This is a genomic window from Paenibacillus ilasis (assembly GCF_043195395.1).
In the GTDB taxonomy this organism is placed as follows: domain Bacteria; phylum Bacillota; class Bacilli; order Paenibacillales; family Paenibacillaceae; genus Paenibacillus_AQ; species Paenibacillus_AQ lautus.
Genome location: NZ_JBHDJG010000001.1, coordinates 2,061,328 through 2,118,998, shown reverse-complemented (window position 1 = coordinate 2,118,998; position 57,671 = coordinate 2,061,328). Strand labels below are relative to the sequence as shown.

Genomic DNA, 57,671 nt, shown 5'->3' with positions numbered 1-57,671 from the left:
TGGAATTGGACCGTCAGCTTTTTCATGGAGAAATGATAGTACGCGCTTCCGGCTAGGATCACCGGAATTACGGCCGACAGACATCCGAGCCAAATCAGACGCTTCAGATAGCGGTTCGCGGAGAACCAGCGGAGGAACGATGCCTGAATATGCTGCCAAAGAGACTTCACGATTTTCACCTCCGGTTCCCGCGGCAGGAACTGCCCTGCGGATCACTGTGCCATCCGCAACTCTCTACGGATGATCCTACACCCTGTTATACTTCGTCCTCCCGACTCCTCTATCCTTCCCCAACAGCGGTAACGGTGGGATTTAGCGGGATCCGGATGCACTCCCAAACCTCCAGCCGCGGCAAGGTGAAGTTCAATACGTCGTTCGCTGCGGATCCTACTATATAGCCTCCGCCGATCAGCGTTTCCAGTTTAAAGCCGCTCCCCGTAGGCCATCTAGTTCCCGGTCTCAGCCGGACCTCGATGTCGTGCAGAGGCAGCGCCGCTGCAAGCGGCCGGCGGCCGGCTCCGTTCACGAAGTGGAGCAGCAGATCACTGCTGCTTCGGAAGAGGGTGGCCTGCAGTCCGGGATACGGCGTTACCGACAGCTGCGGCTTCCCGTCGAGCAAATGGTCGATCGCGTTAGCCAGCAGCATCTCGTGCTCGGGCAGCTTGAATTCACGAAGCAGCGTACCCAGCGAGAACGTGAAATACATGGCGCGGCCGGCACCCCACGATTGCTCCAGCGCAAGGGGCAGTTCGGTACGGGATACTGGCAGCGATGCCCGTTCCGGCGGCGCTCCCACGCTTTCCGGCGGAGAAAACGACGGCACCAGCGTCGCCAGCACCCGTACCGCGTCATTCCGCGGATGAGCATAGGTCACATAACCACGGTGAGCGATCAGCGCCGTCGTATCCATTCCCTGTTGAAGCGGATTGATCTCGCACGGCAGCTCCTGAAACCGCAAATAGGAGGCAATCAGGTATTCGCTTTTGAAGGCTTCATCCGAAATGCCGAGCAGGTCATGTAACGGCTTTACGACGGCATCGGCTGCAGCGGAAGGAAGCGCCCCTTCCGTTAGCAGTTGTCCCCCACTATGTACGTACGAACGCAAGTCGTGGATCAAGGACGGGGTAAATTCCGTTCCTTCAGGAATCAGTACAACGCGGTAGCGGCCCAACTCCCATTCCTTCCTGCTCTGGGGAAGCAGCACGTCAAACGGGATTTGCCGGTTGATCATCGTTTCGGCCCAGCTCTGCGCCTCGCCGCGCTCGTTCCAGAGCAGGGCGGTTTCCGCAGCCGATACGGCCCCGTCCATATAGGCATCCAGCTTGGCGGCATGATGATTCAGCTCGGCTACGGTCTTCAAAATCCGCTTGTCTTCGATCGTATCGGGTATGCCCGTGACGGAATGCCAGATCTGACCGCCGTTGGCCGGAATTTGAGCCAGCCAGAAGCGGTATTCCGCTACCGGAAGCCCGGTATGGCGCCAGTCCATGCCCGGGCAGGAATGCACGATGCCAAACGGAGCCGGCCTGCCTGGAACCGACCGCCCCACCTTGATGCTGAGAGCCGGCTTCCAGAATTCGGGGATCCGGGCATGGCCGAGCGATAGCACGTCCTGCGGCTCCGTACACAGCATATCAGTGATCTGAACGCGCTTCGTCAGATTGTCGCGGTGGAGGTTGTAGTATAGAATCATGGGCACCTCCGGCCTCTCCCGCTTGATCAGGTCATACATCGCTTCCATATTGTCATCGAAGCATCCTGCAGCAAAATCCGGCTCCATCTCCTGCGGGGAGTCCGGGAGGTCCTTGCCGTACCGTTCCGCGTATTTGCGACGGCACCGCTCACAGCGGCAGAACACATAACCGGGGTTATTGAAAAAAATACCGTCGATCGGATACCGCGACAGTGCTTCCCGGAGCACCGGAACCGCGACATCCGCATTGCGGTAGCCGCCATTGATGCAGGTCGACATCAAGAGCGGCCACGGTCCGGGCCGTTCGGCCCCGATGATTTCCGGACGGCCGCTCTCTTTGCGAACAAACCATTCCGGCCGCCGTAGGTACACGCTGTCATCCGCTTTGCTGAAATCGAACCGGGCAATAAAACGAAGCTCTTCAAGGTGACAGGCCGTGATCAGCTCTCCGAGGAGATCGCGCCCCTCCGGGAGATATCCGTTCACGGTATGGTACGGAATCTGCGTATCATACCAGGCATATATACCTCCCGTATTGAAAACCATCGCGTTGGCCCCCATCTCCTTCAGCTGCGCGGCTAGCCGGGGCGGGTCGATGCAGGCGGTATCCCGGACCTGCATGTTGGGCTGGATGACGCGCAGCGGCTTGTGCCACCAGAAGCGTTCGTCTTTAACCTTCGTCATTGCCTTACCTCCGTCTCTTTTCAAACTGGCAACAGACGGGCGATTCGCAAGACGGAGACAGCCGGTGGAACAGAGACTTCAATGATGCTGTCTCCTCCCGTTCTCCGGCATATTCGCTCCAGACTGCGAGACCGCCCGAGCAGACTGTCCTTACTCCCCGTTGAACTGCTTGTATGCCTCCGCCATTTGTTGGTACGCTTCCTGAATGTCCGGCTGGCTGTTCAGCCTATCGACGTAAGCGCGGAACTCCTCCATTGGAATATGCCCGACAATCGCCTTTGTCACCATGGAAGCATATTCGTCGCTGTATTTAGGCCATGTGCTGCGCCAGCCCTCGGACGTGATGACGCGATAGTGGTCGATTTTTCCGATCTCGTCGTAATTTTCCACCTCTTTGATTTTGGCATCGTTAAAGGCTTTATCGCCGGAAGCGCTAATCACCTTGCCCCACTTGGCATAAGCCAGTACGCCCGCACCCTTGCTCGTCGTATTGACTTCCTTGACCCCCTGCTCCGTCAGCACCTTCTGCCCGTCTTTCTCGGTATAATGGACACCCTCGATGCCGTAGTAAGCAAAATCAGTCATTTCCTGGGAAGCCGTCTGGTCAAAATATTTCAGCAGCTGCTTCACCTTCTCTTCAGGCACCTTCTTGGAAATATAGAAGCCGCCTGCAACGCCGGTTTCCAAACCGACCGCATAATTCCCGCTCGGTCCCTTCAAGGTCACGTTCAGGATTTTCGCGTCGGGTTGACCGGATTTTTTCATGGCCTGCTCCCATTCATGATCCCACCAGATCGGACGGCCATAGGAAGCGGCTCGGTTCGTCTTGAAGAGCTCCTCCGCCTGGCTTTCCTTCATGACCGCGTATTCCTTGGACATTAGGCCATCTGCGTACAGACCGCGCAGCCATTCCACCATCTCGACGTACTGAGGCGTAAGGGACGGGCTCATCAGCCCGCCGTCATCGGTATAGGTCGGATTGTATACGCCGAAACCGGCCTGGAATGATGCGGGTGGGTTATTGATATATAGGAGACCTACCGTATCCTTCTTCCCGTTGCCGTCCATATCGGCATCGACGATCTTCTTCAACGCTTCTTTATACTCATCGAAATCGGTAGGGATCGGAATGTCCAGCTGCTTCAGCCAGTCCTCTCTTATTTTCAACCCGCCGTCGATCCTGGATCGGGACCGCGGCACCGCATAGATGCTCCCCTCCACCGACAAATATTTCAGTGCATCCGGGGCGAGATTGCTTTTCAGGTTCGGATACTCGCTGAGATCCCCTAGGAACGGGGTCAAATCCCAAAACGCGCCGTTCTGAATCGCCGTAATCAGCGTGGGGCGGATCGGGTTTTGATATGCCACGACCTCGGGCAAATCACCGGAAGCCAGAAGCAAATCCAGTTTCGTGTCCAAATCGCCCGACGGCACCCATTCCACGTCCAGCTTGACGTTGGTACGGCGTTCCCATTCTTTCCAATAATCATTATTCATGTCGGGGATTTCGTTATAGAGACCGGCAAACATTTTGATTGTCATCGGCTTGCCGTCCGTGTCTTCCGCTTCCGGTCCCCCGGCGGTCTGCGGCTTCTCGCCAGCCTGTTCACCGCATCCGGCCAGCATGACGACGGTCATGAGGGCTGCGAGCCAGAATGTCCAGCATTTGTGCGAGCTTCCCTTACTTGATGTATTTTTCATGTAAACCCCTCCTTATGGATGCTCATCATCCATCTATTGTTCTTGAAGCAGAGTCCTATCTCCTTCCCGCCTATTGCGGCAGGATAACGCTTTCAATCCTACCGGCTGCATATCCGATGCAGAGGGCATCGATGCGCCGTTTCCTTCATCAGCCTTTAATCGATCCCAGCATGACTCCTTTGGCAAAATGCTTTTGTAGAAAAGGATAAACAACCAAGATCGGTACCATCGCGAGTACAATTGAGGCCATCCGGATGGTCTCCTGCGGCACCACATTTTCGTCGCTTGCCCCGGCCTGGGCCACCGCCACCGAATTGGAATCGATGACCAGCGTTTTAATCAACAGCTGAAGCGTCCACTTGCTGGAATCCGATAAGTAAATCAAGGCGTTAAAATAGGCGTTCCAATGCCCGACCGCAAAAAACAGGGTGAAGGTGGCGATCGCCGGCATCGACAGCGGGATTATCATCCGCAAAAACACGCCCATATCCGAGCAGCCGTCCATTTTCGCGGAATCCTCCAATTCGGATGGAAGCGAATCCAGAAAGCTTTTGATGACGATCAAGCTCCAGGCGTTGGTCAAGCTCGGCCAGATCATGGACCAGTAGGAATTCAACAGGCCTAGTTCCTTGACCAGCAAGTAGTTGGGCACGATGCCCGGGCTGAACACCAGCGTGAAGATGACGAGCCCCATTACCCAGCGGTTGCCGGGCATGGACCGTTTCGTCAGCGCATAGGCCATCGTAAAGGAAACGACAATGTTGAGCGCGGTACCGACGACCGTAATGAAAACGGTGCTCTTAAACGCATTCATAAAGCTGTTGGTAGATAGAATGTACTTGTAAGACTCCAAGGACCACTGCTCGGGAAACAAATAAAATTTAAGCGGAACATAGACCTCGGGATCCGTAAAGGAAACGCTGAACACGTAAAGAAACGGAAACAAGCATGCGACCGAGAACATGGTGATTAGACTGTAGTTGACCCAATCGAACAAGCTTAGCCCTTTTTTTCGGATAACGAAGCTCACGCGGAATTCCTCCTTTCGTTTAGCATAATGAGTATGCGGCAGACGCCGTTGGAGGCTTAATAAATGCCTTCATGGCCGAGCCGCTTCATGATTTTGTCGGCGGCCACAATCAGGACGAGCCCCACCAGCCCCTTGAACATGCCGACCGTCACCCCAATGCTGATCTTCCCTTGAAGAATGCCGTGCGTGTAGGAGTACGTATCGAACACCTCCGCCACCGAGCGTACCAGCGGATTCATCATCAGTAAAATCTGCTCGAAGCCAGTGTCCGCCATGCTGCCCAGCCGAAGAATAAGCAAAATGATGATCGTTGGCCGGATGGCCGGAAGTGTGATATGCCAGATCTGGCGGAACCTGCCTGCCCCGTCCACGACGGCGGCTTCGTAGCGCTGGGGATCCACTCCCGCCATGGCCGCCAGGAAGATAATCGTTCCCCATCCGGCCTCCTTCCACATGCTTTGCGCCGTCAGCAGTCCCCAGAAGTAATTGGGATTGGACAGAAAGGAAACGGTATCCCTGCCGCTTTCGGCGATGAGTTTATTGACGATCCCCACGTCCGTCGACAACAGAAAGAACGTCATGCTGGCCACGACGACCCACGACAGGAAATGCGGCAGGTAAACGATGGACTGGTTCAGGCGCTTGAAGCTCTCATGCCGGATTTCGTTCAGCATCAGGGCCAGCAGGATCGGGAGCGGAAAATGAAAGATCAGAGCGATCATATTGATCGCAAACGTGTTCCGCAACATAATGTAGAAGTTGGAGCTAGAGAACAGATCCGCAAAGTGCTTAAATCCAGCCCATTCGCTTCCGGCAAAACCAAGAAACGGATTATAATCTTTAAAGGCCAGGAGCAGCCCCCACATCGGAGCGATTTTGAACAGCAAGAAGAAGAGCAGCCCGGGCAGCAGCAGCAAATAAATGACCCGGTGCTTGACGATGCGGGACGCGAGACTGCCCGGGCGAAGCGTTAGGCCCGGCTTGATGACCCCGTCGGCCCCTTGGGCAGGTATAGCAGATTTAAGCTTTGCCATCGCTGGAGATCAGCTCCTTTCGATCGCCGACAGGCACGGCCTGCAGCCAAACCGCTTCATAACGGCCGATTTGCGGCAGCGTCACCATCACGCGATCTTGCGAGGTTTCCACCAACGCATCGGAATCGGTACGGAGCAGCCTGCCCCTCGCTTCCGCGTTTCTCGGCAGCCGCCACTTTTGCGGCCAAGAACCCGAAGCATTTGCTGCAACGGTCTCGTCCACGCGATCAACGGTCAGTTCCACCTGAACATCATATAACGGAAGCGGATTCATAAAAGTCGTCCCGTTATATCCGGAGAGATTCAGCAGCTGAACCAGGCATCCGCCCTCCTTTAAACGGTGAACGAACAACTCTAGACATGGGGGCGCGTTCGTAGCAGCAACCCGATTCGGCACGATGTCATGTAGCACGTCCGCCATTACCTGCCTGTAGTCCTCGAACCCGTGGCGATAGTAGAGCTCGCCGGGATTCCAAGGCATATACACGCCGGTTCGGATAGTTCCCTGCTTGCCGACCCGCCTGTTCAGCGCCAAACCGTAATCTGTTCCGATGCGGTGGCCGTAGGCACGCTCCGGCGGCCCGAACGTGGACGGCTCGATGAATGGCAATCGGCACTCGGTCGTATCCGGGTCAAAGGCAACGCGGGCAAAGCTTCCGCCGGCGACGATCCAGTCCCGGCCATGGGCAACGCCGGGGAAATGCGACTTGTCCGAAACGTCCAGATAAGCGCCCGGCTTCGATTGTTTCACGCCGGTGAACGAGGCCGCAAACCATTCCTTAAGCAGCTCCGGCTGTCGCTCCAGCGCGTTTCCCGTTGCGACCAGCACCGCACCGGCATCCGCCGCCCGATGCAGCGTTCGAGCCGCCTTCACCGACAATCCCTGAACGCCGGGAAGAATAACCGCTCGCACAAGCAATAGTTTGGACTCCATAGCCACCAGCTGTTCTTCCATCACCACGTCGAAGAGGACGTGCTCTTCCTTTAACATTTTGAACATACCGTGATACTCCGCTGCCGCTTCGGGGGCCGCTGGCTTGACGAGCACCACATCAGCCATGGAACCGAGCTGTCCGAACAGCTCCTCGTGCTCCGCATGGTATCGGAAAATCTCCTTCACCGTTTCGAAGCTTGCCCGGTCCGGATATCCTTCAAATGCCCCGATGATGCAGAAATCCAGCCCCGATCCGCTTCCGATGCTTTGATATAAACGGATCGCATTTTCATTCTCGGATACTCCTGTGAATCGGTAGGTCAGGTCTATGGCGTTAATGCTGCAGTTGCTGATCAGCTTGTCATTCCAACTGTCTTGTATGGACGCGACATTCTCCGAGGCTGAATACAGCCAAGGCGGGCTGCACCTTGTCAGCGACGTATTCGATTCCTTGCGGACGATATCGACCCGGTGTGGGTGATACGTGCTAATGGCCACATCGGACCGCAGCGACTTCACGAATCCGTGAATGCGCTCCAGCACTTCCCTTGACGTCCGTTCCTGGAAGGACCGGTACAGCTCGTGCATGGGATGTTCGGGCCCGGTATACGCCAGCAAATCTTCACCGGTCACTTCGCGAAACCGAAAGCGGCAGTTTGGGCAATAGCATGGTCCATAGAAATTTCCGCTGTAATCCCAATGCTGGTAGCCGAACATATTGAAGAAAATCCCATCCACCGGATAACGTTCCAGCACTTCTTGAATGCTCTCCAGCGACTTCACCTGCTGATAGGCTCCATTCAGGCACGTATGAACGATGCCGTGATAATTGACCTCCCGTCCCTCACGGTCTCGGTAAAACCATTCGGGATACCGCATCCACAACGATTCATGCGCTTTACTGAAATCGAACCGCGCAATAAATCGCATTCCATTAGCATGGGCTTTTTCTACCGCTTCCCCCAGAAGGTCCTTGGTTAAGTAAGGCGTTACATATTGATGCATAAGCGATGATGGATAGAACGCAAATATGCCCCCGGCATTCATCATGAGCACATTCGCTTGGAACGACTTGAGTTCGCGAATCAAAAGATCCACATCCATATCGGCGTCCGTCTCGCGAAGATTATTTTGAATCAATCGGAGACGGTTCGTTGACCACCATTTCATCCGCATTCCCTCCTTTGCTTGTGGTGTATGTCTACCATAATGAAGCTGAGGGCAGCAGAACAGGGACAATTCTTGCATGAACACGTTAGGAAAAATATGGCCGGTCCGCGCATGGGGCGTAATCCAACGCGAGGTCCCCTATACCTGACAGAGCCGCAAGGTAAGAACAGGAGCTTATTGGTTATTTCTTGTTTTGCAGGAAAACCGCAAAAAATGTCCCGTTCCAACATTCTCTTGTATGGCGGATTATGTTTGCATGATCGATCGAGTTTACGGTTAGACATCCATACGATGGGTATGTATTTTCTTTGTACTCATAACAAAAAAACTCACCCTTGGGTGAGTTTTTTCAATCATGCGCGGGTAACCGAATACGTCTCGACTGCGATCATGCCAGATTGATGCTTCGGATCGCTTCCACGTTTACTTTGGGTTTACGGTCTTCCGTCAGCAAGCCGTTTACTTCCTGCTGCACGTCCGTAATTTGCGTATAACAGAATCCGCACACATAAGGCAAATTCTTGATCGCTTGTGTTATACCTTCGTACCGATTCAGGAATTCATCCTCGCTGCGAACCTGATTCCCGTAGCCCCAGCCCTCTTTGCTTGTAAAAGCGATGCCGCCGTACTCGCTGATGATGACGGGCTGGCCTCGATAGCCATACCCCTGCGCGAATGGATAACGATGTGTATTATGCGCGATTTTGTTGCCTAATAGCGCATCCTTGTCCCGATACCGCTCTTCCAGCATAGCACCGATTTCTTCATAATCATGGAGCGTAATGATATCCGAAACCGTATGTTCCCAGCCGTCGTTCACGATCACTGGCCGCATCTGGTCGAATGCCTTGGTCAAATGATAGATCGATTCCGTAAATTGCTGCTGCTTGCGGTCGGTGGCTATGTCGGTTATCCCCCAGGACTCGTTAAACGGTACCCAGGTGATGATGGAAGGATGATTGTAATGCTGCCGGACAACGGCCATCCACTCCTGCGTGAACCGCTCGACCGCATCATCCCCGAATTCGTAAGTCGACGGCATTTCCGACCATACCAACAATCCTTTGCGGTCACACCAATATAAATAACGGGGATCCTCCAGCTTCTGATGCTTGCGTACGCCGTTAAAACCGAGCGCAAGCGTCTTGTCGATGTCTTCCAGCAGCGCTTCCTCCGACGGAGGCGTCAGATGCGTATCGCTCCAGTATCCTTGATCCAGCAGCAGCCGCTGATAAATCGGCGTATGGTTCAATATGATTTGATCCCCTGCGATCCGAATGCTCCGCATGCCGAAATAAGAATAGGCGGTGTCGATCGGCTTGCCGTTTTGCTTCAGGATCATCTCGACGTCGTATAAATTCGGATGGTTCGGATGCCACGGCTTGACTTTCCATTCGCCCACGGCTTCGTTTACGACGCTCACATCGACCGTTACGGTTCCTCGCTCCACGCTCGTTTCCGTCGAGCGGATCAGCTTCCCGTCAAACCGGATGATCGTCTGAAGGGTTAATCCATCGTAATTATGCCCGGAATTGCCGAGTTCGTAATGGAAGTTTGCTGCGCCGCGTTCCAGTTCCGGCGTTATCTTCACCCGGCTGATGTGAATCGGATTCACGTATTCCATCCATACGGTTTGCCATATTCCGGTCGTCTGCACGTACCAGCACCCGAAGTTGTCCTTCATCCATCGCTGCTTGCCGCGCGGCTGCGTGCAGCTGTTGCCGTCCACGGCTTGAACGGTAATCCTGTTCTCGCGTCCGAACTCGACCGCTTCCGTAATGTCGAAGGAAAAGGCCGCGTATCCGCCTTCATGCATGCCAATTTTGCTGCCGTTGACCCACAGGGTCGCCGCGTAATCGACCGCTTGAAAATGCAGAAGGATCCGTTTGCCTTCCGCCTCCGCAGGTACGGCTACACTTCGTTCATACCATACGCAAGGATGAAATGTTTCATCCGCGATGCCGCTTGCTTTCGTTTCATATGCAAAGGGCACTGTGATTTTACGGTCAGCCTGAAAGCGTTCGTACCACTTGGCGCTTTCTCCTTCCAGAGCATCGTCGAAGCGAAAATCCCATTCCCCGTTCAGATTTACCCATTCCTCGCGCACCAATTGCGGTCTGGGATAGTCCTTTATATATTTGTGCGAGCTAGACATTATGTTCCACTCTCCATCTTCTGTTAGTTTATCGTTTCTATTTTGTTCCTATGGATTCCACCGTTAAGTCGCCGAGCTCGATCTGCTCCGCATGAACCGATCGTATGCCTACTCTCCCTTGCATGAATGCCCGGGGATCATCATACGTCAGGACAGGCTCCACTTGTTCCTCTACGAAGACGCGGATCGTGCCGCGAACTACCTCGATGCGCAAGCCGACGGGCTTGTTCCGTTCCAGCTCAACTTTGATGCTTTGAAGCAGCTCGGAATCGTAATTATGTTTGTACAGTTCCAATTTCGTGGCGGTGACTGCGAGGAAATATCCCATCAGCGAATCGCTCACTTGATCCCGGAAATCCGACTCGTTTGTCACCCGGAAGAGTACGCCCGCTTGACCGGACGGATCATCGCCCAGCTTCACGGTCGTTCGGATGCGATAATCGGTCCAAAGGGGGCTTCCTCCATACATCTTGGCATCGGCATCGGCTGCGCCGACATACCCGCTGTCGGTTTCAATCCATTGGCCGTGAACGTCCTCGGAGCTTGTTTGTTCCAGAAGATGCTCCAACTTGAACGTTTGCTCGTCGACCAGCTCGAAGTCCATTGTTTTCCATTCCATCGTTTGGTCGCTGTCCAATTGAATGGCAACGCTATGTAATCCCTTTTCGAGCTTTAGGGATCCAACCCGAATTTTAACCCAGGGTTCGCTACCGGAGTATTGGCTGCCGTCGACTTTATAGTTTCCGGATTTCTTATCGTCCACGAGCAGCTTAAAGGATGTCGGCCCCGCTCCTGCCTTAACCGTCAAGTCCAGCGCATAGGTGCCGGATTCCGAAACGTTCACCGCATAACGCAGCCAGTCGCCTTTTTCCGTAAGCGCGGCCGAATAGCTCCCATCCTCCGCCTGCCGGATCGCCGTTCCGTCCGAATGACGCCATGCGGCGGTGTCCGACGGTTGACGTACCGCATACCCCCTGCCTTCGCCGCTAAGATAATGCACGGCTTCCATGCTGCCGGGAAGCGGCTTGGCCGTATCGAAGTCACTGCTGCCGGAAGCGTGGTTCGAGAATGCCGTATACGAAAAGCTCGGCTCGCCGGTTTCGTATCGGTATCCGATTTTGCCTGGTCCGAACGGCTCCGCCGATTGATCAAGCTTCAGAGTGCCGTCCAGGTAAACCCGCAGCCGATCTTCTCCGCGCTCGACGCGAATCGTGTGCAGCTTGGACCAATCCGTATCTTCGGGAAGCTCCACGGTGGCGAGCACTTTACGGATGCCGTCCTCCATCCTGCCCAAGGATAGACGGTTTAGTTCCGTTTCGATTTCAGCGAAACCGAAACGGTTGGCCTCCTCATATGCAAACAACGCGGCGACCCGTGTCTTCGACGGCACCAAGTTATATTCCGCCGTATAGATACGATCCGTGCTCGCCCTGCTGATGATTCGATTGCCTCTCTCCGATTTTGCTGACTCCCACAGATTCTCATCGATGGCATCTGCGTCCAGCCGATCGGCAAAGACCGGCCCTCTCGGGATAGGCTGATCGTAATTCGTAGGACCCAGAATCTCCATCTTGTCTCCGTTGAATACCAGCCGGTCGATGTTCATGCGACGGACGGGCGGGCCTTCCTGGGATCTTCCCGTCAAGTTATGATAGACAAGATAATAGGAATCCAGATCGGGCCCCATTACCGTCGAGCTGTGGCCGAGTCCGTAGAAGTCCGGCTTGGTGCTGATGACGAGCGGATTATTGGCAGGAATGCTGTACGGACCAAGCGGCGAATCATGCGACACGGCATAATTGATGCGGTAGCCTTTGCTGAATACATGATTTCCGGTATATGTCATGTAATAGGTACCGTTTCGCTTGATGATCATGGACCCTTCCGTCCAATGCCCCAGATAAGGACCGGGAATCGTCTGACCGACACCGAATTCGGCAGGGCCATCCATCGGAACGCCGACAATGCCCGACGAACCAGCATGGGTAAACAGCCAGGAACCGTCATCGTCGATAAACACCGAGCCGTCGATGCTCATTCCGACGTTCTCGGAGATTCTTTCGAACGGGCCTGTCGGCGATTCGCTGCGGTACACGTAATGTCCCCTTCCCGCCGGAGAAGTGTATAGGTAGAACCAGCCGTTCGAGTAAATCACTTCGGGGGCATAGGCCCCGGTTGATACGGGATCCTCCGTCACCAGACCCGCATACCTCCAATCGACCAAATTGTCCGATACCCACCCCTTGATGCCCGTCCGGTGATCCTTCGTGCTGACATACAGATAATAACGGCCGTCATGCCGCAGTACATACGGGTCTCCGTTGCCGTAATCCTCCCATTCTTCCTCTAAGGAGGGAAAAGGATTGGCGTACATTTTTTCGTTGTAAATGTCCAAATCGACCGCCTCCGGTTTCGTTCTTGAATCGCATCCCGACAATGCCAATCCGGCCGCTAATCCTAACGTGCCAAGACAATAAACGATCTTCGACAGGCGCGCCATTCTTATCGGCACGTACCTCACCCCTTGATTCCGCTGATTGCCATCGACTCGATAAAGTATCTTTGGCAGAAAAAGAACACGATGATCACCGGCACCATGGCAATGATGGCGGCGGCCATGATCATCGGATAATCCGACTGGCCTATGTACATGGCCTGCATGGAAGCGATCAGCACTTGAATCGTTTGCTTCTCGGGCGTATGCAAGTAAATCAGCGGACCAAGAAAATCGTTCCAGATGCCCATAAACCCGAGGGCGGCTTGGGCGGCAAGCGCCGGCTTCATGATCGGCAGCGCGATCTTGAAGAAAATGCCCGGAAAGCTGCAGCCGTCGATCTTCGCCGCTTCGATCAATTCGGTCGGCATCGCGCTCTGCAAATATTGGCGTATGAAAAAGATGACAACGATGTTGCCGAACAGACCGGGTACGATGAGCGGCAGCAGCGTGTCCACCCAATCCAGCCTGGAAAATCCGATATACTGCGGTATCATCACGACCGAATACGGAATCATCATCGTTCCGAGCAAGCCCATGAAGAGCATGCCTTTGTAAGGGAATTCGAATTTGCCGAATGCATAGGCCGACATTGCGGATACCAGCATTCCTATCGTCAGGACGATCACCACGATGATCAAGCTGTTCATGAATCCATACAGTAACGGCGATTCCAGCCAAACCTTCGCATAGTTGCCGAACGTGATCGGTTCGGGAATCCACTGCGGAGGAATTTCAAACACGTTTCGTCGATCCTTCAACGAAGTCGAGATGGTCCAGATGAACGGAGCGATCATAAAGATCGATCCGAAAAGCAGCAGCAGCAGCGACCAGAGGTCCGTCATTTTTTCCCGTTTCACAGATTTCCCCCCTAGTCTTGGTAAACCCAGCGATTGGAAAGTTTGAATTGTATAAGCGTGACAACAAAGATGAGAATGCCCAGCACCCAGGCAACCGCGCTTGCATAACCCATGTTAAAGTACTGGAACGCATGCTGGAAAATATAATAGACCACCGTGGCGCCGCTGTATTCCGGCCCGCCGTCTACCGCCAGCACGTAAATTTGGCTGAAGGACTGGAACGCCCCGATGATACCCATGACCACGACGAAAAAATGAATCGGCGTGAGTAGCGGGATGGTAATCCGTGTCAGCTTGTGCCATGCGCCGGCACCGTCGATTTCCGCGGCTTCATAATACGTCGAGGAGATGGATTGCAGTCCTGCAAGGTACAGCACCATGTTCCCGCCGATGCCGCTCCACAGCCCGATCAGGATGAGCGAAGGCTTTACCCACTCCGGCTTCCCCAGCCAGTTAGGTCCGGCAATGCCGAACGTTTCCCACAGAAAATTGTTGAGCAAGCCGTAATCCTGATTTAAGATCCACTGCCACAACAGCGATACGGCGATGATCGGCGAAATGACCGGAAGATAATAGATCGTGCGCATGAACGAGATGCCTGCGAATTTACGGTTCATCAGGATGGCCAGCAGCATCGAGAGCACCATGCCGATCGGAATGCCGATCATTAAATAAATCGTATTGTACATTGATTTGTACACTTTCTCGTCGCCCAAAAGATCCTTATAGTTGGCCAGTCCCGCCCACTGCGGATCGGATAGCATATCCCATTTGTGAAAGCTGATATAGATCGAGAACAAGATCGGCACAAGGCCGAACAAAAGAAACCCGAGAACCGGCGGAGCGACGAACAGATACAACCACGCCAGTTCTCTTCTGCGATACCCGCCAAGCTTGGTACCCATATTCCATTCCACCTTCGCCTGTATTTCGTTATGACAGGATGCCCGTAAGGCGAGAGGCGCCGATATGAATGGCTGACGCCCCCTGCCCCTGCGGCATTATTTATTGCCTTTGTCGTACAACTCCTGCATCTTCGGCTGGATCTGGGCCGTAAAGTCTTTCGCCGACATCTCACCGTTCCATACTTTGCTCGCGTTCTGGTTGAACGTATCCAGCCATTGCGTATCCTTTGAGAAAGCTACAACGTCCGGACGTCCGTAATCTTGGATAATATCGAGGAATACTTGGCGTGTTTGCGGTCCTTTGTCCATTTCCTTAAATTCGCCTTCCGCCATGTCGATCAGGTTAGGAACCGCTTGGCCGAGCTGATAATTTTCGCGCTGCCCTTGCTCATCCAGGGACAGGAAAGCCGCTAAGTCGAACGCTTCCTGCGGGTGTTTGGATTTCGCCGAAACTGCAAATCCCATCGAGCCGAGCCAGGTCGCCGTTTGTCCCGTATTCGGGCTTGCCGGCCACGCAGCAATATCCCAACCGAAGGGCAGCTCCCAGAATGCAGGTTGATCCCATGGGCCCATCGCAAACATAGCCAGCTGGCCGTTAATAAACCGGGTATATGCGTTCATCGCTTGCTCGGCTTCCTGGTTCGGGCTGACCTTAAACTTCAGATTCAGGTCTGCAACAAATTGCATCGCCTCATAAAATTCGGGCTCGTTCACCTTTACCGTGCCAGTGGCGTAATCGATATATTCACCGCCGTTGCCCCATACCGCTGATTCAAGACTGTAAGCGCCTACACCATATTGATCGGGCTTTCCGTCGCCGTTATCGTCGACCGTCAGCTTTTGGGCTGCTTCCAGCATGTCGTCCCAGGTCCATTCCCCTGCCGTTGCGGAAGGATACGGGACGCCCGCTTCATCAAACAAATCCTTGTTATAGACAAATGACCACGGTCCTACGTCTTTCGGCAGTCCGTACAAGTCTCCGGCTCCAACCTTGCTGCCGTCGAAGCGATAACGGTCCATCGCCTGCTTCCATACGTTATCGGGATTGAACAAGGAGGTCTGATCCAGATAGGACTGAATGTTGAGAAGCGTTCCGGCTTCCGCGAAGCGGTAAAACTCCGGACCTCCGACGTAGAATACGTCCGGAACCTTGCCGGAGCTGATCAGCGTCGTCATCTTCTGCGAGTATTCGCCCGGCGGTACCGAAGTGTATTTAACGGTGACGTTCGGGTACTTCTCCTCGAAGGAAGCGATCAGCTTTTCGAAAATCTTTTTTTCGTTCGGATTGCCGTGGCCCATAAACTCAATCGTTACAGGTTCTTTTGGGTCCTGCCCGGCGGAAGCTTCATTACCTGGCGTAGAAGTGTCCGGGTTGCTTGGAGCAGCCCCGTCATTTGGTCCGTTGCCGCCGCTGCATGCGGTTAACGCGAACATCAGCAACAGCATGATCATGCCTGCGAATTTGCTCTTCGATTTCATGCGATTCCCCTCTTCTATAAAAGATGTGGTGTAAGCGCTTTACGAAATCATGATAACTTATAATAATATAATTTTATATACTATATTTATTATAAAATAGGTGTACTCCTCGCTTCTCCACCATCGCTTTATTCTTTTACCAGCATGACCGGCACCACGATTCTTCTCGCCTCAAAAGCTCCTTCGATCTGCTCGATTAACAGCTCTACGGTTAACCGGCACATATCCTCCTCGTTTTGGCGGATATACGGGACATTCGGCAGATCCGGCGGATCGAACGTGATCAACTCCAGTTCGTCCGGCACCTGTCTACCGGATGCTATTGCCGCTTTATAGGCATTTCTGCACAGTTCCGTATTGGCCGTTATGATGCCGGTAATATGGGGACTGCCATCTAAAAACGACCTGATATGCTCGACAGATTGACCTGATGCGATCTCTTCCAACGGGAGGAGACACCATAAGCTTTTGTCGATCGACAGACCATGCTCGAGATAAGCCTGCTCAAACCCCTGGGCCCTCTCGTCCGTCACCGTATTCGTAATTTCGGGAGAGATGAACGCGATGGACGAATGGCCTTTGTTAAGTAAATACTCCACGGCTTCCCTTGTGCCGTTTACGTTATCCGAGCTTACGCTGTAAGTCTTGATCTCCTTCAAGAACCGATCGATCAGAACGAATGGGAAACGATCCAGCGAGAGCCGCAGAATCGAATCGTTGTACGTCTCGTTTTCAACCGGAAAAATGATCATGCCGTCCACCCCCTGCTTCAGGAAGGACGAGATAACCTTAGATTCCTCGAGCTGGGATTCGCGCGTAATTCTCAGCATCACTTCATAGCCTGCGGCGGACGCGTACTTCTCGATATTGTCCAAAAAGCGCTGGTCCACTTTCGTTTTCATTGTCGGCAGCACTAACCCGATACGCCCGCTCTTGCCCGGACCTGCTGTCCATTCTCCCAACTGATCAAGCGCCGTGGCGTTCTCTGGCCTGCTCATCACGAAGGTGCCCTTGCCTTGGATCCGGACAAGTAAGCCTTCCTCCATCAGTCCGACCAGCGCGTTCTTGCTTGTAATTTGACTTACGCGGTAACGTTCGGCCAATTCCTTCTCCGAAGGGACCCGGTCGCCTTCTCGCAGCTTGCCGATGGCGATCAGCCGCTTGATATCTTCCTGAATTTTTTTGTATAGCGGCAGAGATTTCAATGCCCATCACAACCTTTATAATTTAAATAGTATATTTAGTATATTATTATAATATAACTTGACGTTTGTAAATGACGAAAACATCTTACAAGAGGATTCCAAGTGGAGACAGACTGCTCTTAACGGAGGTTTTTCTGATGATATCAGGAATGCCTATGCCTTGAAGTTTATAGTTTCTCTTCAAAAAAAACGGTCTGAACTAAGTTCAGACCGTTTTTTGGCGGGATATTTGATTGTATTCTTAGACCCGAACTTCGCAAAGTCCGGCTCATTGTGACCAAATCCAGCGGACCGGTACGACTTCAAGCCTTGGCTCGTGCGTCCCTGACAACTGTTCCGTCAGCAAATCGACGGCACGCCGACTTACTTCATCCAATTGCTGACGGATGAAAGGAATACCTTCGAGATCCGGATCATCAAATGCTGCCAGCTGCGGTTCGTTCCCTGTACCCGTCCAAATTTCCCGAATGGCATAGTGGGCATAGCGGGCCAATTCCGCGTTAACGGCAAAAACGGCCGTGATATCGCTCCGATCGCGCAGAAAACGGGCAACCTCCCGTTGTCCGTGCCCTTCTGCTATGGTCTCTAAATCCAGCATGCACCACAGCGTCTTATCTATAGGCAAACCCTGTTCCATGCAGGCGGCCTCGAAGCCTTTGGCTCTGTCGTCTGTAACCGAATTTGTAATTTCCGGTGTCAGGAATGCAATGCGCCTGTGCCCCGCCGCAAGCAAACTGGATATGGCTTCACGAACGCCTCCGTAATTGTCGGAGCTGACGCTGTATGCCTTGATCTCCTTCAAGAAACGGTCGACAAGCACTAATGGAACCCGGTCGAGCGACAAGCGTAGAATGGCGTTATTGTAGCTTTCCTGTTCAACCGGGAAAATGATGAACCCGTCGACTCCTCGTTCTTGGAACTGCACGATCGCTCGGGATTCTTCCTCCTGCGACTCGCGCGTAATGCGGATCAATAGGTCATACTGCCTTTCCGCACAATAGCGTTCCAGACCGTCCAATAGCTGCTGGTCGATCTTGGTTTTCATTGTCGGCAAAATAATCGCGATCGTCTTATTCGTACCCGACTGAAGGTGCGACTCTTCTAGAATGCCCAGCTCCCGAACGAAGGTGCCCTTTCCCCGATAACGCACTAACAAGCCTTCCTCTACCAAACCGTTGAGTGCGTTCTTGGATGTAATCTGGCTTACACCGTACCGCTGAGCCAAATCCTTCTCCGATGGTACTAAGGCGCCTGCTTGCAGCTTGCCGCTCTGAATGCACTGGCGTATGTCGTTTTGAATACGTTTATATAACGGATGCTCCATGTCTGACCTCTCTTTTTACGTCAGTCCCAACTGAAAAATAATATATATTTAGTATATCTTAAAATATATTAATTGCGATACAATCCATTTTAGAAAGCGCTTTCTAATTCAGTTTGGGAGGTTAATTGCATATGAAACGAAACAAAGGCTTCTGGAAGAAACCGCTTGCTTTCGTCGTTATGCTTGCGCTTGCTTTAACGGCAATTCCATTGTCGCCGGTTCATGCCGCTTCATCAGGCATGGCGTGGGCTTCGCAGCAGATTGCCATCTATACGCCGCCATCAGGAGGCGTATGGTATCCAAGGCTGCTCAAGCTTACGCCAAGCGAGTGGCTCGTATCCTTCGACACCAACGCTGGCGGGGGTAACACGCGCATTGTGGTCTCCAGAACGCAGGACGGCGGGTATACTTGGAGCGCTCCGGTCACGGCCGTCTCTAGTAGCTCGGGCAATGTCGGGAACGGTCAAATGTTAAGGCTGCCGAGCGGGGAAATTTGGTTAGCCTATCGGCAGGTCGTTCAGAACGGCTCGACCTATGATATCCAGCTTAACGTCAGGCGGAGTGTCGATGGCGGGCATACATGGAGCAATTTGCCGGGCGGGTTGATCGGGAGTTCAACCGCCTCCAGCTTTAAAGGTTTGTGGGAGCCGCATCTGGACATGATTAACGGCACGATTGCCGTACTTTATGCGGATGACAGTCCGGCTGCGGTCGGAACGACCGGGCGGCAAAATTTGTATATGAAAACCTGGAACGGAAGCGGCTGGGGCAACCGGATCACGGTCAGCGACGGAGTCGCCGCCGGCTCCCGCGACGGCATGCCGGTCATCACGCGAATGAATGACGGGCGATATATAACCGTATTCGAAGCCTCGGACGTTGCCGGCCACCCTTTTGTCATCAAATATAAAATTTCGCCGGACGGCTTCAATTGGTCGGTTCCCCGCCAAACGATGTACGTGCCCAACGGCAATGGCAAAAAGGCGGGCGCACCTTTCGTCGTGAAGCTCGACGACGGCCGTCTCATGGCCGCATTCCAGACCGATGAAAGCAGCGCCAATACGGGAGATCCTTACACCTCGATGTTTACGATGATCAGCTCCGATAACGGCGCGTCATGGCAGTACAAAACCAACGTTTTTCCGGTATCCGATACGAAATCCTCCAACTGGAATGCCCTGATGAGCATTGATTCGACCCGCGTCGCAGCCGTCACCAGCGCGACTTATCCGTCAAACGGCATCTATCTGCGCTTCGGGCATGCCGTGACGCCGCCACAAACGAATGTCGTCAACAATCCCGGCTTTGAAACGGCCAACGTGGCGGGCTGGACAACGTACGGCGATGATTACCCGAATCGGATTCTTATTCATGGAGCTAATGACGGCGTTGGGCTTCCAGCTGCCGAAGGCTCTTACTTTGTCGGTCTCGCAGGCACAAGCGGACCTTCGACCGCATATGTCGGCCAGACGATTACCGGCCTTGATAACGGCACGTATACGATGCGCGCCCGCATGCGCAGCAGCGGAGGCCAGAACAGCTGCGTCATGGAAGTGAAGGACTATGGCGGCAGCATGCTTCAAACCGGCTGCCCGGTAACGACAGCGTGGACGCCCGTCACGATATCCAATATTCAAGTGACGAGCGGCAAGGCGACGATCGGATTTTACGTATCCAATTCGTCCTCTTCCCAATGGACGGATATCGATCAGGTTGAGTTCTTCCGAAACTGATAGGAGTATAACCTCCGGCTAAACCAATCGTCTTAATGGACCCTCTCCACTATAGAAGCAGGCAAAAGCTGCATTAATATTGGTGAAATTGCTTTATTCCAGGGCTGTCCCATCAGTCATCGTAGATGGCAGTGGACGGCCCCTTCTCATTTTTAATCAGCAAAAAGAAAACTTCATGCCCTTTGACTTTGTTCGTTGTATGAATGATCATCACATGATCGCTCTCCTTACATCTCTGCAAACATCGCTTCCGACACAAGAAACGCTGTTCCGTCGTATTCATACCGCAGCCGGACCGCGACCGGGAATTCGCCAGGAGATACCTGGATCGGCACCGATGCATATAAGATGCCTCCCTCAACGTAATACCTAACCATGTTGCCAAGTGCGGGCTGATCCAGCCAAAATCCGGCGTCTTCCTCGTTATATTCAAATGTGCGTGTTACACCGACCAGCGTAAATTGAAAGATCCGCTCTCCCGCTTCTGCCGTCGCCTTGTAGCTTAGTCTGGACTTTACCGCAAGCACCGGATCGGCTGACATCACTTCTCTAAGATGAACGGTAAGAAGCTTTAACACTGATTCTCGCACGCTGGTTCCGTAGCCGGTTGTCAAAATGATCGCAAGAACATCCTCCTTGTTGTTCCTTGCAGGCAGCAATGCAACGTCCGGAAAATAGGATTCGTTGCTCACATTCTTCCAATCATGAAAAGTGTGTTCCATATCGCCATACTGAACGTGGATGGAGCGGATCATCCCTTCTTTTTGGATCAGAGTTCCGGTCATCTTCAGACCAATCTGTGCATCCTCCTTCAAAATCACGGGTTTTCCTTGTTCGTCTCCAGTCTTGAATTCCTCCAAAGGCGCTCCCGTTTCGTCTATGTTGATTTGCTCAATAAGCGAGATTTTGTGTGAATCGTTACGGATGGTAACGTCAATCGTTTCCTCATACGTCATCGGAATCGAATCCCGCAGCAGGAGACGGAGTCGATATACGGTTTGTGCTTCTTCTGCGTTTATCTCCTTTACGTGCACTTCATACACCCAAGGGCTGGACACATCATAGCGGTCCAGCGGCCATTTCACCTCGGAATGCTCCCATATGTCCGGCGATGGGCCGCCCCAGATGCCAAGCTCTCGCTGCAAAAGCGCTGCGGCCAGTGTCACAATCGTGCGGTCGTTATCCTGTTTGACCTCACTTTTTGCAAGGTTCCACCAATCGAAGTCGCCTCCTGCCCCAAGTAGGAAACTGGATTCAAACGTTCCTCCCCCTTGTGTGCCTGGACTTGGGGCTGCCGGATCGGGGATAGATGGGGCCAAGTTTCCGAACCAGATACCAATCCCTAACAGAAGCAGTAATACAGGAACGATGGCTACAGCAGCTCGCCTCCAGCCACGGCGGGTGCGTTTCATATCAACAAGCATAAGCCTTTTCTCCACATCCTCCATCATATCGGCTTTAAAACGCGGCTCCTTAAAGGGCGGTTCAGCCAGTCTCTTATTCCACTCCGGCTTCCATTCATTCATCGTCGTTCACTCCTTCCCACCTGGCGGCAACCTTCTTTTTAGCTCTGTAAATTCTAGACTTTACCGTCCCTGGCGAAAGACCTGTAATACCGGATATTTCCTCTATGGATAGCTGATGATGTACGCTCAGCACGAGGGGGTCTCGAAATTTGCCGGGTAGTTCTAGAACCTGCTGCCACAGTTCATCCGCCTCCTCCCGTTTCAAATATTCCGACTCGGCAGATGGCGAAGACATCGTCCCGTTCAGTCCATCCCCCGGGGATCTCTCTCCGAACAACACCACTCTGCGCAAATACGCTCGTTTCAGATAGGAAAGCGCTGTGTTTCGGGTGATTTTGAGCAGCCAGGTTTTGACGGAAGCCTCCCCTCGAAAGAAGGCAACATTTTGATAAGCTTTGATAAATACATCCTGCGCGACATCGTCAGCTGTATACGTATTTCTGGTGATCACGTAAGCATAATTCCAAACGTCCTCACCGTAGGATTCCATCAGCATCCGTATGTCCGAAATATTCAGTTCCGCAGAATGCTGCATCTGCATCTCCCTCAAGCTGTTCTCCCCCCTTATCAAAACAGACTCCACAAGGTCGATGAAAGTTCCCGAAATCAAATGAATATTATCCGGCAGTTTAATAAGTATTTTTCGTCACTTTAACCGATTCCCTTCGTGAACTAAAAAAGGACACCTGTTTTGGTGTCCCTCAGTTTATTTTGTGCAAGCTGGTCAGACTTGCTTATCAGCGGCGATTAATAAGAAAATGGGGCGCCTTAATGCATCATGCCATTCTGGATCCTGAAGCTGCTCGCGTTCTGGCTTAAGTTCAGACATTTCCCTAAACTGGAATCCTGTTTTCACTAACACATTTATCTGTGTGGCTATATTCCGATGGTACTTGGTGACATCATGATCAAGAAATCTAGATTGGCGTGCTCCTTCCTCATGATAGTGATCCAAAGGCCAGTGCAGCTTCTTCCCGTCCGGGCTATAATACCAATCTTGTTCGGCCACAGCAGTAAACACGGGATGTTCAACTGAAAAGACAAACGAACCTCCAACCGTTAGACTCTGATATACCTTTTTACAGATATCCTCGAAATCACGAATGTAATGAAGGGCAAGCGAACTAATCACGACATCAAACTCGTTAGCAGGGTAGTCAAAATCCTCTATTGTGGACTGCACATAGGCTATATTCGTATCATCGGTCATCAACCTTGCCCTCTCCAGCATTTTCTTTGAGATATCCACTCCGACCACAGATCGCGCATGCTGTTCTCTCACGTACCTGCAGTGCCACCCGAATCCACAGCCGAGATCAAGCACCTTTTTATCCCTGAGATCCGGAAACATGGATCGAAAAGCACCCCATTCTCCTGCACCTTCTAATCCTTTGATGGAACGGGGGAGTTGATTATAATTCTCAAAAAATCCCTGATCGTCATACTTGTTTTGCTTCACTGCAATCTCCCCTTCACGTCTTTATAATTCCACCCCATTATATTGATCCTATTTACATTTCTCAACGCCAGACTTGTTTCTGCTTTAAACATGATCCTGGATCGATTATTCTAACTCAAACCGTTTACTCCATATCTTCATCCAGATTCAACGTGAACACAAGTGCCCACTCTGTTTTTGTTAACGATTCCGTTGAAAAATCCGCTGTATGTATTTTATTGGTACTTGTAGCATGCATGCCAAATACATGTACGGGCTGATCTATCGTAAACGAACGTGGTCGCGTATCCTGAATCAATCGATGCTACAAGTGAATATCGCAGCCATCAAAAGGCAAACCTCTCTCAATCAGCTTAACAGCATGGTTTATTGCATTCTGTTGGTCCTCTGTAAGGGAGCTCTCATGACCATCCCATTCACCTAACCACCAGAAGAAAGAACAAATATTTCTATACTCCATAAACATGGGGATTGTTTGTTTCCAGAACTCGGAGATATGGTGTTCCTTCTCGTAACCCATGAGGAATTCACGCAAGAACTGCTGGGCAAACCTGTTTTTGGTGACACGATCCTCTGCATGCACTCCCCACCAAACGGCATGAGTGGCTGCTATTGCAATGTCTAACGAAAACCAGCCATAGATACTATCGTCAAAATCAAAGACCGTTATTTCACTGTTGTCGATAAAAAAATTATACGGATGGAAGTCATTATGGATCAGTCCAAACGAATCGCTGCCCCTAGGCAGTGAATCAATTATGCTCTCCATGGAAATCAATTTTTCAAGAAGTACATAGAAACGGCCTCGCTGCAAATGAGGATTATTGATATTTCTTCTGCTCCAGCTGTCTCTCTTTACAAGAATTTCTGATGTTTCATATATTGTCGATAGCCTATGCATCCTTCCCATGGTTTCTCCCCAATTCCTGAATACCTTTGGTCCCCATAGCTGCTCATTGTGTTTATCAAAAAAGCGACCTGCAGCCTCGTGAAAAGCAGTTGCAATATAACACTTATCTTCATCGCAGAACACGGCCATTAGTTCCTGATTACATGTATGAATGGGTAATGAAGCACGTACTCCGTTCTTCACCAAGAAACAAACCCAATGCACCTCCGCCCTTATCTTCGCTACGTATTCGTGTGATTTCAGAGATAACCGTAAGATATAGGACTGACCGCCCTTAGTAAACCGATACACTTCATTGGTTGAGTTACTCACGAAGATTAACGTTCCTACATTAAATTCGAAAGACTCTGCGGCTTTAAGCAATATGTTCGAGCTTGCCATAAGAATGCCTCCATCTTTATAAGAGTCATTTTACTACCGCCCAGATTGGGGCTCCTTGGGATAACGTAATGAATTCATGAATAGTTACTCAAACACAAATAATTTTAAAAGCCGCTCCTTCGCGAACGCACGCAAACCACTGCATAAGTTCGTAAGGTTTGGCGCATTGTAGTAATGCAGAGAATATAAAGGTTTTATCACAGCATGGAGGGATCGTTTTGGCGAAGAGCAAACAGCATCAGGAAGCGCATGGGATTGGACAAGTAGAACAACAGCTGAATAATCAAATGGAGGCTGCCGAAGAAATTCAAGGACCTTCGAAGCTGGACCGAGACATTAAAAAAGCCACTCACCGTCGGGTTGATCCATTGAAAGACCTTTCGAAATAAGGAGAATTGTCATGAACAAACAAAGAGCGATTGAAATTTCGGAATCAGCCATTATGAAAAATGTAACGTATCAGGATACCCCTATTTATATCCAGCATGTTAATGAGGATGAAACCGTTCGGGTCTATCCGATCGGAAACTCGGAGGAAGAAATGACCGTCCCTTTATCCAGTCTCACCGAGCATCCTTAGGATAGAAGATATTCACCCTAATATAAACAAACCTGAAATAACAAAATCCCATCTCAATTCCGTTGATGGGATTTTGTTTTTCTTAAACGAAATATGATTCAAGTAGTACAAGCTATACCCTTATTTCAACGATGCCGGTACCTTTACACCGAGGAGCTTCCCCTCTGCTTGGATGATGATCATACCGTTCGTCTTTAGGGTCGACTCGTGTAAATCCGCTCCAGTTGTTACTTTAAAGACTGGCCGGGACGTCATCAAGTTGATGCCGAGCAGTGTACCGTTACGCTGTGCCCGGTATAATCCTTTCCCATGCACATCAATCTGTGCAGCAGGTGCATCGCCGTTCCATCCGATCCGTTGACCATTTGCAAGTTTGGTGCCGGCTAGCTCCCCCGTCATTCTGTTATTGAAAATCAACCGTTCCTGAACCAGTCCGATCAACTCCCAGTCGCCCCCATAAGGGCGAGGAAAAGTTCGCAGAGGAACCTCACCCTTCTTATAGGTGTCAAAATTGTATTCAGCCACGCTATTCCCCTGATCCATGTATAACTTCCCTTGGTTTATAAATAAGCTGCCTCCGCTGTACTCATATGGCGGCTCCCCCGACATTTTCCAGCTATACTCTCGGCTGCTCTTCTTTACGCCTGTCTTAAGGTTATATACATTTACGATCCATTTGCGGTCCGGCAGCGACTGATAATCAGCCAGCAATGGAGAATAATAGTCAACCGAATACACGAGACCATCTTTAATTTGAAGCGCTGCTCCCTGACCAAAATGCTCCCATAACTTCTTGCCCGTCTTCTTCTCAAAGGCAGTCAGTTGAATAGACGTGAGCGCTCCTTGTACATAGAACGTCCGAAGGATGACTCCTTCCGCCTCCTGAAGGTAATCTGAGCCGTTTCCTTCTCCCGACGGCTCATTCATTTTCCAACGAAGCTTTCCTGTTGCCTTATCAAATGCGAAAGTTGCGCTCCCTTTGATTGCATAGAGCGTATCATACGTCGGCACCAGCGCTTCCGTTCGTAGGTGCGCATCCATAAAGATGGATGTGTTCGACTGCCATTTCAATTTTCCTGTCTTCGCATTCAGCGCGTATGGCTTCTGACCTGCCGATAGGCCGTAAATAACGCCTTTATCATAAACAATATAAGGTTTCAGGTCTTTACCGTAGCTCCACAGCCGCTTGCCTGTCCTCGCATCCATTGCGATGAGTTTGTTTCCCGCGAATGCAAATACCTTGCCCTCTTCAGCAATTGCCTGGTGACCTAAAACATCGTTTTCGCCCATATTCAGATAATTGTCCACCTTTACCGTCCAGGAAGGCTTCAGTTCGGGTACCTCGATTGTTGATGAATAATGCCAGTTACGTACCGAAACATCGGCAGTTTCTGCATTCACTTGCGAAGGTGGTACTAAAAGCACGCCCTGGACAGTAAGTATGCCTGCAGCGATGCTTGCAATGAGACTCCGTCGTAATCGAGCTTTGAAGCTTATACTTGTTTGTTTCTTCTTGATTTTAAGCATGAATAGACCTCCCATTTGTTATGGCTTCTTGCTTCACGACAAATATAACGCTCAAAGAAGGGATAAAGTTCCAAGCGAACTATAAAATCTCTTTAAATTTCCTTAAGTAATTGCCTACACGCAAAACTGTTTATCATGCCAAACGGGAATCACCCCAATTGACATTGGAGAAGATTCCCGTTGATTTAGTATTTACAATTCCAAATAGCTTTCGGCAATTTTCATCAAAGTTTCTTTGCTTACTCTATCCGTATTTCCCAGCACGGAATAGCTGTATCTTTGTTTTTTGTCCGGGCTTTCGTATACCCATTTCAACTCGCTCGCACGCGAAGGACCAAATTCTGTTAGCAGCATTTCTACGCCCTTCACATGAACCTTTTCCTGTTTAAATTCTACTTTCTCGTCAATATACGATGTGGGGTTGCTCTTCCCGGTCAGATTATTGATCATAACCTCGATTTTATCTTCGCCATTTTGATATGTAGCAAAGAGAAGGGAAATCTGATCTGTCATTTCAACTGGCATCATGGCATATCCCTTATTGGACTCTTCCGCCTGCTTTCTCAGTTTTTTAGCCATCGACGCTTTTCCTTCCGGAGAAGGCGGATTTACTTCCTGAACATTTTTAAAGAGCACTTCCGCCTTTTGGAATGTATAATTTCCATTGACTTTGTCTGCGATCTTAATGGATTTATCCGTAATCTTATCGCGCAAGTGAGAAAGATTTTGGAAGATAGCCACCTTCGTTCCCAGATCTGTTTGATGATTCGGGTTATTGGCAACCATATAGAACAGCCCAGCTTCCCCGTTCGTTAGCACCTTCTCCTTAAGTTCAAAAAATGCCTTAAAACGCTCTATTTCATCTTTCGATTCTGTTTTTCCGTACTCTTTCGTCGATTTAGTCTCATATACGACTTCGCCATCCTTATTTGTCAAAGAATGATACTGCACGGCCGCATACCCCGTGGATGCCATTAACATCATACCTACAAACGCAGTTAAAGCAACTTTATATTTCACAAAAAACCTCTCCTTTTCTTTTTTCTCAGTATGTAGTGCTCTCATTACTTTTCCTGTCAGGTCGGCGTCGGGAATGCGCGGGTCATCAAACAGTTTTTTCAAATCCCGATCCCTGTCCATATTCATACACTCCCACTTCCTTTACTTGAGCATAATACTTTCGGAATTTTGCAGATGTACGCTCGTATTTTTTACGAAGGCTTGCGCTGTTCTTGCCGAGAATCAAACCGATCTCCTGGTAGCTTTTATCCTCGACACAACGTAAGATTAACAAATTACGCTCTTCCGCCGATAATTTCGCCATGGCCTGATGTACGGATTCATCAAAATAGTTGGCCTCAATATGCATATCGACATCATTGTTATCTTTCTCATCCCGGTAAAAGAAGGGCAAATATTTCACCAATTTTCGCTTACGGATGATGTCAATGCATTGATGATAGGCAATCTTGTATAACCATGCGCCAAAATCCATCTCATATTGGGTATATTTCCGCAAGTTGCGGAATGTCTTCAAAAATACTTCCTGTGCATTATCCTCGGCTTCGGCATAATTGCCCAGCATATGATAACAATAGAGAAAAATCGGTTTTTGATAAACCTTCATGATTTTCTCGAATTTTTCTGTCCCCCCATCCAACACATCTGCAATGATCTGACTTATCTCCGTGTCATTCAAGCCCTCTCCCCCCCTTTCACTCTATACAACGAACAACTCGACCAAAAATGTGACAGCACGAAAAATCACTACAATCTAAAACGAACTTCGCAAGGAGCTTGTTCGGGTGGATCGCCATGTTCTGCACAGTTGCTGCATCAGAGCTGGTTCTCTGACAATCTGCAATACAGGGCCTAATTATGGGGCATTTTTGGAATACTAAAAAAGCTTGGGATCCTTTTCAGATCCCAAGCTTTTATGAGGAATATTTCTTGACTTACATGTTAACACGTCGCTCATAAACTCGACTTATAAGTTCTTCAATAATTTCATCCGGTGACCGGTCAACCATCCAGGTTTGACCATACATTTGCAATATTTTAATGAGTGGACCATCTTCCCAAAATCCGACGAATTCATCATTGAGGTAAATCTTTTCTACGACATGCTGGTTCATCTCATCGAGGCATTCTTCCAATACCATTTTCGCCACTGGATCGCTAATCCAATCGCTAATCAAGCTGAATTTATGAAATGATACTTCTTCCTTCCCGAAATCACAATACAATCGCTCCGTAATTCTTATATCGCGAGAAGAGCTGCCAAGCGCAATTTGGAAATAACCACTCTCCGCTACCCAGCGGTTATATTTGGTGTTGTAATAGGCAAAGTCTCTCTCTTCGAGTTCAAAAACAATCTGCTGTTTCTCCCCAGGAGCCAACTCGATTTTAGAAAATGCCTTCAATTCTTTCTCAGGACGTGTCCAGGTGCATTCTTCGTCATGCACGTAAAGCTGAACGACCTCTTTCCCTGTTCGGTTTCCGATATTCTCCAGCCAGAAAGAGACCGTGATCCCTGTCTCCGTTTGAGCTGCCTTCATATCCTTATAGGCAAATGAAGTGTAGGATAAGCCATGGCCAAACGGAAACTGCGGAGCGAGTTCCTTTCGATCATAGTATCGATAGCCGATGAACAGCCCTTCACGATAGTACAGCTTGCCGTTTTCACCACGGATCCTCATATGTGAAGGATTGTCTGAAAGCTTAACCGGAAACGTCTCGGACAGTTTACCGGAGGGACTCACCTGTCCAAACAAGATTTCAGCAATCGCTTTACCCATGCCTTGTCCGGAAAGCCATGAGTGAATGACAGCGGGAACATGCTGAACCCATGGACGCATCGCCAAGGCTGTACCACTGCTGGTCACCACAATGCACTTAGGTTGTACGGCTGCAACCGCTTGAATAAGCAGGATCTGCTGTTCCGGCAAATCAATGCCCTTCAAATCACGCATCTCGGATTCGGCGTACTCCGGCTGGCCAACGAATAGGACTGCAACGTCCGATTTTGCCGCCAATGCGACACTTTCTTTGATCATTTCCTCATTGACGGAGTCATCTTCAGGGTAACCCTCAGCATAACTCAACTCAACGGAATCCCCGGTCAACGCCTTCATCTCTTCAAATGGAATATCAATGCGTGTAGGCGTAACTTTTGCGCTGCCGGCTCCTTGAATTCTAGGTTTTTTGGCAAAACGGCCGATAATTGCAATGGAATCAGTTGACTCTGCATGGATCGGAAGGATGCCATTCTCATTCTTTAGAAGCACAATGCTTTCTGCTGCAGCTTTTCTCGCAAGATTATGGTACTCCATAGCGGATGCCGGAGCAGCTTCTTCCATACCGGTTACACGTTCTACGAGTTTTAGAATACGGGCAACGCTTTTATCGAGCTGCTCTTCTGCAAGAACTCCGTTCTCAACGGCTTTGATAATCGCTTTCGTGTTATAACCGGCTGGTCCCGGCATTTCGAGATCAAGTCCTGCTTTAAGCCCACGAATCCGATCATTCACGGCCGTCCAGTCTGAGATGACAACCCCCTCGTATCCCCATTCTTCTCTCAAGATATCATGCAATAAGTGTTCATTCTCGCTGGTATACGAGCCATTAAGCAAATTATAAGAGCACATGACGGTCCAGGGGTCCGACTTCTTAATAATTCGCTCAAAGGCGCTTAAATAAATTTCGCGCAGCGTCCGTTCGTCTACCTCTGAACTCGTCACCATCTTCTCATATTCCTGGTTGTTGCAAGCAAAGTGTTTAAGTGAAGCCCCGACTCCTTTGCTCTGGAGGCCATTGATGAAAGCAGCGCCCAGTTCCCCTGTCAGGCAAGGATCTTCGGAGTAATATTCGAAATTTCTTCCCCCAAGCGGAGTCCGTTTCATGTTGATTCCTGGGCCGAGCAGCAATTCTACGCCCATCTCTTTGGATTCATTACCAAGTGCTTCCCCGACTTCCTGCAGCAGTTCCGTATTCCACGAAGAACCGATAGCTGAACCCGTGGGATAACAAGTTGCCGGAACATTCTCTGTCGTAATCCCCATTTCATCGTCACTGTTCGTTTTGCGGATCCCATTCGTTCCGTCATACATATGAATCGGCGGGATGTTGAGTCGCTCGATCCCCTTGGTCATCCACATATTTAATCCCGCACAGAGAGATGCTTTTTCAGCAAGTGTCATTTCCTTTATTAATTCGTTAATCGATGCATTCATTTGTATCCATCCTTTCATATCAAGCTTCTTCTTGTAACTTCCGCTCTTTCTTCAATTCCTGCGCATCGTACAGTTTAAAAAACGGAAACCATACGGCAAACACAATCAGCAAGACAACGGCGAGCAGAATAAGTCCATTGAATCCGGACATGAGGTAAGTCGATACACCGATCGGCGTATACCACAGCTGAAAGATTTTACTCGGGATTTGTGCAAACCCCATATCAAGCGCTAAGTAGACGATAATGGGTGTAATTAGACCATTGATCCACATAGGCACCATCAATAACGGATTGAAAGCAACAGGCGCTCCATACACAACAGGCTCGTTAATATTAAATAGAGAAGGAATTAAAGTTGCTTTACCAATGGTTTTCAGCTTCTTGGATCTGGCAAACAGGAACCAAATCACAAGCGGTAAGGTTGCACCCATGCCTCCAATTCCAAGCCATCCGGAAAAGAATGTTTCAAAGGTATTAATGTTGACGGGATCCAGTCCCTGTGCCACCAATGCGGCATTTTCCTCAATCGCCGGAATCCATATGGCATACCAGATGGGCATCAGAACCCATGGGCTAACTCCGAAGGAATACAGTACAACCCCAATAAAGTTGAACAGAATAAACCCAAACAGGCTTTGCCCCATAGCATTAATAGGCTCAAACACGCTCACAATCAGTCCAAAGATATCAAAATGGAGCTGATATACAAGAACCCAGCCTAAACCCATGATCACGGCAATCGGTACCAGGAAGTCAAACCAATCCATGATAAACTCTGGCATGGAAGACCCTTTTTTAAAGAAAGAAAACTTCGCGCAAACATTCATGATGACGGCGATGAAGATGCCTACAATGAGTGCCGTTACCATACCCGCAGGACCGAAACGCTCAAGAACGAACTGAACGGTTCCATCCTCGTTTACGACGGGATTAAGCAGCATGAGGAATAAGGATATGCCGGTCATTCCCGCCAGCAGCTTGATTTTGTGTCTCTCCTTTTTCTCCATGACCGTATACGGCGTTAGAAATGCAATAAACAAACCGAGAAGACCGAAGCTGAATGTTGTAATTGGCGTTAAATCCGGCATTCCAGGAATGAAGTCTTGCAAAATTGAAATCAAAGTAATAATGGAACCAATAAAGATCATCGGGATGGCAACCATAATAGCTTCTTGAATCGATGCTATCCAAAGGTTATTTGTAATCGCATCCAATCTTGGCGCAAAGGATTCCGTCATCCATTTCATGAAACGCTTCATCTGTTTATTCCCTCCTGTAATTCTGTTATGGACATAGTTATAGTATAGATTCCATTGTTAACGCTTACTCGTTGTAAATTGCCTCGCCAATGGTCGTTTTTTGTTCATTTCTCGTCTTTGGGACCGGCTGAACAAAGCCACCTGAAGCGGACAGCAAAAAACACCCCTCTCTTATTGAGCGGTGGTGTTCTTGAAGGTTCTAGTGTTTAAAACTGTTTCTCAAAGGTGAGCAATAGGACACCATGCGGTGGAAGAATGAGTTCTTTATGCCAACCCTGATTCTCTACAATCTCTGTCCGGATGACCGGGCCGCTTCTTCCGCGAAGATACGCAAGTTCCTCCTCCGTCAAGGTTTCGGGTGCCCCCATGCGAACCCACTCGTCAAAAACGGAGCCATGGTCCCGGTCCATCTGATAGGTTGTGCATTTATAGGCTCCTGATAGATGAGGAATGCTGATTTGATACACCTTGCTGCCTTTCTCTTCGAACACGCCGTAACGGTTAAGATGGGACATCTCCGACCAGTCCCCGCTTGAAAACATATGATCCAAATGGACGTAATGATAGAGCAAAAGCTGCATGCTCCCATCTTGCTTCTGAGTGCCTACATAACCATCCCCCTTAACGGTTATCTCTTCCCCCAGTTTCTGAAGAAGCTCAAAGGCGTAATAGCTCGGCTTCTTAAGTCCATCCCGATTCATTAAGCCAAAGCCGCCATAAAACGGGGACGATGGAACAAGACTTTCCTCAAACACATCCGTAAAGCACCAAAAAGCCATTGCCTTTACATCTCCCAGTGTATTCATCGCATGATACATCACAAACGGGGCCATAAACATGGTATCGTGCAGCAGATGCCGGTCATAGAGCGAAAAGTTCCATTCGGTAATATGCAGCTCGATCTCACGGAAAGAGGCAAGCTTCATTTTTTCCTGCAGTCGATAGATGCTCTCTTTATAAAAGGTTGGCGGCATCATCTTCGTTAATAGGTTCTGCTCTGCTTTAAGGTGAGGATACTCCGAATAGATATGAAAGGAAAAGAAATCGATCGCTACTTGGCGGCTCTTACAATATTCCATAAAATCCTCGGCCCATGTGTCGTTCCAAAGTGAACCATAACCTAAAGCAGGGCCTCCTGTTTTTAGTTCAGGAAGCACCGACTTGATCACTCGAACGGTAGATTCATAAAAAGAGAAGTATTCCTCTTTGCTTCCTGCCCAGCAAACGCCTGATAAATCCGGTTCGTTCCACACTTCAAAGTACCATTGCTTTACTTCCTCAACCCCGTACCGATTTAAGCAATGCCGAACGAATTCACGAACGAGTGCCTCCCACTTTGCCTGATCGGCTGGAGGGGAAATATTCCCTTTCCACCAGAAAACCGTTTCGTTGGAACGGCTGAGCATGGTCGGCATAAAACCAAGCTCCACAAACGGCCTGATGCCGAGCCCAATCAGAAAGTCATAAAGCTTGTCAACATATGCCCAGTTATAAACCGGAGTACCGTCATCCTCTTCGTTGTATACCATCATCTCATCATTGAAGATGCCATGGAAACGTATGTATTCAAAAGGAATTCGTCCTTTAAGCTCGGTAAGCTGCCGACGCCAGTCATCGCGCAGCCCTTCAACTGCCCTGCCCGCTGTTGTGGTAACATTCCAGTGCTTTTTGTACCCTGTTGACGACATTCCCGGCTGAAACTGAATATGCTCATGATCCGTAACAACTGCTGTTAAAGGGTTTTCCCTCTCCGGTTCTTGATCCGACTTCACTACCAGGTATCGATATAACGATCCCATTGCATTTATCGTATCTAATTCATAATAGTCTCCACTAGAGGACTCTTCGTATGTAAGCGGTTTTCGATTCGGCTTATCCTGAAGTGAAGCAGCGGCCTCACGATACGAGCTTGGTGTACACCCATACTTTTCTTTGAAGTACTTATTGAATAGCTTTACGTTCGCAAAACCGCAATCCATCGCAATTTCGGTAATGCTCTTATCACTTCCGGATAGCTCCGACTGGGCCTTCTCCAAACGGATCAGCGTTAAATATTTTTGGAAAGGAATACCGATTTTATCGGTGAAGAAGTGAGAAAAATAATGCAAGCTTAAGTGCTCTTGTTCCGCCATCGTCTGCAGCGTAATCTTCTCTTTGTAATTTTGATCGATATAGGTAAGAACCCGGTTCAACCTTTTATAGTCATAACTCTTGCCGCCTTCATCGGCTTCCGGGTTGATTCCATCCGAAAAATATCGCAATAAATGTCCACATAACGTTTGCAGCCTCCCCATGGTATAACTTCGATAGCCTGGAGACTTCTTGTTCATTTCCCATACCATCTTCGCAAGCTCTTGCTTGATTGTGTCAAATCGAAAGCCGCTCGGCTCAGCCTCAGTCGTTGAATTACAGGAAATGATAACGTTATTATGCAGCCACTCCGGGCCAAACTGAAGTGTTAATAAAATATTGTCATGGTTATTCTGTTCAAACTTATGGATCGACATGCTGTTCACCACAATGACATCGTCCTGATGCAGGGTATACTCCTTCTGGTCAAGATGCAGGATAACAGAGCCTTGGAGAACATAGACAATCTCCACCTCTTTATGCCAGTGAAAGGGAACATGCTTCACACTATTAACAAACAGCTTAAAAGGCATATCATCTTGATGCTCGATAAATTCATAAAGGTAACGCATAATTTGTCCTCATTTCTAATGAACTGTAAACCATATATCTTTATTTTACATATCGAACGGATTATTAAGTGTTTCATAGATTACAATTATGTTCTTACATATAGAAGCCTATAGAAGCTTATCATCATAGCATGTATAGTTTACGATGTTTACATACATTAGAAAACAGGCTATCCGGAGCACATTCTTCATGAAAGGATAGCCCCGGGTAGTCATTCATTGCAAATATACTTGATTCACAAACGTAACCATAGACGATTGTACTCCATAAAATAAACGATACCGTATTTGTATGAATTACGGTCAAATACACTTTCAGATTAGGAGCTGTTTTTGGTGAATTCAAAAACGAAGCTGACCGGAAGAGTTATTTTCCGAGGAGACCCAGGTTATGAATCGGCACGTAAGAACTGGGATCCCCATACGAACCGGTTCCCCAAGGTGTTTGTTTTTGCTCAAAGAACCCAAGACGTTGCCAACGCCATAAAATGGGCTCGCGAGAATCATGTACCCATTCGCGCCAGAAGTGGAAGACATGCGCTAGAAACCAATCTCTCCCAAGTCAACGGAGGCATTGTAATCGATGTAAGTGAAATGAAGAAAATTAAGTTAAACAAAAAAAATGGAACGGTTATTGTTGAGACGGGTAATAGAGTAGGAAGAATTGCCAACACGCTTGCTGCGCAAGGATTTATAGCCCCCTTTGGGGACAGTCCTACGGTTGGAATCGGGGGAATCACGCTCGGCGGGGGAATCGGGCCGCTGCAGCGGACAATCGGCCTGATCAGCGATAACCTGATCGAGCTGGAGATGGTGGATGCAAATGGAAAAGTGATTGTTGCCAATAAGAAACAAAATGCTGATCTTCTATGGGCATCCCGTGGAGGTGGGGGCGGAAACTTTGGAATATACACAAGATACAAATTCAAAGTGCGCCGGGCACCAGCAAAAGCAACCGTATTTAAGATTAGCTGGCCATGGAATCAATTCGAAAAGGTGTTAAAGGCGTGGCAGCAATGGGCTCCATCCGTCGATACCAGGCTGGGCAGCGAATTAAATATTGGCCCGAAAAAAGGCGGCAATGTTATGATGGAAGGGTTGTTCCTCGGATCAAAAACAGAGGCCATTCGACTATTAAAACCTCTTACATCCGTTGGAACGCCAACGGAGAGCATCATCCGCTTGCTGCCTTATACGGAGGCCGTGAAATTCTTATTACCTCCTGATCCGGTCCTTACCCAAAGGTTCAGCAACCAGTTCTCTTCCGGCTTCGGAAAACGTCCTTTCCCCGATAAGGCTATTAAGGTGATGCGCCATTTTCTCGAGAAAGCGGAGGCAAATTCTACCGCCGGATTCTTTTTCCTCAACTGGGGCGGCGCTGTAAGTCGGGTTTCCCCTAAAGCTACTGCGTTCTTCTGGCGTAAAGCGAAATTTTATGTGGAATGGAACACCTCATGGATCAAACCATCCGATGCAGCCCGAAATATCGCCTTAACTCGCAATACGCGCCGAAAATTACAGCCCTTTATCGTGGGATCCTATATAAACGTACCAGACCAGGGAATTGAAAATTCCGGGCCGGTTTACTATGGAGCTAATTTTCCTAGATTGCGGAGAGTCAAAGCTAAATATGATCCTCAAAACGTATTCCGCAACCCCCAAAGCATACCTCCGGCTTAGTGAAGCGAGGATTGGTTATCGATAACGCAAGTTCAATGATCCTATGGTTCATGTGTAATAAAGTGAAGGGCTGCCCAAATGGCAGCCCTTCTGTCATAAAACAAACAACAAAAGGATCTAATGAATAGCGTCATGATATACCGCTCACTTGAGATTAAGATTGCTGTCTAAACTCCTGCGGAGAAACGCGGTATACCTTTCTGAACATTTTGGAAAAATGCGAGAAGTTATGATAGCCAAAGGTTTTGGCTACTTCGGATATGGGGATGGTCGAGGTCAAGATTAAATCTTTCGCCTGCGACATCCGGACAAACAATATGTAATCTGTAATCGATTCGCCTACCTCGCGTTTGAATAGACGGGACAGATAAGCAGGATTGAGATGTACGAAGCCGGCCAGCTGTTCTCTTGTGATCGGTTCGTGCAAATGCTCCTTTATATAGGATTGAATACGTTGTATCACGGAGCAATTCGGATGGAGCTGATCATGGATGACCTGAACAACTTGAAGAACCGATGCTTTCAATTGTTCAAGATTACGCGGCTGTGCATACAGATGAATTCCTGCCTGATCCTGAAACAACTCCAACGCAGTCAGTCCATTTTTATGAAGAATATAATGCACCATTTGCATAAATTCTTGCCGGAAGCCTTCAAGCTCACTAACCGAAAGCTGCGGATTTCGGCTCAGCTCTTCGATACGTCCATGAATCTCTCGCTGCATTTCGTCCAGCTGCCCATGCTCCATCAGGAGGGTCCAGGTCGATAGTCGCGGAATCATCGTCTTCATGGAATGGGTACCTAATGAAGCCAGCAGATACACTTGGTTGGATTTATTCAAATTGTTGTACTCCATCTCCAGCAGCTGCCTGTATGTATCGGCAATTTCATACAAGGTGGAGTGATGGCCGATATAGCAGGAAATATTACAACCAAAGTAGGTATAACAGTCCTGAATGTATTTTTCACAGCGCAAGTTCAGTTCATGAGCAGCATCCCCCTCCTTCCCCTCTTCTCCAACAATAAGGACGACATTCACCCCCTGTTTGGTCTGAATGACCTCTCCTTTGCCGGCCGGCAGCAGCATTTCGGATGCACCTTTGCGGATGGCGTATTCCATGATCTCTTCATCCTTTGTGCTGAGCTCGCGCAGCCAGGATTCCACGCTCACCAGAACAGGCAAGAATACTGCATCTTGCAGTCCGCTAAGCTCATGCTCTTCAAGAACATCCGTAACATTAGTTGGAGTGCAGACGATTCTGCCCGAAAATACATCATTCCAGAACTTATCCGTGATCAGACTTTTTTTCTTCCGCCACAGCTCATAATACGGTTTGTAATGCTCGCGCATATGACGGAGTTCCTGCTCCTGTTGAATAGTTCGCAGCGCTTTGGCTATGGTTGCCTGAAGCACATCAAATTCTATCGGTTTTAACAAATAATCGAAGCCATCCAGCTGAATCGCTCTCTTCATGAAGTCAAAGGCAGAGTGGGCGGTTAGAAAAATGGTTTCTGTATCGGGAGAAATATCATTCACCCGCTCAAGCAGCTCAATTCCTGTCCCCTTGGGCATTTCAATATCACAGATCATAATATCAATCGGTGTGCGTTCAAAAATTTGTAATGCATCGCGCATATTATAAGCCTCATACACTTCAGATACCTGCAGATCCTGCCAATTCACACCGCTCTTAATTCCCATGACCGCATAAATCTCGTCATCTACAATAAGTGCCCTAAACATGCGACTACCCCCATACAGATCATCAATATGAAGTAAACTCCTCTACCGTTCGGAAAGGAAGTACAATTCTTATCCTGGCCCCGGAATCCGGAGCGTTATCAAACTCTAGGCGAGTCATATGCCCAAAGATATGCTTAAGACGATACTGAACATTGGTGATTCCTAAATGCTCCCCTGTCTGATTCTCCATGAAACCGCCCGATTGCAATTGCTCCACCACTTCCCGGGAGAAGCCACTCCCGTTATCGGAGATCACAATCTCCAATTGATCATGCACGGAGAGGCAGATATGTATGGCAATATGAAAAGGATGATCCATGAAATCAAATCCGTATTTGATTGCATTTTCAATAAAAGGCTGAATTAAGAGCGGCGGAATGGCCGCTTGGTCTGCGCCATCCGATATATGTATTTCATAGGTGACTCGCTCTGGAAACCGGACCTGCTGTATTTTGATATAACTCTCCATATGCTCCATTTCTTCCGCAATCGTCACCGCGACTTGATTCGTCTTCGTTGTAAAACGGAAATACTTGACGAGGTTCATGCACATGAGCTGGATCACGTTATAATTCTTGATCTCAGCCAAATTGTAAACGATATTGATGGAGTTCAATAAAAAATGGGGATTGATTTGAAGCTGTAAATGCTTAAGTTCGGCCTTATGCGCCTTGATCTGTTCCTCATAAACGCTGATCTTCAGGTCATGAATCTCGGAGGCCATGCTGTTAAAAGCTTCGTTGATCATCGTGAATTCCTTTGCTTTAGAAGTATGAAGCCGCGTATTCCAGTCCCCGTGCTTGATCCTGCGCATTCCGCGGACAAGATTGTTCATGGGCTTCAGAATGATCTCATTGAGATAAACCAAATAGACAATCAGAATGATGAAAGCCACGATGGATATGATGATAATGCCTCTACGAAAGTGATACAGATTCTTCAGCATCTGGGACTCGGGTACAAAAGCGCTTAGTATGACATCTGTCCCCTGAATTCGATTCATGACTACGATAAATTTTTGATCATCCCTCTTCACGATTTGATACACTTCGTTGGATTCAGAGGCAAGAGAGGTATTCAGGCGGTTCCTTCCACTAGCTGACGTGTTGGTAATCAGTTCTCCCTGCTCATTCACAAAGCTGGCAAAGCCATGTTCCAGATGAATCAAATCCAGCGGTATCATCAAGTTCTCCAGTTTTACAAACGCCCCGAGGTAAAAATCATCCCCCGTATCCACCAGTCTGATCAACGCGTATTTATGCTGGCTGTACTCAATGGCCTTCCATTCGCGGAAATAGGCGCTGTCCGGTTGAACCTCCTTGACGAGCTGTTCAATGGTCGTTTTGATGGACAATAGCTCTTCGTAGGATTGAGTCTTGATCGGTGTAGTGAATATATCCTGCTTCTGTACGGAGTAAATAAATTGAAGATCGACGCTGTTGTCAAACCGGTGATAACGCGTAAGCGTATTCAAGATTCTGGCTTTGGCAAGATAGTACTCATCGGGATCATTCAGAAGCTGTGAGAGCGCCGCAATGTTCGGATCTTCAACAGCAATGTTGTACAAAAAATTCGTCTCCTTGTTCAGTGCCGCCTCGATCTGGTGGGAATAGAGGATCATCGAATTTTTATTTGAATCCGCCACCTGCTCCCTGATCGTATTGGATGCATAGTAGTTGTTGTAGAGAAGCAGGGCCAGAAGAGGAACCGCGATCGTAAAGAATCCGATGATTAGCTTAAAGCGAAGCGAGTCTTTAATATTCAACATAGGCATACACTACCCCGGCTTCATGGAAAGTTAGCAGAATGGCTTTGAACTATAGCAGGTCATCTACACTCTGAGTATAGTCACACATAGGAAAAAAAGGAATCCCTTATAGGACACACAACGATAGTCCCGGTTCGGAATCCCCCTATTCCTTATCTTCGTTACTTCTGAGTTTCTGCCCACGCCGCCAGCTGTTTTTCAACTTCGGCTTTCACTTTGTCAAAGCCGGCAGATTTCCGTTTTTCTTTCCACTTGGCAATGATTTTTTCAGGATCCACCGCTCCGGATCTTAACGAAGCTCCAAACTCTTTCTCGACATTCGCAATGGATGCCATCTCCGATTTGACAGGCTCTTGATTAAAAGCAAATCCGAGCGCGATGGAATGCTCCGCTCTTTCATTAAACTTCTTAAACTCTTCCCACTTATTCGGATCCTCGTTTGTCCATAGATAGGAGTTGAATTGATTCCCGAACATCCAGCCCCCCGGATTCGGATAAGTTTGCGTGTCCGCGTTCACGCCTTCGGGAAAATCAATCATGTTATCGGATTTCTTCACATAGTGAATGCCTTCGATACCCCAATCCAGCATATTGAGCAGCTTCGGATCGCTGTACAGCAGATTAAGGAACATCATGGCTCGTGCAGGATCTTTGGACGTTCGTGAAATACCCAGCATCGCGCCTTGCGCGTCTCCTGTCGTCGTAAACGGCTCCGCCGTTTCAACTTGCACCACCTCAACGCCCGAGCTTATGGTCATCTCCTTGTCTTTCCCTGGCTTCAAGGATTGGGCAACTGCAAAGGCTTTACCCGCCTTAATCATATTCATCCCTTGATCAGCGTCTGATGTCAGGATATCCTTATCAAACCAACCGTTCTGATTCCACTGATGCATCCGTTTATAAAAATCGATGAACTTCGGATCCTCCAGGGTATCCACGGCTTTCAACTCTTTACTTCCTCGTGGAATCGAGAGATTGGCAACGATGCCATCATAATTGGCGGCTTCCCAAACGTTTGTGAATTTGCTTGAAACGATGGGAGTCACGCCAGGTTCATTGTCCTTAATGGTTTGGAACATGGCTTCCATATCTTCCAGCGTTTTGATGCCATTCGTATCAAACTTGTATTTATCAACCAACTTCTTATCAAGCAGGAATCCGAAACCCTGGCCGAATTCTTTCTTGGTAGGAAGTGCATACAGCTTGCCGCCAATTCTGGATCCCTTAATAAATTCCTCGCCAAGGATACCCGGAATATCTTTTCCGTGTTCGGCCATCAAATCATCAAGTTCCAGATACTGCCCTTTAGCGACATCCTTCGGATACGAGAACCAGCTGGCCGTAAACATCAGATCAAACGGCTCATTCGAGATTTTCATCAAGTTGGTCTTATCATCCCATGAAGCCCACTCAATAGGCTTGAGCTCAATGGTTGCATTTATCTTTTCCGTTAGATATTTGCTCATTTCGTCCTGAACAAGGAGCAAGTCTTTAGGAGCGGTTGCCGGATATACGAGCGTTATTTTATACGGTTTGAGTGAGGAATCTGAATGTTGTCCTGTTTCATCGGTTTGTTTGCCCCCGGTATCCGAAGTATTTTCGGTCCCCCCCTTACTGCAGCCTGTTAATGCCAGCATTCCGCAAAGCATGATCATAAGCACCAGATGATGCGCTTTTTTCATATCCTTGAGTTCTCCTCTCAACTATTAACTTTTATACGAATTGGAGTGCGAATCGCTAACCTGCCCCACCTCCTCTAATGAACGATCGTATGGCTGTTAACCTTTTACGGCACCGGTTGTGATCCCGCTAATGTAATACTTCTGAAAGAACGGGTAGGCGAACATCAAGGGGGCAATGCCGACAATCGCAAGTGCCATGCGGACGGTTTCCCTTGGCATCTTGGCGAGCAGGTCCCCAACCTGAGCCGAACTGTTAGACTTCATTAGAAGATACTGAATGTTCGTAAGCGTCTTTGTCATCAGATATTGGATGTTATATAATTCAGGTTTATCGATAAACAGCATACAGTTGTACCAGTCATTCCAGTAGGATAACGTGTTAAACAGTCCAATCGTGGCCATAATCGGCAACGAAAGCGGAACGACGATTTTAAAGAAAATCTTCAGTTCGCTTGCACCGTCAATCGTCGCGGATTCAACCACGGATTCAGGTATGGTCGAGGCGAAAAAGCTCCGAATGAGCAGCACATTGAAGGCACTTAACAGCAAGTTGGGAATGATCATGGCGAAAATCGTATTTTTCAGATCAAACATATTTACATAAGTGATATACCAAGGTACCATTCCGCCGCCAAACAGCATGGTGAAAAAAATATAAAAGGAAATGGTGCGTCGAAACGGCAGCTCGGGCCTAGATAACGGATAAGCAAAAAGCGCTGTTATCAACAGGCTTACCACCGTTCCAACGAGCGTGGTCAAGATCGTAACGCCGTAAGCTTTCGCTATTTCCGAAAAATCATGGAACAAAAATTGATAGGCCGCAAAGCTGATTTGACTGGGAAACAACGAGTATCCGTTCTGCAGAATGGAATCTTCACTGGAGATCGACACCATAAAGACCAGGATAAACGGAATTAACGAAGCAACTGTAAAGGCCCAGAAGAACAGGTGAATCGAGGATGCGCCGATCCATTTTTTAGTACTCAACACCTTCACCATTTCTACCTCCCCCCTCTGTTAAAATAAAGCGTCACGTTTATTAATGCGTCTTACTGCCGTATTGGCTACTAGGATGAGCACTAAACAAACAACGGATTGATAGAATCCAGCCGCTGTCGACATGCCGATATCCCCCGATTGAATCATGGCACGATAGACAAAGGTATCGATGGTATTCGTTGTCGGGATTAGAGCGCCTGTATTCATAGGAACCTGATAGAATAATCCAAAGTCCGACCGGAGAATGCCGCTGACCGCAAGCAGGGTCATGGTGGTGATGACTGGCAAAATAAGCGGGATGGTGATCCGGGTCATTTGCTTCCACTTGGTTGCACCATCAATCGTGGCGGCTTCATAATATTCTTTGTCTATCCCGATAATGGAGGCAAAATAGATGATGGATAGATAACCTACGTTCTTCCATGCATTGACGATGACCAGGATGTACGGCCAATACTTCGGTTCCCCATACCAAGATACAGCCTCAGAACCAAACCAATGGATCAATAACCTGTTCACAAGTCCGCTATCCACATTCAAAAAGCTGTAGACCAGATAGGCGACTACGACCATCGAGATGATATGCGGCAGCAGGAATGTGCTTTGATAGAAACGGCTGATTGCTTTATCCTTAATTTCATTAATCAGCAGCGCTACCAGAACGGCTAAAACCAGGTTCAGCACAATAAAAACGAAATTATAAAGGAAGGTATTCCGGGTAATAACGTACGCATCCTGTGAGTTGAACAAGAATTTAAAGTTATCGAAACCCGCCCACGCGCTTCCCCATATGCCATCGACATAATTATAGTTTTTAAATGCTAGAATCACACCGTACATCGGGACATAGTTGTTGATGAACAAGTAGACGATCCCCGGCAGTGTCATTAGCAGCAGCCACTTATACTTCTTCAGCCTCTTCCTTAAATGAGACGAACCCCTCATGTTCCAGCCCCTTCTTATCACGTCATGTAAACCCTTACACCCTCATTCTATAACCAATGGTTTTGGTCAACCACTATCCATATGACTTTCTGATACCACAATGGTGACTTCTTTTCATCCGATTACAAATTGAAGCAACACAAGTCCGAATAAGCTGTTGAAGTTTTTAAATGCAAAAAAAGGGGTGCCCCAAAAGGTCCAAAGACCTTGGGGCACCCCCGCTGTATGTTGTATGACGCAATGCGTACGAATCCTTCTTCCAATCGCAAGTCATGCTTGATTAATATAAAACAAGACGTTTTCATAGTATTTCATAAACCTTTTATAATCCGTTGTTTCCTTCAGCACAATTATGGTTGGATAAGCATTTACTTTGCATTGTTTTAGTGCAGCTAATACATTCTTCTGTTCGATGCAATAAAATTTGCCTTCTTTATACTCAATAAGAAGCGGTGGAAGAGCAGCTGCGTCTGCTTCATCGGTACAGTCTTTCCCAGGCATGATTCCATTAAGTTCGATGAGACGCAAAGGAAATTTAACAACACCGAAATACAAATACTCTTTTCTCATAAAATCATGTAACCTAGGAGCAGCATTTCGGGAGTGGAGCATATAACAATGAATCCATTCTTCGAGCATTCCGATATTCGCATATTGCACTGCCGATCGTACAGTTGGAGCATAAGTGAATTGTTGGTCATTTTTCTTCGAATAAATGATTTTCTTAATGGAATCCAAAGATAAAAAGTACTCGTCCGCAAGTTCCGAAACCGTTACCCCATTGGCATACTTATTGCGAATCATAATATTACGCCTTTGTAATTGATTTCGGTAACCCGACTTCTCCCCCCAACCCCTTTTTTCCTCTCCAGTAGGAATATAAAGAAGTTTTCCTGCAGCGTATTTCTGAATTTCTTTCAATAACTTCTCAGGTATGATATCGCTGGCATTTTCATATTTCATAGGATCACCCTTTATAAGGCGTATATTCGATCCTTCAGTTGACCGATAGATTTCATAATAGAATTGCAAGATTCTATGTCATCGATCGACGCATGCCATCGCAAAACATCGATTCCCTTATAATACGCCATACATAAAAATCGTTCTTTAAAATCCGGAATGACAATGTTCCTTTTTTTGCAGTACTCGAATAACAATTCAGGTATGTTTAAGTAAGGCTTATTTAAGTCCATAATGACAAAGTCTAAAAGGAAATCGCATATGCCGGATCTGCTCCAGTCTGGGAATCCGACCGTCGTTTTTCCATCTGTGATCATTATTTCAAAAAACGTGTTATTATTAACTAAATAACGTTTTCCTTCACAATAATCAATTCTAGCGTCCATTTCCATCAAGTATTTTTCGACAAAGTCACGATCTAAAATCGTTGTATCAAAGAGCTCCTTCCAATTAAACCAGTATCCTTCTTTATCTTCTGCAAATGTGTCAATTAGAAATTGCCTGCAGGTGCTATACTCTGTTTTACAATCCTCGTTGAACTCACCATAGCCTTCTATTCCCGCTATATCCGCTGCACTAATTTCCAAGACTTTGTCAAAAAACAACTCGTAACAATCTGCAAACTGAGTTGGGCTTAATTCATCTGCGACAAATCCATTTGGTGTCATACTTACCTGATCCGAAAGCATGGACTTAATTATACTGTCTTTACTCATGTTCATATCTCCTTTACATCAACAATGGTTATACACATCAGCTGCGCACCTGATATGGGGTAATGATAACATTGGTCATGTATGGGATATAGGCAACGAATAGGTTTAGTCAACTTTACACCAGCCTCTTGTGATTACTTCCATTCTAACAATAGAGCTTACCCTCAATCATCGTCCACTGCACTTGATACGATTCGTCCATCAGGACGAGATCCGCATCGTATCCTACCTCGATTTTTCCTTTACGAGATAAATCTAGAATACGGGCCGGCGTTGTTGAAGCCATGTGCACGGCATCCTCCATTGATATTCCGTTAGCTACGGTCAGACGTAACGCTTCATTCATAGTCACGGTACTTGATGCTAAAGTGCCATCCGCAAGCCTTGCAATCCCCTCGGAAACGGTAACATGATGACCTCCAAACATATAAGTACCATCACCTAATCCCATCGCCTGAAGCGCATCCGTAATAAGCACCATGCCAGCAGGTCCTTTGAGTCGGTGCATTAATCTGACAATGGCTGGATGAAGATGGACTTGATCGACAATCGCTTGCAAGCTTACATGCGGTTCTTCGAATGCGGCTACAATCATTCCGGGATCTCGATGGTGAATCGGTCTCATGCCGTTAAAACAATGGGTTACATGACTCGCTCCGGCTGCGAAAGCCAGCTTTGCTTCCTCGTACGTGGCATCGGAATGAGCTACGGCAATCACAACATCCTGCTCTTTCAGATAGGATATGAGCTCCAATCCTCCAGGCAATTCTGGTGCGATCGTTACCATTTTAATGAGCGAACCCGCTTCCTGAAAAATCAACTTTATTTCTTCCAGATTCGGATGGCGAAGATATTTCTCGTTTTGCATCCCTTTACGCTTCGGATTCAAATAGGGGCCTTCCAAGTGAATGCCAGCGATCCTTGCCCCTTGTTCTCGTCCGATTACAGATTTCACGCTGCGAATCATGTTCAGCAGGTCTTCCATCGTCGAACTCACGGAAGTTGCCAGAAACGAGGTGCATCCGGTTGCAGCACAAGCCCGTGATACTTCTTGAATGCTGTCCTCGGTTCCGTCCATCATGTCATAGCCATTGGCCCCATGAATATGAACATCAATCATCCCCGGTAAGAGCCACATTCCTTTGCCATCAATTCGTTCATCATCGCCTTCGATCTTTTCCATTTCTTGCGTCGGTTCTATTCTCGTCAACTTCCCGTTCGTAATCCAGACCGTTGCAGAAGGAAGTATTTGATGAGGCAGGTGGACTTTAACATGTTGAATGATTTTGTTGTTCATTACTACTTAAGCTCCTTCCCGTTGGTTATGAGTCTGACACTCTATAAGTGTAATATTCTTGTTGTCTAATATTTCTTGTATTTCAGCGGGAATCGATTGATCGGTTACAATAATATCCACGTGATCAAAGTCTAACTTGAACCTCGATTTCACCGCGAATTTGGTATGATCCGCAACAAGTATAACCTGGTCCGAGCGCCGCGCCATTTCTCTCTTCACCCGGACATCTTCTTCGTATGGATAATAGAGTCCGTCAGGTTGAATTGCCGTCGCACCGATGAACGCTTTGTCGGCACGGATTTCACTGATTTTATCAATGACGGAAGGACCGTATAATAGCCGGTTTTGGGTATGCAGGTAACCTCCGAGCACGTAGATGCTCAGATCTTCTCGCTTGGAGAGTATCCCTACATTATCTATGGAATGCGTAACCGCTGTTATCTGTTTGGCTTGAATATGTTCCGCAACAAATTGTACGGTCGTAGATACGTCCAAGAATACCGTTTCGTGGTCCCGAATCAGTTTAGCGGCATGCTCGCCTATCACGTTCTTGCTCGTCGGCTGATCAATAAGCCGTTCCTGATAAGAAGTCAGTTCCTTTTGCAGTTCAGGCAAGGCTACCCCTCCGTGCGTTCGAACAACAACTCCTTCTTGAACTAATCTGACGATATCCCTGCGCGCGGTATCCCGCGACACTTGAAAGAATGAGCATATCTCTCCAACACTCATCGTTTTATGTTGTTTTAAGTAATCCAGGATTTTTACTAATCGTTCCTCTTGGAACACATCCTATCCCTCCCTGCTTAAGCATTTACATCCTAAATATAAGTATATATAAGTAATTTAAAACAATCAATAAGTATATATAAGCTTTTATTGTTTTTGTTAAAACAAAAAAAAACCACGATCATCGCGGTTTTTAAAGTACGCATAGGCTAGATCTTCGACATTTTCCATTCCGGCAATCGTGACATAAGCCCAGATACAATCGCAGATAGAATGAAGACAGGCCGCTTCTTGCATAGAAGCAGCCTGCCCTTACCATCGTAGCAGGAGAGCCGTTAATAAGTAAACGACTGTTGTACCGTGCCAATCCGAGCGTTTGCATATTGGATTTCATTACATCTCATATTTTCAAAAGCTTGCACTGCTGCATTGGCAACGTCAATATCTTGTGCGCTTGTTCCTCCGCTTACACCAATGCCGCCGACAACCTTGCCTTCGTGAACGAGCGGAATCCCCCCACCAAGTATAACGACTCTCCCCTGATTCGTTGTATTAATGCCAAATGTAGCCCCGCCTGGAAGCGCGGATTGCGCTAAATTCGCTGTCGGCATTTGCATCGCTACGCTGGTCCAAGCCTTGCCGATGGCAATATCGATACCTGCTATTCTGGCATTGTCCATTCGATGAAAGGCAATGAGGTTTCCCCCTTCATCGACGATCGCTACATCAGAATTAAGACCCATTTGTCGTGCTTGGTGTTCAGCAGTCTCCAATAACTTCTTAGCCGCAGTTAAAGTGAGTTTGTACATGGTAGCTCTCCTTTACATAAAAGAAATACTACATTATATTGCCATTTCCTATATAGGTGAATTGCCCAATTCCAGTATTGCAGAATGCATGCTAAAGAAATGTCTCGGACACCCATTCAAAAAATTTCCCCTTCTCTTCAAATTGCGGATAATGGGCAGATTGATCAAACGCGATAAACTCCTTCTGATCGGCTTCAAGCCTATCAAAAAAATCTTTTGCTGCATGGGAGGACGTCATATAGTCATAATCGCCCATGATAAAGTAGCACGGTATTTCAAGTTTCGTTACAAGCGTTGGCAACGGATGTTCTATAACCTCCTGCAACAAAATCTTTTGAGAATATGATATCCCGACGTTATACCGAATGACGTCCATTAAGTTATACTCGCTGCTTAATAGCATCCCGAGGCTATCGCCGTCGGGACTGTCAATAAGTCTTGAAGCTCCACCATATTGAATGACATAATTTCGTGGAGTGAACATCTCGCCCTTTTTGATTTTATCGGTTAGTCCTTGCAGATATAAGACGTCTTCTGCGTTGCCGGCCTGTTGAGCTTGGCTGATTAAGTAGGTCAAGCTGTCCATCTCGCTTGTTACGGTATCCCCCATCTGACCAATCCCCACGTAAGCCTCGTATTTTTCGGGTGCCTTTTGGGCCGCCTGTGCAGCAATATACGTGCCATAAGAATGTCCAATAAGGATTACCTTTTCTTTGCCCAGGCGCTCCGAAACATAATCGGTCAATGCCAACAAGTCATCTACCAGCAATTCCGATGTAAGATTAGAGTAGTCCTCAAAAAAATGATAGGATTTTCCGCTGGCTCTTTGGTCGTAATGAACAACCGTAAACCGGGTTTCCAACAAGTCTTGATATGCCGCCGCATATGGGATTTCCGGGGCTCCAGGTCCTCCGTGTACATATAAAATGACGGGATTATTCTTGTCATTGCCGCGTATCATCAGTTCTTGCTTGCTTCCATTGATCTCTACTTGTTCTAATATGCTAATACTATTTTCACCTTTGATGGACGATGTCCATGTAGGAAAAATTAGGGCTGTTATGAGTAGCCCTATTAGTGTTATACCGATAATTCTTAATGTTTTTTTCAATTTTCTCATGGTCTTGGGACACCTTTCAGCTTAAAGCTTGAAGTAAATTGCGGATTGCGGAAGATCCAATGTAGATTTCATTACATCTCATTGTACCTTAGGCTCGTTTACTCCAAATCCTTCCTGAGACTGAATTGGACCTAGACCCTAGTCGAAGAAATCAGCGGCATTAGAACATAGCTAATAACAAAAAAAGCCGCTGATCTTGATACAGATCAGCGGCGCAGAAACTACCAGGAGGATAGTTCGGTCCTTTTCCAATTGTTTTGGGCAACGCAAACATATACATATTTGTCGTCCCAAGAGATCTGGCCTTGGCTGCATGCAGCAGTGGACGAAGCGGGCGTATACTTTTCGCGAAGACGCAGCATATCCCCGTTTACATCAAGCTTGGTGTCGGGTTCATTCGTGCCAATTCCGATATTGCCGTCACTGCGCTGCACGGTGAGTGGGGAATCGAGCACTTTGCCGTCATCTCCATAACGGACGAACTGCAGGTTGGCACCTGCATTGTCACCCGATTCCTCTAAACTGTCGGCCCGTACGGCCCATCTCGGTGTCGTCTCATTATCCTTGCCGGCTGCACTTAGTTGGATATCCCGGTTCGTCCCGCTTTCGCCGGCTACCCGCAAGATACCACTCATGACATTGAAATTGGACGAATGCGTACGGATCTCGCTTACGTCGGTGTCAAACGGAATTTCAAACCGGGTAAACAACTGGTTGGGGTATTGACCAGTCGGCGACATAGTCGTCTCGAACGAGATATGCTTATGATCCTGCTGCTCCGGATTGTTTGCCTTGTCATGGGAAATGATCGCCGTCTTGTCCTTGCCATTCTCGTCAACCCAGACGATCGCCGGCTTGGCCCTTTCCGCCGTCCATTGCAATCGAATCAGATCAGACTGATGCCCTTCTTCCTCAATCCACTTCTTGTCGGTGGACAAATGAAGCCGCTCATTGTGCGGAACGCGTATATCGTCGCCGTTCTGTTCGGATTGTCCAAGCTTCGTTGCCACTCCCTGCTCCTGATCCGTACATCCTATGCCGAGCAAGAAGAAGCTCCCCATTACAATCATAATCGTCCCTAATAATTTCACAGTGTTTCCCTCCGTTTATCTGCGTGATTCGAGTTCATTCGTAGTAATGAATAAAAATACTTTGTCTGATCGTATTATATCCAACACGCAGCGTACACCCATTTCATCAAACTTCCCGAAAAAATGATTCTTTTCGTCTATAAAATTTTGTCGGTATTCGTCCGAAAGGTGTGCTTTGGTTGGTCATACTAATTAACCCAAACCATTAGGCTTCTGCTGGCTCAGCAAGAGGGACTTTTGGGTCATTGGGTAGTGACTGGCTGGTTTGAGCTTAAAACATGAAGTCCTAGTCTTCCATGATTTTCGCCATCGTTAAAACAAAAAAAGCCGCGATTTCCGCGACTTTCAATATATGTGATTAATAAACTTCATAATTTTGTCCAGTTTGAGCTCCTTCTACGCTTTTTTTGAAAGCAAGAACTACGCGACTAGCAGGAACTGCTTCAAAGCCGGGAAAAAAGTCGCCATATTTCCCCAGTGATTCTTGTAAGACATTAGGGCTAACACTATTTATCCGGATTCCCCTAGGCATTTCAATCGAGGCGGACTTCACGAACGCTTTAACACCACCATTTGCCATGGCTGCCGATGCGCCTAGCGGAATGGGATCATCCATCATGATCCCCGTAGTTAAAGTAAAGCTTCCACTGTCATTAACATAGTTCATTCCCAAAAGAACTAAATTGATTTGTCCTTTCAGTTTGCTTTCAATCCCTATTTCGTTTAACTCTGGCGTTAATTCTGTAATAGAAGCAAAATGAGCGCCTCCTGTTGCACTAATGACTGCATCCACTTTCCCAACTTGCTCATACATGTTTTTGATGCTCTCCATCGATGTAATATCAACCGTTACGTCCATTCCGTTCCTTCCGGCACGAATAATTTCATGTTTTTTCCCTAGTTCCTTGGCGACCGCTTGTCCAATCGTACCGCTTGCCCCAACAATGATTATTTTCATGTTTGCTCTCCTTTCTGTCTAAAAAAACTTGCACCATGATTCATTTTTGGAATTTCCCTTGGAGATAGGAATCCCACAGCTGATGAATAAATTCAATATTGATTTGGTTGTGGAAAAATCCATTCAACTCATCTTAAAAACCATATTTATATTAACACATCATCGGGAAGAGAAAAAAAGTCGCCCAGTAGGCGACTTTTTATACGCAGATGTTTTTCCTGCAATGAAAATCTATTTAAAGCGATTCCCTGCAAAAATCAGGACCATTCACCAATGATCGCTTGTATGCGCTGCTCCACTTCCGAACGTTTCTCTTCCGTAATACTTCCCGCTTTGGCTTTATTCAGATGTTTGAGCGCATCGTTCAGATGCTTTACGGCCTGATCCTTCTTGCCCTGCTTATGCTTCAGCTCCGCTTGTTTCAGCGCATTGCCGATCTGCTGACTAAGCGGATGGCTGATATCCCCCTGCGACTTCCAGGACTGAATATCGTCCATCAGGGAGCCCAGCCTATCCGGTGCCGCCCCATCAGACACTTCAATCTTCATCAGCTGCGTATCGTTCGTGTAGTAAATGTTGCCGTCATGTCCCAAATTCACGTGTTGGGATTCCGCCAGCGTCTTGTGCTCCATCGTTTCCGGATCGACCACGGTGACATGACCGGCAAGCGTCAGATACATGAGGCCGTCCTCGCTCCAGCGAATATAGACCGGACGCCAATTGCCGTATTTCTCAACACCTTCGTAAATCGTCTTGCTTTTGACAATTGCCTGGGTGTTCGGGTCTACAGCGAAAATCGTTCCGTCAAAAGCCGCCCACAGCAGGCCGTCCGGACCAAAACTGGTACCGCTGATAATATGAGGCGTAGGAGAAGCGCCTTCAATGGAAGGTACCCATTCCTTCTCTACTTTACCGGTCGCGATGTCCCAGATAAACAATTTGGCCGCCGGTTCTGAAGGAGTGATGCCCAGTCCGCCAGCAACGGTAGTGGACCCGTAAACCTTGCCGTCTTTCACCGCAATGCCGACAATCGACTGATTGTTGATGACGTTCTTGTATTCGGTATAATTGCTGCCGTTGACCGGATCATAAATGGTTAGGGATCCGCCGAGTTTGCCGTAATCCGGAATGGTACCGATAAACAGCTTGCCCTCCGCGGCTCTCATGATGAACGGTCGGTCCTGCCCGGTAATTTTAAACAGGCTTTTGCGCTGCGTCGGATTTTCCGCATTGTATTCAAAGATATCCGCGCCAGGATAAACGCCCATATACATCTTGCCGTTCATGGACACCATCCCTTCCGACTGACCCATAGGGAAGGTCTCGAAGGTACCGGTCTCTATCGAATACGCAGACCCTGTACCCCCAGGGTAACCGCTAATGAACAGACGTCCATCCGGACCGTTCTCCATCGTCTGAACAGGAATCGGGTTGCCATTCACTGGATACGGAATCGCCTTAACCTGCTTGGTCGTAAGATTCATGAAGGCTACACTGCCGCCGAATTGAACGGTTGCAAGAGAAACACCTGGAAGATCCGGATCGTTCGGAACCTCCACCCAGGCCGTATTACGCAGGAACGTTCCGTACACCACACCGGTGTCAACAGCAGCAAGGGTATTTAAATCCACTTCCATCAGATGGTTATTCTGTACGAAATAGATTTTATTGCTGCCTTCCGGTCCATAAGAGAGACGAATGCCTTTATTGTTCAAGTGGTATGTCTCGCTCCACTGCTGCAGCTCCAGATCATAGAACAGAAGCGCGCTGTTTCCTTTGCTGATGCCCGCAACCAAATATTTGCCCGCAACATCCAACTGGTTCACCATGCCGATATCAACCGCTCCGTTGTAGCTCGGAAGCTGGATGGTCTCCTTCTCGCCAGACTCCACATTGACCTTCACAATGCTGCCTTCTATCCCGATACCGACATACAGATATCCGTCATGATACGCAGTGGAACGACTGTAGCTTTGGCCCGTGCCTACGATGCCGTAGTCTTTCATTTCCCCTGTAGAAGGATCATAGCGGCCCGCTTTCGCATGGGGATAAGAACCGAAGTAGACCCGGCCCTCCTCATCGTGAGACAAGCCATATACGACCTGCTCACCGATGCCGCCCAGAACTTTCAATTGTTTAGTCACCGGAGAGTAGGAGTACAGTGTACCGTTCCCCCCGATATACACCGTCCCGTCAGGGGTCGTCAAATGCGTCCAAGAGCTTTCGGATCCCGTTAACGGGTGCGTGCTCAGCACTTCTTTGGTTTTCAGATCAATGACATGAAAGATAGCCGGCTTGCCGGATACCGTTGTGTACATAACCTCGCGCCCGTCCTGAATTCCGAATGCCCCGTCATAAATCGCAACGCTTTGCATCGGGGAGCCCAAATCGATAGGATTACTGTAACTTTTTCTAATGTCCGCCGAGGCGCTTGCCGGGAAGAAAACCGCCGTCAGTAACGTGACACAAATCGCGAGACACAGGCGATGGAGTCCCTCCTTCACGCGAGGCTTGCTGTGGGTTACGTTCATTAATTCATCCTCATTTCTATAATGGAATGTACTATAGACAAAACAACTGTCCGACCTGTAGCGGTAAAATGGATCGTTTTACCAAGTAAGGATCGCGGCATCCCTCCCCGATTAAGAGTGAGCTACATCATGATGTTCTGGTATTTATGTAGTTCATATACTCGCAAAGAATTTAGCATATCTCCTCTACAGTGTCAATTGGTTCTTATCTGGTCATTATCTTAAAATAATAGAATCGTTCAGCATCGCTAAAACTTTTAAATACTATAAAGTAAAAAGCTGTGACCACGGTGGTCACAGCTTATGAATCCATTTGTCTCTTGTTGTTTTACTTCCCAGCACGGACATCAGCTCTTCCTCATCGATCAGATAAGAGAAGTATTGCTTCAATTGTTCGCGGAACAGCAGCATCTCATCCAGGCTTAGTGGTATATCTTTGCAGGTCTTATATAGATGAGCCATTTCACGGTGCAGGTTGAGACGGGATGGCCGTCCCTCCAGCTCCGGGTCTACATTCTCGGTAATATAGCGGTTTGCTGGTAGGCTGTACGAATGCCTGCGGATGTATTCCTGCACTTCATCGGAGGCCAGAAAATCGGCAAAGCTTTGGGCCAGATCCCGCTCTTTGGAGTGAGCACTTACCCCGATCCCGGTGCCCAATAGCAGAGTTGTCCCATTATCAAAATGCGGCAGAGGCGCCACGTCATAAGTAAAGGACGCTCCCTTCAGCTGGTTGAGCAGATAATACGTCGTCAGGATGACGGAGACCTTCTGCTCACGGAACAAATTCTCCGCTTCAAAAGCCCCTTGAGCCAGCGCTAACGGGAACATGCCGTCCTCATGAATCAGCCCGCGGAGCCAGGACAGACCCTCGATCGCCCGGCTCCATGACGAATCAATCTCCATATCGCCTCTACTCTGCATGAGGAAGATGGGCCATCGGTTCAGCGAATACAATTGCAGGGCCAGACTGTAACGTCCGGGGCTTTTCAACTCCTGCAGCATTCGCTGAAGATCGTCCCAGCTCCAACCACTGTCCGGCTCAAACTGGCGTTTTTCCCGAAGATGTTCTTTGTTGTAAGCCAATATCACAGGAGAATGAATGAACGGCTGTGCCGCCAGCTGGCCTTCAGCATCCACGAAGGGAGCATGCAAAAAAGTGTAGGTTGACGCATAGGGCTGCTGCGGGAGAAACAGACCTGTATGTCCGCTCTCCTGAAAGTGCATCATATCCTGCATGTTGACGGACAGCACGTCCACAATACCAAGCCGCATCAGGTTCGCGATGCTTTCCGCATGTTCATAGGGCAAGTCCACGATTTCCACTAAAATATCCGGATGCCGCTCCTGAAATAGGGAAAGCAAGGCCTCCATTTCCGCCTCTGCATATAGAGATGGATACATGCCGAAACGAATCTTCCGGACTTGTCCGGTAGAGGCAACCACCTGGGTGCCCACCCGGGGCACTTTAACGATCAACCCTTCCTGGACCAGCTGGTCCAGCGCTTGCCGGACTGAATTTTTGCTTAGACCGTACAGCTCGATCAAAGACATTTCCGACGGAAGATAATCGCCCTGAGCGTAAATGCCGTTTTTAATTTTTTGGCGCAGGTCGGTCACCATACGCTTCATTTTATTTTGAAAAGTATACCGGTCGGATTTAGCCATATGTGTCCACCTTTATTTACCATATCTGGTTTACTCCATCAATCCATTCTTATAGTATACTCACTCTTCCGTTCGTTTGGCAAAATGAAATCCCATGGAAACTGTATCTGGGCAGATCATCGTTGAAATTAATAATCAACAAAAAAGGATTTATTCATATCCTCTCGAACATGATATTTCGGTGCATGGATTGCAAGGTTTCATTGGTTACCATCCCCTATACTCAATTTTGAAAGGATGGTCTATATGGATTGGCTGGATCGTATGAACAACGTTATGGAGTATGTAGAAACACACCTGTCTGATACGATTGATTTCGATATCGTGGCTAGAATTGCCTGCTGCTCAACATACCATTTTCAGCGAATGTTTCCGTTCATAACGAATGTGTCGCTTTCAGAGTATATTAGACGCAGGCGGCTGACCCTTGCCGCATTTGAACTGCAGCAGAGCGGTACAAAGGTCATCGACATCGCTTTAAAGTATGGTTACGAATCGCCTGAAGCATTTTCTAGAGCGTTTAAAAAAATGCACGGTGTGATGCCAATGTCAGCGTGCGACAAAGGAGTTACACTGAAGGCCTATCCTCGGTTATCCTTTCACATTTCGATTCGAGGAGATGTTGAGATGAATTACAGAATAGAGGAAAAACAGGCTTTTGAGATGTTCGGCATATCAACCCTGGTGAATAGCGATGGCGATAATCCTTTTGTTGATATACCTGCTTTTTGGACGAAGTGCATATCCGACGGCACTGTTGATCGAATCCGAACAGCTGCGGGTCTGGGGGAAAATGGTCAGATTCATGGGGGACTATACAACAAGGAAGGTGGAGAATTTTCCTACCTGATCGGTTACTTTATACCCCAGAGTGGCATGCCGGAAGGGTTTGAAAGGCTCTCTATCCCACCTCAAACCTACGCGATATTCTCAACCGGCCTTTATCCCGACGGGCAAAGCGGGATCCATGCATTGTGGAAGCGCATTTGGGCAGAGTGGTTTCCAACCTGCAATTACGAACCGGCAAATGGTCCTGAGTTTGAAATGACTTACGATAGAGGCAATAGCATGTATGAAATGGAAGTTTGGATCCCTGTCGTTAAGAAGTCTGGATCTTAGAATGGAAGAGCAGCACGGGTGACTATCACTCGTGCTGCTTTCATCATTCACTTGCATAATTGAGCGCCTGTAAAAAAGCCGCCATGATAGGCGACTTTTACTCTCCAACGCTATATTTCCCTAAATCGCTTTAAGTAAAAACGGGATACTTCCGGGCATATTGTTTGGACACCCGGTACAATTGCTCGACCTCCAACCGGTTGGTGGCACTGAACTCTTCGTGATTTTTCGAACGGCAGCGATAGTTCGTCAGTACGCCCTCCAGCATGAGATAATACTTGGCATTCACTGGATAGAGCTGCCTTTCAAGAAATGACGACACACTGAGAAAATCGGACAGTTCCCCTGCCGCTTCCGGTTGACTCTCCCAATTTCGGAACAGCCACGTATACAACTCAGGGTGGAAGTTGACCATCACGCCGCTGAAGCCGAAAGCGCCGAGCCTGTAGCTGTCCAGAAGCGTCGCCGTGTTGGCGTTGAAGATTTTCAGACTCCCGCCCTTGACCGCCTCGAGTTTATCCCCGAATAGCTGCAGGTCGCAGCTCACGTCCTTGATAAACCGAAAGCGTCCGGTATCCGAGCATGTCCTCAGCATTTCGGGCGTCAGAAGGCGCCGATACGGGGCTGGACACTCATACAGTCCGAGAGGTACGTGTTCCGGAATGCGCGCGAGCAGCTTATCGAGATTCGCCAGCCACACGTCATCGGATTCCTCAGCAGCGGCGAGCCGGTTCGTGATTAGGACCACGGCGTCGACGCCGGTTTCCGCGATTGCGTTCAGCTCCGCTACTTGATCATCAAACGCATCCGATACATGACCCGATGCAATGACCGGTACCCTGCCGGCCGCCTTCGCTTTGACGAAGGCGGCGATCA

44 protein-coding genes (2 of these 44 only partly in view) are annotated in these 57,671 nt (G+C 48.4%); 5 read left to right on the top strand and 39 right to left on the bottom strand.

The features are described 5' to 3' along the window. The 13 genes from ACETK5_RS09905 to ACETK5_RS09845 form a co-directional block, all read right to left on the bottom strand. Window positions 1–170: the 5' portion of a helix-turn-helix domain-containing protein gene (locus ACETK5_RS09905; protein WP_100537535.1), read on the bottom strand. It extends 2,167 nt beyond the left edge of the window; the window shows 170 of its 2,337 coding nt (coding positions 1–170); it begins with the start codon at window positions 168–170; its stop codon lies beyond the left edge, outside the window. Between the two features lie 110 nt (window positions 171–280). After that, the gene (locus tag ACETK5_RS09900; RefSeq protein WP_394055362.1) at window positions 281–2,377 is read right to left on the bottom strand and encodes a hypothetical protein; all 2,097 of its coding nucleotides are present in this window, start codon (window positions 2,375–2,377) and stop codon (window positions 281–283) included. 150 nt (window positions 2,378–2,527) lie between these two features. Further along, entirely contained in the window at window positions 2,528–4,078 is a 1,551-nt protein-coding gene (locus ACETK5_RS09895; protein ID WP_100537537.1) for an extracellular solute-binding protein, read from the bottom strand. Window positions 4,079–4,226: 148 nt separating this feature from the next. Next, a complete protein-coding gene (locus ACETK5_RS09890) occupies window positions 4,227–5,108 on the bottom strand; it encodes a carbohydrate ABC transporter permease (RefSeq protein WP_100537538.1) in 882 nt (293 codons plus the stop codon). Between the two features lie 56 nt (window positions 5,109–5,164). Further along, window positions 5,165–6,142 carry an ABC transporter permease gene (locus ACETK5_RS09885; protein WP_100537539.1) on the bottom strand — a complete coding sequence of 326 codons (978 nt, stop codon included), beginning with the start codon at window positions 6,140–6,142 and terminating at the stop codon, window positions 5,165–5,167. Continuing rightward, the gene (locus tag ACETK5_RS09880; protein ID WP_243390725.1) at window positions 6,129–8,246 is read right to left on the bottom strand and encodes a family 10 glycosylhydrolase; all 2,118 of its coding nucleotides are present in this window, start codon (window positions 8,244–8,246) and stop codon (window positions 6,129–6,131) included. Before ACETK5_RS09880 ends, ACETK5_RS09885 begins: the two co-directional genes overlap by 14 nt. A 388-nt stretch (window positions 8,247–8,634) precedes the next feature. Continuing rightward, window positions 8,635–10,401 carry a glycoside hydrolase family 2 protein gene (locus ACETK5_RS09875; protein WP_100537541.1) on the bottom strand — a complete coding sequence of 589 codons (1,767 nt, stop codon included), beginning with the start codon at window positions 10,399–10,401 and terminating at the stop codon, window positions 8,635–8,637. Window positions 10,402–10,438: 37 nt separating this feature from the next. Next, a complete protein-coding gene (locus tag ACETK5_RS09870) occupies window positions 10,439–12,913 on the bottom strand; it encodes a family 43 glycosylhydrolase (protein ID WP_394055358.1) in 2,475 nt (824 codons plus the stop codon). 5 nt (window positions 12,914–12,918) lie between these two features. Continuing rightward, window positions 12,919–13,755 (bottom strand): carbohydrate ABC transporter permease, encoded by an 837-nt coding sequence (locus tag ACETK5_RS09865; RefSeq protein WP_100537542.1) that lies wholly within the window; start codon window positions 13,753–13,755, stop codon window positions 12,919–12,921. A gap of 11 nt (window positions 13,756–13,766) precedes the next feature. Further along, window positions 13,767–14,660, bottom strand: a complete 894-nt coding sequence (locus tag ACETK5_RS09860; RefSeq protein WP_100537543.1) for a carbohydrate ABC transporter permease — start codon at window positions 14,658–14,660, stop codon at window positions 13,767–13,769. A gap of 96 nt (window positions 14,661–14,756) precedes the next feature. Continuing rightward, window positions 14,757–16,139, bottom strand: coding sequence for an ABC transporter substrate-binding protein (locus ACETK5_RS09855; protein WP_100537544.1), 1,383 nt, complete (start codon window positions 16,137–16,139; stop codon window positions 14,757–14,759). Window positions 16,140–16,267: 128 nt separating this feature from the next. Then, complete coding sequence (locus ACETK5_RS09850; RefSeq protein ID WP_100537545.1) at window positions 16,268–17,344, bottom strand: GntR family transcriptional regulator; 1,077 nt, start codon at window positions 17,342–17,344, stop codon at window positions 16,268–16,270. A 268-nt stretch (window positions 17,345–17,612) separates the two neighbouring features. Beyond that, window positions 17,613–18,668 carry a LacI family DNA-binding transcriptional regulator gene (locus ACETK5_RS09845; protein ID WP_100537546.1) on the bottom strand — a complete coding sequence of 352 codons (1,056 nt, stop codon included), beginning with the start codon at window positions 18,666–18,668 and terminating at the stop codon, window positions 17,613–17,615. A 131-nt stretch (window positions 18,669–18,799) separates the two neighbouring features. On the opposite strand from ACETK5_RS09845, the gene ACETK5_RS09840 reads away from it, so the two are divergent. Further along, the gene (locus tag ACETK5_RS09840; protein ID WP_100537547.1) at window positions 18,800–20,401 is read left to right on the top strand and encodes a sialidase family protein; all 1,602 of its coding nucleotides are present in this window, start codon (window positions 18,800–18,802) and stop codon (window positions 20,399–20,401) included. A gap of 227 nt (window positions 20,402–20,628) precedes the next feature. Here ACETK5_RS09840 and ACETK5_RS09835 read toward each other — a convergent pair whose 3' ends face one another. The 4 genes from ACETK5_RS09835 to ACETK5_RS09820 all read right to left on the bottom strand — a co-directional run bounded on the left by ACETK5_RS09835 (window position 20,629) and on the right by ACETK5_RS09820 (window position 24,677). Continuing rightward, complete coding sequence (locus ACETK5_RS09835) at window positions 20,629–21,927, bottom strand: hypothetical protein (protein ID WP_394055353.1); 1,299 nt, start codon at window positions 21,925–21,927, stop codon at window positions 20,629–20,631. Beyond that, entirely contained in the window at window positions 21,920–22,468 is a 549-nt protein-coding gene (locus ACETK5_RS09830; RefSeq protein ID WP_243390865.1) for an RNA polymerase sigma factor, read from the bottom strand. Before ACETK5_RS09830 ends, ACETK5_RS09835 begins: the two co-directional genes overlap by 8 nt. A gap of 183 nt (window positions 22,469–22,651) precedes the next feature. Next, window positions 22,652–23,386: a class I SAM-dependent methyltransferase gene (locus ACETK5_RS09825; RefSeq protein ID WP_100537550.1), complete on the bottom strand. Its 735-nt coding sequence runs from the start codon at window positions 23,384–23,386 to the stop codon at window positions 22,652–22,654. Window positions 23,387–23,690: 304 nt separating this feature from the next. Further along, window positions 23,691–24,677 carry a phosphotransferase enzyme family protein gene (locus ACETK5_RS09820; RefSeq protein ID WP_394055351.1) on the bottom strand — a complete coding sequence of 329 codons (987 nt, stop codon included), beginning with the start codon at window positions 24,675–24,677 and terminating at the stop codon, window positions 23,691–23,693. A gap of 218 nt (window positions 24,678–24,895) precedes the next feature. On the opposite strand from ACETK5_RS09820, the gene ACETK5_RS09815 reads away from it, so the two are divergent. Both ACETK5_RS09815 and ACETK5_RS09810 read left to right on the top strand, forming a co-directional pair. After that, entirely contained in the window at window positions 24,896–25,066 is a 171-nt protein-coding gene (locus ACETK5_RS09815; RefSeq protein ID WP_164817442.1) for a hypothetical protein, read from the top strand. A gap of 11 nt (window positions 25,067–25,077) precedes the next feature. Continuing rightward, entirely contained in the window at window positions 25,078–25,257 is a 180-nt protein-coding gene (locus ACETK5_RS09810; RefSeq protein ID WP_100537552.1) for an H-type small acid-soluble spore protein, read from the top strand. A 120-nt stretch (window positions 25,258–25,377) separates the two neighbouring features. On the opposite strand, the gene ACETK5_RS09805 is transcribed toward ACETK5_RS09810, so the two are convergent. The 6 genes from ACETK5_RS09805 to ACETK5_RS09780 all read right to left on the bottom strand — a co-directional run bounded on the left by ACETK5_RS09805 (window position 25,378) and on the right by ACETK5_RS09780 (window position 34,979). After that, window positions 25,378–26,784 (bottom strand): outer membrane protein assembly factor BamB family protein, encoded by a 1,407-nt coding sequence (locus ACETK5_RS09805; protein WP_100537553.1) that lies wholly within the window; start codon window positions 26,782–26,784, stop codon window positions 25,378–25,380. Between the two features lie 192 nt (window positions 26,785–26,976). After that, complete coding sequence (locus ACETK5_RS09800; RefSeq protein ID WP_133120323.1) at window positions 26,977–27,924, bottom strand: hypothetical protein; 948 nt, start codon at window positions 27,922–27,924, stop codon at window positions 26,977–26,979. Beyond that, complete coding sequence (locus ACETK5_RS09795) at window positions 27,890–28,483, bottom strand: RNA polymerase sigma factor (RefSeq protein WP_100537555.1); 594 nt, start codon at window positions 28,481–28,483, stop codon at window positions 27,890–27,892. Before ACETK5_RS09795 ends, ACETK5_RS09800 begins: the two co-directional genes overlap by 35 nt. Before the next feature lie 256 nt (window positions 28,484–28,739). Continuing rightward, window positions 28,740–31,016: a beta-glucosidase family protein gene (locus ACETK5_RS09790; RefSeq protein ID WP_394055347.1), complete on the bottom strand. Its 2,277-nt coding sequence runs from the start codon at window positions 31,014–31,016 to the stop codon at window positions 28,740–28,742. 19 nt (window positions 31,017–31,035) lie between these two features. Further along, window positions 31,036–32,277 carry a PTS sugar transporter subunit IIC gene (locus ACETK5_RS09785; RefSeq protein ID WP_394055345.1) on the bottom strand — a complete coding sequence of 414 codons (1,242 nt, stop codon included), beginning with the start codon at window positions 32,275–32,277 and terminating at the stop codon, window positions 31,036–31,038. Window positions 32,278–32,483: 206 nt separating this feature from the next. Continuing rightward, window positions 32,484–34,979: a GH39 family glycosyl hydrolase gene (locus ACETK5_RS09780; protein WP_394055344.1), complete on the bottom strand. Its 2,496-nt coding sequence runs from the start codon at window positions 34,977–34,979 to the stop codon at window positions 32,484–32,486. A gap of 336 nt (window positions 34,980–35,315) precedes the next feature. On the opposite strand from ACETK5_RS09780, the gene ACETK5_RS09775 reads away from it, so the two are divergent. Then, the gene (locus ACETK5_RS09775; RefSeq protein ID WP_100537558.1) at window positions 35,316–36,659 is read left to right on the top strand and encodes an FAD-binding oxidoreductase; all 1,344 of its coding nucleotides are present in this window, start codon (window positions 35,316–35,318) and stop codon (window positions 36,657–36,659) included. Between the two features lie 154 nt (window positions 36,660–36,813). On the opposite strand, the gene ACETK5_RS09770 is transcribed toward ACETK5_RS09775, so the two are convergent. The 15 genes from ACETK5_RS09770 to ACETK5_RS09700 form a co-directional block, all read right to left on the bottom strand. Then, window positions 36,814–38,403: a response regulator gene (locus tag ACETK5_RS09770; RefSeq protein ID WP_394055341.1), complete on the bottom strand. Its 1,590-nt coding sequence runs from the start codon at window positions 38,401–38,403 to the stop codon at window positions 36,814–36,816. 22 nt (window positions 38,404–38,425) lie between these two features. Beyond that, window positions 38,426–40,171, bottom strand: a complete 1,746-nt coding sequence (locus ACETK5_RS09765; RefSeq protein WP_394055339.1) for a sensor histidine kinase — start codon at window positions 40,169–40,171, stop codon at window positions 38,426–38,428. Window positions 40,172–40,332: 161 nt separating this feature from the next. After that, on the bottom strand, window positions 40,333–41,853 hold the full coding sequence (locus ACETK5_RS09760; protein ID WP_394055337.1) for an ABC transporter substrate-binding protein: 1,521 nt from the start codon (window positions 41,851–41,853) through the stop codon (window positions 40,333–40,335). Between the two features lie 96 nt (window positions 41,854–41,949). Continuing rightward, complete coding sequence (locus ACETK5_RS09755) at window positions 41,950–42,852, bottom strand: carbohydrate ABC transporter permease (RefSeq protein WP_394055335.1); 903 nt, start codon at window positions 42,850–42,852, stop codon at window positions 41,950–41,952. 18 nt (window positions 42,853–42,870) lie between these two features. Further along, a complete protein-coding gene (locus tag ACETK5_RS09750) occupies window positions 42,871–43,797 on the bottom strand; it encodes an ABC transporter permease (protein ID WP_098745917.1) in 927 nt (308 codons plus the stop codon). Between the two features lie 270 nt (window positions 43,798–44,067). Then, complete coding sequence (locus tag ACETK5_RS09745) at window positions 44,068–44,760, bottom strand: CD3324 family protein (RefSeq protein WP_394055333.1); 693 nt, start codon at window positions 44,758–44,760, stop codon at window positions 44,068–44,070. Window positions 44,761–44,771: 11 nt separating this feature from the next. Further along, window positions 44,772–45,476, bottom strand: coding sequence for a hypothetical protein (locus ACETK5_RS09740; protein WP_100537561.1), 705 nt, complete (start codon window positions 45,474–45,476; stop codon window positions 44,772–44,774). A 145-nt stretch (window positions 45,477–45,621) separates the two neighbouring features. Beyond that, window positions 45,622–46,773 (bottom strand): N-acetylglucosamine-6-phosphate deacetylase, encoded by a 1,152-nt coding sequence (gene nagA / locus ACETK5_RS09735; RefSeq protein WP_100537562.1) that lies wholly within the window; start codon window positions 46,771–46,773, stop codon window positions 45,622–45,624. 6 nt (window positions 46,774–46,779) lie between these two features. Beyond that, window positions 46,780–47,559, bottom strand: coding sequence for a DeoR/GlpR family DNA-binding transcription regulator (locus tag ACETK5_RS09730; RefSeq protein WP_100537563.1), 780 nt, complete (start codon window positions 47,557–47,559; stop codon window positions 46,780–46,782). Between the two features lie 275 nt (window positions 47,560–47,834). Then, entirely contained in the window at window positions 47,835–48,308 is a 474-nt protein-coding gene (locus ACETK5_RS09725) for a GlcG/HbpS family heme-binding protein (protein ID WP_100537564.1), read from the bottom strand. A gap of 91 nt (window positions 48,309–48,399) precedes the next feature. Beyond that, window positions 48,400–49,428 (bottom strand): alpha/beta fold hydrolase, encoded by a 1,029-nt coding sequence (locus ACETK5_RS09720; protein WP_100537565.1) that lies wholly within the window; start codon window positions 49,426–49,428, stop codon window positions 48,400–48,402. A 221-nt stretch (window positions 49,429–49,649) separates the two neighbouring features. After that, on the bottom strand, window positions 49,650–50,519 hold the full coding sequence (locus tag ACETK5_RS09715; RefSeq protein ID WP_100537566.1) for a hypothetical protein: 870 nt from the start codon (window positions 50,517–50,519) through the stop codon (window positions 49,650–49,652). Window positions 50,520–50,877: 358 nt separating this feature from the next. Further along, window positions 50,878–51,477 (bottom strand): short chain dehydrogenase, encoded by a 600-nt coding sequence (locus tag ACETK5_RS09710; protein ID WP_100537567.1) that lies wholly within the window; start codon window positions 51,475–51,477, stop codon window positions 50,878–50,880. A 257-nt stretch (window positions 51,478–51,734) separates the two neighbouring features. Next, window positions 51,735–54,008 (bottom strand): FIMAH domain-containing protein, encoded by a 2,274-nt coding sequence (locus ACETK5_RS09705; RefSeq protein WP_394055329.1) that lies wholly within the window; start codon window positions 54,006–54,008, stop codon window positions 51,735–51,737. 294 nt (window positions 54,009–54,302) lie between these two features. Continuing rightward, complete coding sequence (locus ACETK5_RS09700) at window positions 54,303–55,676, bottom strand: extracellular solute-binding protein (protein WP_100537570.1); 1,374 nt, start codon at window positions 55,674–55,676, stop codon at window positions 54,303–54,305. Window positions 55,677–55,922: 246 nt separating this feature from the next. Here ACETK5_RS09700 and ACETK5_RS09695 point away from each other — a divergent pair, with 246 nt between their 5' ends. After that, window positions 55,923–56,795 carry an AraC family transcriptional regulator gene (locus ACETK5_RS09695; RefSeq protein WP_100537571.1) on the top strand — a complete coding sequence of 291 codons (873 nt, stop codon included), beginning with the start codon at window positions 55,923–55,925 and terminating at the stop codon, window positions 56,793–56,795. Window positions 56,796–56,925: 130 nt separating this feature from the next. Here ACETK5_RS09695 and ACETK5_RS09690 read toward each other — a convergent pair whose 3' ends face one another. Further along, window positions 56,926–57,671, bottom strand: partial view of a dihydrodipicolinate synthase family protein gene (locus ACETK5_RS09690; RefSeq protein ID WP_100537572.1) — the 3' portion only. Its footprint extends 184 nt past the window's final position; the window shows 746 of its 930 coding nt (coding positions 185–930); the start codon falls outside the window, past its right edge — the gene reads right to left on this strand; the stop codon is at window positions 56,926–56,928.

What these genes read in the sequence shown, in the direction of transcription:
- ACETK5_RS09900 (WP_394055362.1), bottom strand. Translation starts at nt 2,377, where the DNA reads ATGACGAAGGTTAAAGACGAACGCTTCTGGTGGCACAAGCCGCTGCGC.
- ACETK5_RS09895 (WP_100537537.1), bottom strand. Translation starts at nt 4,078, where the DNA reads ATGAAAAATACATCAAGTAAGGGAAGCTCGCACAAATGCTGGACATTC.
- ACETK5_RS09885 (WP_100537539.1), bottom strand. Translation starts at nt 6,142, where the DNA reads ATGGCAAAGCTTAAATCTGCTATACCTGCCCAAGGGGCCGACGGGGTC.
- ACETK5_RS09880 (WP_243390725.1), bottom strand. Translation starts at nt 8,246, where the DNA reads ATGAAATGGTGGTCAACGAACCGTCTCCGATTGATTCAAAATAATCTT.
- ACETK5_RS09875 (WP_100537541.1), bottom strand. Translation starts at nt 10,401, where the DNA reads ATGTCTAGCTCGCACAAATATATAAAGGACTATCCCAGACCGCAATTG.
- ACETK5_RS09860 (WP_100537543.1), bottom strand. Translation starts at nt 14,660, where the DNA reads ATGGGTACCAAGCTTGGCGGGTATCGCAGAAGAGAACTGGCGTGGTTG.
- ACETK5_RS09855 (WP_100537544.1), bottom strand. Translation starts at nt 16,139, where the DNA reads ATGAAATCGAAGAGCAAATTCGCAGGCATGATCATGCTGTTGCTGATG.
- ACETK5_RS09845 (WP_100537546.1), bottom strand. Translation starts at nt 18,668, where the DNA reads ATGGAGCATCCGTTATATAAACGTATTCAAAACGACATACGCCAGTGC.
- ACETK5_RS09840 (WP_100537547.1), top strand. Translation starts at nt 18,800, where the DNA reads ATGAAACGAAACAAAGGCTTCTGGAAGAAACCGCTTGCTTTCGTCGTT.
- ACETK5_RS09835 (WP_394055353.1), bottom strand. Translation starts at nt 21,927, where the DNA reads ATGAATGAATGGAAGCCGGAGTGGAATAAGAGACTGGCTGAACCGCCC.
- ACETK5_RS09830 (WP_243390865.1), bottom strand. Translation starts at nt 22,468, where the DNA reads ATGCAGATGCAGCATTCTGCGGAACTGAATATTTCGGACATACGGATG.
- ACETK5_RS09820 (WP_394055351.1), bottom strand. Translation starts at nt 24,677, where the DNA reads ATGGCAAGCTCGAACATATTGCTTAAAGCCGCAGAGTCTTTCGAATTT.
- ACETK5_RS09810 (WP_100537552.1), top strand. Translation starts at nt 25,078, where the DNA reads ATGAACAAACAAAGAGCGATTGAAATTTCGGAATCAGCCATTATGAAA.
- ACETK5_RS09805 (WP_100537553.1), bottom strand. Translation starts at nt 26,784, where the DNA reads ATGCTTAAAATCAAGAAGAAACAAACAAGTATAAGCTTCAAAGCTCGA.
- ACETK5_RS09800 (WP_133120323.1), bottom strand. Translation starts at nt 27,924, where the DNA reads ATGGACAGGGATCGGGATTTGAAAAAACTGTTTGATGACCCGCGCATT.
- ACETK5_RS09790 (WP_394055347.1), bottom strand. Translation starts at nt 31,016, where the DNA reads ATGAATGCATCGATTAACGAATTAATAAAGGAAATGACACTTGCTGAA.
- ACETK5_RS09785 (WP_394055345.1), bottom strand. Translation starts at nt 32,277, where the DNA reads ATGAAGCGTTTCATGAAATGGATGACGGAATCCTTTGCGCCAAGATTG.
- ACETK5_RS09780 (WP_394055344.1), bottom strand. Translation starts at nt 34,979, where the DNA reads ATGCGTTACCTTTATGAATTTATCGAGCATCAAGATGATATGCCTTTT.
- ACETK5_RS09770 (WP_394055341.1), bottom strand. Translation starts at nt 38,403, where the DNA reads ATGTTTAGGGCACTTATTGTAGATGACGAGATTTATGCGGTCATGGGA.
- ACETK5_RS09765 (WP_394055339.1), bottom strand. Translation starts at nt 40,171, where the DNA reads ATGTTGAATATTAAAGACTCGCTTCGCTTTAAGCTAATCATCGGATTC.
- ACETK5_RS09760 (WP_394055337.1), bottom strand. Translation starts at nt 41,853, where the DNA reads ATGAAAAAAGCGCATCATCTGGTGCTTATGATCATGCTTTGCGGAATG.
- ACETK5_RS09755 (WP_394055335.1), bottom strand. Translation starts at nt 42,852, where the DNA reads ATGGTGAAGGTGTTGAGTACTAAAAAATGGATCGGCGCATCCTCGATT.
- ACETK5_RS09750 (WP_098745917.1), bottom strand. Translation starts at nt 43,797, where the DNA reads ATGAGGGGTTCGTCTCATTTAAGGAAGAGGCTGAAGAAGTATAAGTGG.
- ACETK5_RS09745 (WP_394055333.1), bottom strand. Translation starts at nt 44,760, where the DNA reads ATGAAATATGAAAATGCCAGCGATATCATACCTGAGAAGTTATTGAAA.
- ACETK5_RS09740 (WP_100537561.1), bottom strand. Translation starts at nt 45,476, where the DNA reads ATGAGTAAAGACAGTATAATTAAGTCCATGCTTTCGGATCAGGTAAGT.
- nagA (WP_100537562.1), bottom strand. Translation starts at nt 46,773, where the DNA reads ATGAACAACAAAATCATTCAACATGTTAAAGTCCACCTGCCTCATCAA.
- ACETK5_RS09725 (WP_100537564.1), bottom strand. Translation starts at nt 48,308, where the DNA reads ATGTACAAACTCACTTTAACTGCGGCTAAGAAGTTATTGGAGACTGCT.
- ACETK5_RS09720 (WP_100537565.1), bottom strand. Translation starts at nt 49,428, where the DNA reads ATGAGAAAATTGAAAAAAACATTAAGAATTATCGGTATAACACTAATA.
- ACETK5_RS09710 (WP_100537567.1), bottom strand. Translation starts at nt 51,477, where the DNA reads ATGAAAATAATCATTGTTGGGGCAAGCGGTACGATTGGACAAGCGGTC.
- ACETK5_RS09705 (WP_394055329.1), bottom strand. Translation starts at nt 54,008, where the DNA reads ATGAACGTAACCCACAGCAAGCCTCGCGTGAAGGAGGGACTCCATCGC.
- ACETK5_RS09700 (WP_100537570.1), bottom strand. Translation starts at nt 55,676, where the DNA reads ATGGCTAAATCCGACCGGTATACTTTTCAAAATAAAATGAAGCGTATG.
- ACETK5_RS09695 (WP_100537571.1), top strand. Translation starts at nt 55,923, where the DNA reads ATGGATTGGCTGGATCGTATGAACAACGTTATGGAGTATGTAGAAACA.